The organism is Ulvibacter sp. 2305UL32-6 (assembly GCF_058148545.1).
Genome location: NZ_JBYVKA010000004.1, coordinates 288,358 through 346,028, shown reverse-complemented (window position 1 = coordinate 346,028; position 57,671 = coordinate 288,358). Strand labels below are relative to the sequence as shown.

The window sequence follows — 57,671 nt, the reverse complement described above, 5'->3', positions numbered from 1 at the left end:
CTGGAAAAAGAACCAAAAATTACGGTTACTTTAGCGGTCTAACATTAGCCGGTGTTGGTAACGAGACTGTGCTAGAAAATATTATGATTTCCTATTGCGAAGGAAGTTCCTTTTATCTTTTAGGTGGTAATACAGTGTTATCGCAAATAGTTTCCTTCAGATCAAGACAAAACGATCTAATACTTAACTATGGTGCTCAATCTTTAATATCAAACTCCTTAGTTATAAAGTCGCCGTATTTTACGGCTTCAAGTGGCGCAAGTAGCATATATTTAGCATCCTATAATAGTAAAGAGCAACTAGATCCTACTCAAAAAACTACACATCTAAACGCAGAAAACCTAACACTCCTCGTATTAAGTGAAGATCTTAAGAGAGACACAGAGGTTGGACTTGTTAATGAAGCCATGTTCGTTGAAAGGGGTGCCTCTTTTTCTATGCGGAAAACTATTTTTTCAGGTTATAATCCAGCAGTTATCTTAGATGATGATATCCCTATAAATTCTCAAAACCTAAGTAAAATGGAATTCAATTCAATGTATTTCAATAATTGCAAAGGAAATATTTTTACGAAAGGCATACAAAACAATGAAGATCTTGAAAATTGGTACGGCAATCGCATATTTCGAAATGTTTACTCCCGAGGCTCAGACTCAGAAACCTTTATAGACACAACTAATTTAGAAGACCCAGATTTTAGATTAAGAATTAATAGAATAATAGCAAGCAACCTTCCTGACGAAGAATAAAAGTGTATACAAAAAATCCCCAAACTACCACAATTACTATGTCTTAGTGTTAGTGCCTGATTTTTGTAAAACAGTTATGAATATGAAAAGATTATCTGTATGGCAAAAACTACTTTACGAAATTACTTTTTTTTCTTATTCAGCTTTTTCATTGTATTAAACAGTGAAAAGGTCGATGCACAGATAGTTATTGGTACTCCAGAGCTTAGTTTTAGCCAAGCTTGCGCAAATGAGACCTTCAATTCATTTGCCCTAGACTTTGTTTTTAGCCCAGAATCAGGTATTGCTCCATCCAATCAATTTTTAGTTGAATTATCAGATCCTACAGGCAGCTTTTCTGATCCCGAAATTATCTTCACCTCCACCCCAGGAGCCATAAATGAATCTCCCGCTTCTATTGAGTTTTCTATACCACCAGAAACAGCAGGAGAAGCATATAAAATTAGGATTAAAAGCACTCAACCAGCGACTGTAAGTGCTGCTTCTGAAAGCTTTTCGGCTTATTACAAACTTCAGGATAGTCCATTTACAATTAATAATCTCATTGGTACAGCAAGTTTTTGCCCAGGCGGAAGCTATCTCCTTACGATAGACAATCCGGGTACAGGAGATAATGATTCTCCATTGAATTATCCCTCATTAACCTTTAATTGGTATAAAGAAATTACACCTACAACTTCTGTGTTTATTGCTGAAGGTCCTACGCTTACAGTAACTCAAGAAGGAACTTATTTCGCTGAAACAAACTATGGTAGCTGTACTTCCGACTCATTTTCTAACCGAGTAGCAGTTTCTGAAGCCATTTCGGGAGATGAAGTAGTAGCAACTATAATTTCAAGTCTTGGAAATCCATTTTGTGCTTCCGAAGGACCAACTACCTTAAGTACAGTGGCAGGTAATAGCTACCGATGGTATAAAAATGGAGATTTAATCCCTGGAGCCACAGGTAGAAGTTATCAAACAGATACTTCGGGAGTTTATTCCGTTCGTGTTGATTTCGGAATTTGTGAAGCCACTGGTAGTATAGATTTGTCTACCGGAGATTTCTTAAGTAGTTTAAATATCCCAAATAGCAATCTGTTGGAAGCTGGCGAGTCTTTGACCGTGACAGTGACCACCAATGCGGCAAACCCCGAATTTGTATGGCTTTTAAATAATGAAGTAATTCCAAATGCAACACAAAACACATTTGAGGTAACAGAGTTTGGTACATACAATATAATTATTACACAAACTACAGGTTGTGAAACAACAAATGAGCTAGTTTTTCAAGTAGATGAATATATTAATCTCTTTCCTGATGTAAACAATATCCCTAATCTTATTAGCCCTAATGGAGATGGTATTAATGACACATGGGTAATTCCGCTTCCATATGTGAGCGGTACTAATACCGAAGTCATTATCCTGAGCAGTCAAGGAAAAACTGTGCTACGCACTAATGATTATACAAATAATTGGCCCGAAGATCAACTCAGTACAGATAATAAAAACCCAGTATACTATTACCAAATAACACCCCAAGGATCAGAACCTAAAATGGGTTCTATAACCATCGTAAAATGACGCCGTGAAAACAATAGTTGTACCCATACTATTTATTTTCTGTCTTATACAGACTACCTATTCTCAAACCGAGGATGGGATTGTTGCGTTAGATATTCCTGTTAGAAATTCTTTGATGTTCAATAGATTTGAACAGAACCCAACCTTTAGCTTTGTTAGAGAACAAAACAAATATATCACCGTAACAAATAAACGTGAACTCGTTCAAGTTGAAGATGCACCAGAGACGTATCTTTTCAATTACGCTGGACGGTTTAGAGAAAACATTGGAGCTGGAATTGGACTTTTTCAGCAAAATTACGGAGTGTTTACCAATTTTGGGGGACTTTTAAATTTCGCTTATAATGTACGATTAGAGCAAGATAGTAATCTAACTTTTGGAATGAATGTTGGCGCCTACAAAAGCACTTTAAATACAGGAAAAGTTGTTACAAACTATAAAGATCCTGCTTTAGAGAATATTCCTACTAATTTATTGCTCACAATAAATCCCGGACTTAATTATGGTACAGGATTTATGGATTTTGGTATATCACTTAATAATGCCGTTACCTATAATTTTGAATCTTCAGGCCTTCTAGAGGAAAATCCAAAACAAGGATTTCAAGGACATGTAATGTATACGGGATATTTTGGTGGCTACGGTTTTTTTGATGAAAGTAGATTTTCTGCTCTGGCAAGATCTGAATTTCAAAAAGACAACTCCATTTATTCAGGTGTTTTAATGCTAACTGTGCCAAAAGGAATTTGGGCACAAGTTGGTTACAATAACGTTTATGGTGCTTCTGGAGGTATTGGCATTAATATAACTCCCCAAATTGCCGTAGAATACAACTATGAGAAACCTTTTTATGGACTTTCGAATTTAGGTTCAGCTCACGAGATTACCCTTGCCTATAGATTTAAAAATGACAATTATTATGACTATAGTCGAGATGATGAAATAGCTGGAATATTTACGACAGAACCGAAAGCTAAGAAAAAGACCAAAAAGGCCATCGCGAAAGTAAATAAAGCACCCGAAACCGAGCCAGTTGTAAAAACGGAACCGCTTGCTGATGATGTCAAAGTAACTGAAGAAGAAGTAGTTGCTGAACAACCAACCAAGCAAGAAGTTGAAGAACAAGCCAGAATCGCTGCGGAAAACTTAGCCAAGCAAGAAGCCGAAGAACAAGCAAGAATTGCTGCGGAAAACTTAGCCAAACAAGAAGCAGAAGAACAAGCAAGAATCGCTGCGGAAAACTTAGCCAAACAAGCAGCAGAAGAACAAGCAAGAATCGCTGCGGAAAACTTAGCTAAGCAAGCAGCAGAAGAACAAGCAAGAATAGCGGCGGAAAACTTAGCCAAACAAGCAGCAGAAGAACAAGCCAGAATTGCTGCTGAAGAATTAGCTAAGCAAGCAGCAGATGAACAAGCCAGAATAGCCGCGGAAAACTTAGCCAAGCAAGCAGCAGAAGAACAAGCCAGAATAGCTGCGGAAGAATTAGCCAAGCAAGCAGCAGAAGAACAAGCCAGAATTGCGGCGGAAGAATTAGCCAAACAAGCAGAAGAAGAACAAGCAAGAATTGCTGCTGAAGAATTAGCCAAGCGAGAAGCGGAAGAAAATTCAGAAGAAAACCAAATTATTAATCCAACCGATGAGATAGGTTCATCTATAAGCGCATTGACCGCAGAAACAGAGGCTAACAAAAAACTGCAAACAGAATTATTGGCAAAGTTAGAAACAGCAGTAGCTATTAAAGCTAGTGATTTAAAAGACTTAAAGGAGGAAAATGATCTTAGCGAGCAAGATATTTATGTTGAACCGAAGCCGTTTAAAAGCATTAGTGAAGAAAATAAAGCAATTGAATTATTATTCATACAACTAGATACAACAGTCATTAGGTTAAATAAGAAAGTTTTAGAACTAGAATCTTTGATAGAAGAAAGAGTAAAAATTTCTAACAATCCAAATGATGCAACTAACCTCTATTACAACAATGCTTTAGTTGAATTAAAAAAAGAACAACAAGCAGCCAAGCGTGCTCGTGAATCTTTAGTGTCATCACTAGACCAGATCGCAATAGCAACCGAATTTGAACGCAAACGAAGAATTAAGCGCGCTGTATATAATAATGATGAAGACAGGTATGTACAAGATAGAGCAAGATTAAACAGCTTAAAACAATCAGTACCTTCTAACGGTGCCCCTCTATCGACTAAAGACCTCGATTTTGGTAAAGAAAATAATAATAATAATATTCAAATTCTAAAAAATGTTAAGAACACAGAAAGTGGTTACTATTTGGTTCATGCAGTACATAACAATATTGCGAAGCGAGATGAATTCTTAACCCAGGTAATTTCATCTGGAAATAGAGAAGTTGATTTCTTTTTTGATGTAAACACAAGTGAATACTATATCTACACTAAGAAGTTTAATTCTATACAAGAAGCTAATGAAGGCATAAGGACCAAGGAAAATAAAGCGTATAATGAAAAAATGTTCATTATTAAAATAGAAAACTAAGTATGACATAATAATTACAGAGAGCCCCCGCCTCCTACTGAAACGATTCTGGGAGTAGATAGAATCAAAACAAACCAACTATGAGCACACCTACTTACTCAAGAATATTCGTTATTCTTACCGCCATCCTTTTAGGCGTACAATCTTACGCCCAAAATTATACTCCCTTTACTCCTCGATTTGATCAAGATCTTAAAGGTGATATTGTTCTTATTGGGAATAATATTCTGGGACCCGACAACAACCCTTTCAATGATAACAATGTGTACAACCACAATGTGGATATGCAATATATCGATATTGACGGTGATCCCACTACCTTTAGCTCTTCTAGCGCAGATCTAGTGATTCCAAACCCAAATTGTTATGAAATACGCTATGCGGGTTTATATTGGGGAGCTGTAACTGGTGGTGCCGAACCCATTACCGATGTTAAATTCAAAGGCCCCTCCGGTGGCTATATCGATATCACCGGAACATTGATTTTCGATGCTAACGGCACATCAGTTGATGGAGGAGATAGTTTTCCTTATGCTTGTTATGCCGATGTTACATCAATAGTCACAAACTATGCGAATGATTTAGGAACTTATACTGTTGCTAATGTCTCTAGCGCCCTGGGTGAAACTAGTACTTTTGACCCCTACAACGGTACTGGATATTCTTCTGGTTGGTCCCTTTTAGTTGTTTACGAAGACCCCACGCTGCCCGGTAAGTCTATCACCAGTTTTGATGGTTTTAGTGCTATTAGTGTTCCCGGTGGAAATCCAAATGTAGATATCCCCATTTCTGGGTTTAGAACTGTTCCCGCCCCAGCACCTGTACGAGCTAATTTTGCCTTTGCTACCTTAGAAGGTGACAAACCGATCCTTGGTGATCGATTGAGAATTAACGGATCGAGTCTTTCTGCTCTAGACCGTCCGGTTGCCAATTTCTTTAATAGTTCAGTAACCCAACTCGACGCATTACCAGTAAATAACAGAAACCCAAACAGCACAAATACACTTGGATTTGACACAGGTGTAATGGTTGTACCCAACCCAGGTAACGGGGTAATCGCTAATGATGCCACCTCGGCAACTGTTCGGTTAGAAACTAGTGGTGATACCTATTTTCCATACTTTTTTGCCTTTGCTGTCGAAATTATAGAACCTGATATCGTCCTCACAAAAATTGTTGAAGATGAATTTGGAAATAATATAGGAAATCAAACCGTAAACCTCGGGCAAGATCTGAATTATGTTATTGGCTTTCAAAACGTAGGAAATGATAATGCAACAAACTTTACAATTAGAGATATTCTACCTATAAATATTATTTTCGACTACCCTACCGATTTGGTACTACCCACAGGTGTTACGGTAGCGAGTTACGATCCAGTAACTCGTGAATTAGTGTTTGCTATTGAAAATTATTTAGTTGAAGAAAACGACCCTGCTTACGAGATCCGAATTGAGGTTCAAGTAGTAGATTCGTGTCAACAATTAGCAGATGCTTGCTCAAATATTATTAACAACCAAGCCTTTGCAACTTATCAAGGTACACTTAACCCTAACTTCCTTATTACAGATGACCCAAGTTATAGTTCAAATACCGGTTGTTTAATTTCTCCGCAGGCGACTAACTTTTTAGCAGATCTTGATGACTGTGTATTTGCACAAGAAGAGATTTTATGCGGAAATAGTCTAGTGCTCACTGCAGCGAACGGATACGATTCTTACTCTTGGTCTACGAGTCCAACGGGAACTCCAGTCATAGGCACAACGCAATCAATTACTGTAACAGCCACTGGCACGTATTATTCTTTTAATACAGCTAGCGCCCCTTGTCAATCGATAGTTCAAGAATTTAATGTAACACTTTTCGGTGGGTCCATTCCCAATCCAGTAATCCCCTACGCCGATGAAGTTGTAACCTGTCCGAATGACGGCAAATTATTACCTAATATATTCTTATGTGGAATCGAAGATTTCAGAGAGATCTTAACTGATATTGCCGGTGCTACAACCATTATTTGGGAAAAACTTGATGAAACTAGCTGTCCTCCCGTAGCAAATTCAGACTGTGCTAATGAAAACAATTCGTGTAGTTGGGATCAGGTTGGCACGGGCGCAAATTATACCGCAAATACTGCTGGACAATATAGATTGACCATCAATTACGACGGAGGTTGTTTCAATCAATTCTATTTCAATGTTTATCAAAACCTTTTGGATCCTACGGTTACAGTGACAGATATTATTTGTACAACCCCAGGAAGTATAACGGTTGGTAATGTTCCTAATGGCTATGAGTACAGTATAGACGGTGTAAATTATCAGGCAAGTAATGTGTTTTCAATTAACACTCCTGGCTTATATACTGTTTACGTAAGACAAATTGGTGTTCCTTCAAGCGCTTGCGTATTCACCGTTCCAGACGTATTAGTTAGAGCACGTGATTTTACAGTTTCAACCATCATCAATCAACCCTTTTGTAATGGAGATCTAGGTAGTATTTACTTAGCCGCTAACGATGTAGAACCACAATATTTCTTTTCTCTCTATTTAGGTGGAACCTTAGTCAATAGTGTTGGTCCTATAATCGAAAATAACTATGCTTTTGAAAACTTAAACCCAGGAACTTATACCGCTATTGTTGAAACAGAAGATGGGTGTACTAATACGCAGGAAATTATTCTCATCGATCCCCCAGTTTTAACGGTGACCGCAGCAATAACCATCCCATTAACCTGTACAGACGGAGAAATAACAGTATACCCCTTAGGAGGTACAGCCCCCTATTTTTATTTTGTGAATGGAAGTTCTGTTTTTCAAACCGTACCTGAAATTGTAGTTCCAACTGCTGGAGTTTATGACATTCTTGTAATTGATTCCAACAACTGTAGTGCAATGACAAGTATTACTATTGAAGCTACCCTCCCACCAGAATTCTCAGTGATCACTACTGATATTTTATGCGCTAGTTCCGGTAACACGGGTACAATAACCATCGACGTAACCAACCCCAACGGAAATAGTCTGGAATACAGTATTAACGGCGGACTGTCGTATTCTAATTCACCCTTTTTTACAGGGCTAGCCGCAGGGTCTTATAATGTTGTTGTGCAATATACGAATGGTCCCTCGGTCTGCTCAACAGACATTCAAGTAGCTACCATTAATTCCGCAACGGCTATCTCAGGCGATTTAGAATTAATTGCTCCCTATACATGTACTTCAAATGGTACAATAATGGTTACGAACGTCATTGGAGGTACACCTCCGTATATGTATAGTATTGATGGAGTTAACTATCAGGCAAGTCCGACTTTCTCAAACTTAACTCCAGGTACATATACTGCAACTATTAAAGATGCAAACGATTGTACCTTCGTCACAAATGAAATTACCATACCACCATTAGACCCACCAACAGATTTAATGTTTGATAACACACCTTTAACCTGCCCTACTAACTTGGTTACTGTCACTATCACAGGTACAACAGGAGGAGTTGCTCCTTTGGAATATCAAATTATCGCTCCTGCAGCCGCAGCGACTCCATATCAAGCTTCAAACATTTTTGCTGGATTAGCACCCGATATCTATACCTTTCAGGTAAAGGATGCAAATGATTGTATTTATAGCGAATCTTATGCAATTGTTCCATTGCCTCCTATCGATATCTTTGGTGAGGTTTTAAACAATGTTACTTGTGTTGGCACAGCAGATGGATCTGCTCAATTTACAGTGTCAGGCACCAGCTCTTTTGAATATAGTATTAACGGAAATCCTCCAGTACCCGGGACATCCCCAGTCATTTTAACCGGACTAGCAGCTGGCAACTACACCATTGTTGTAACAGATTTAGTAACCAATTGTGAAGCTACAGATACGGTAACAATTGATGAACCTATTAACCCTTTGGTTATTACCGTCGAAACCTCACCTATTACCTGTATCACAGATGGTAGTGTTATCATAAATGCTTCTGGAGGTTGGGGTGGATATCTGTATACACTAACACTTCCGGATACAACAACCCTACCAACGCAATCATCAAATATATTTAATAATTTAACTCAAGGAGGCAGCTATACAATTGCTGTAGAGGATGCTAACGGATGTATTGAAACCGAAACCTTTACCTTAACAATCCCTAACCCTCCGGTTGCTAATATTAGTACAACTTCAGACATCTGTTTTGACGCTAATGGTGCCACAATAGAAGTTGACGTTACCTCAGGGGAAGCCCCATTTGAATTCAGTATAAATGGAGGACCTTTTCAAATGAGTAATATCTTTTCAAATTTAACTCCAGGAAGTTATACAATAACTGTTAGAGATGCTTTTGGTTGTGAAACAACACTGCCTGCCGAAATTATAGCTCCTCAATTATTAGTAAATGCATTATTAACTAAGGGCTTAGATTGCACGGCTTCACCAGATGCGATCATTTCAGGAGATATTACCGGGGGAACTACCCCATATACGTATGCCGTTTCCATTGATGGAGGTGCTTTCAGTCCCTTGGGAGCTACTGGCCCATCATTCATATATACAACATCAACAGCGGGAACCTATCAGTTTCAAATTACTGACGCAAGCGGATGTGACGCCACCTCACCCATTATTACTGTGAATCCTATTTCTCCTCCAGGAATAGCCTTTGTCACACAAACTCAACCAATTTTGTGTAATGGTGATTCAAACGCAGCCATTGACATATCTATTGATCCCACCATGGGAACCCCTCCTTTTCTCATCAACGTCTATAATGAAACTACGGCTACTGACTATGGTACTCAGACCTCGGGCTTACCTGCGGGAGTTTATACAATAACTGTTACCGATGCGAATTCCTGTACAGCAACAGAGACCATAATAATTGATCAGCCAGATCCTATAATTGTTGACTATGACACAATTGACATTTCTTGTAGTCCTGGTGGAATTTCAACTGGCTCTATCATTATCAATAGCGTTATTGGTGGTACACCGCCTTACAATTATTTTGTAACGGGTTCTAATGGATATGCCAACTCCGAATATAATGCTACTGGATCAACTTCGGTAAGTTTTGATGTGGTAGATTTTGGTTTATACGAAATCAATATTATTGACTCGAATGGTTGTTCTGTTCTTTTCCAAGATATATTGATAGCATCCCCTCCAGATGATCTGGATATCCTTGTGGATAGCTCGGTAGATTGCTTAACTGGTGGTCAAGTTATTGTTGAAGTAGTCTCACCATTAGGGAGTACGGGACCATTTTGGTTTGCCATTTATCAAGGCCCAATGACCGTTTATCCAAACCCACCTGGCGCTTGGATTCCGGAAGATTCTCCTGGAAGTCAGACAGCTACATTTACCGGCTTAACTCCAGGTATCATCTACACATTTGTTGTCTATGACGAATCAAATAACTGTAGTTATTATGAGCCCGCTACAACACCTATTCCTACCAACTCGACATTAACAGCAACTGCCGTTAGTTCAGATAATATAACATGTACTGGTAGTGCAGATGGAGATGTTTCCTTTACAGTCAATAGCACATATGCTGCAGCGGTAGATGTAAACTTTGAAATTTTTGATTCTTTAACACTCATCACCACTGGCGTCTCTGGTACCGGATCAGTTCCTGCTGGAGGCTCACTTACAGTTTCAGACCTCGGTCCTTTAGCTTTTGGCACCTACTTCGTGTTAATCGAAGAAACTTCAGGTTCTAACACAGGATGTGGAATCACAACAGCGCCTTTTGCAATTACTGAATCGGCAATTTTATTGAGCTTGACCGCTTCCGTAGATCAAAATGCAAACTGTAATCCAAATTCAGGAGTGGTTAGCGCCATTGCTCAAAATGGAACGGCGCCTTACTTATATCAAATAACCACAATACCAGGACCGCCTCTTGCTACAGATCCTTTTTGGGCTTCAGCAAGTACATTTAATGTTGCCGCAGGAAATTACTACGTTCACGCATTAGATGCATATGGTTGTATTGTTTCTAGCCCTGTTCAGGTTGTTCCTATGGACGCATCACCCGAAATAGCTGCCACAGTAACAAATCAATGTAATATTGCTCAAGGTGATTTTGAAATAGATGTCACACTAGTAACTCCGGGAACACCGCCTTATAGCATTAGTATAGATGGCGGCTCATTTCAGACACAAACCATTCCGTTTACAATTTCAAACCTATCTTCAGGAACACATACAATTGAAGTAAACGATGCTCATGGATGTGGTAATCTTGTCACTGTTGAAATTGAACCACCATTGGGTTTAACCCCCGCTGTAACTGCTTTACCAAGTTGTGACGATGACGATGGAGAAATCACCGTAACGGCCACAGGTGGATCTTCCAACTACGCTTATTCGATTAGTCCAAATCCACCGTCAATAATATTGACTGGAAATGTCTTTTCTGGTGTCCCTTCAGGAACCTATATAGTTACTGTCACAGACACTATAACCATGTGTTCAGAAGATGTTTCAGTTACCTTAGATAGTGCAATTCCGGTAACATTTACTACGGAAGTAACCGAGCCAAGTTGTAACGGTGATAGCAATGGTAGTATAACGGTAAATTTATCACCAGGAAATAACAATCCTGTGTACACATATGAAATCACAGCACCTATTGTAATACCCGCTCAAAATAGTAACATTTTTACGGGCCTAGCCGCTGGAACATATAGTGTCCTTGTTACATCAGGAAGAGGTTGTATTGCCACTGAAGACGTAGTTATTGATGAACCTACCCCTCTAACAGTAACAGCAGATGCAGTTCCTTTTTCTTGTAATCCAGATGGTAGCGTAACTACGTCCGTTATTACAATTAATGCAGCTGGAGGTACTTTAGCTTACTCTTACAGTATTGACGGAACTAACTATTTTACAACTAATGTTTTTGAAGTTGCTGATACTGGCGCATCTCAAAACATAACAGTTTACGTGAAGGACGCTAATAATTGTATTGCCACAGATACTATTATTATAGATCCATTACCTACAATTACAGCGACTGCCTTTACCATCGCAACACCTATTGATTGTAATGAAACAGGCTCTGTAGCTATTAATGTAACTGGTGGTTCAGGTAACTTTACATACCAAATGCTGCCCAATGGGCTCCCACAAGCCTCAAATGTATTTGATATACCAGGTCCTGGCACTTATTACTTTCAAGTCAATGATACCGATACCGACTGTTACTTTCTAACTCTACCGTTGGTTGTTGAGCCATTTGATGAAATTGATGCGCTTTTAACCGTGACTCAGGTTAATGATTGTTACGGTGATTCAAATGGCGAATTAGAGCTTACTATAAATGGATATACTGGAGCGTATACCTATCAATTATTAGATGGAACAGGTACACCTATAGGAGGGCCCGTAAACGCAAACACTTCAACAAATCCGCAATCTATAATTGGACTTCCATCTGGAAACTATTCTGTTGTAATTGTGGAAACCGAAACTCCGTTTTGTACGACTGATTCTAATGTAGTAACTATTGGAACCCCTCCCACGCCTCTGGCACTAGAAACCTATGAAACCACTAGCGTAACATGTACGAATAATCAGGGTACTATAACAGCGATAGCCAATGGCGGAACGAGCCCATATGAATATGAGTTAACGGGAGATGCTTCCGTTCCTTATTCATCGAACGACACTTTTACAGATCTAAGTGCGGGAACCTATATCGTGAATACGAGAGATGCAAATGGTTGTATTGCAAGTGACACCATTGTTCTTATGGAACCAGACCCAATTAGTGCCACCTTTGTTCCGAATACAACTCTATTGTCATGCTTTGGAGATCAGGATGCAACAATTACGGTTTTAAATGTGACTGGTGGTCAAACCAATAACTATAGTTACACCCTAAATATTATTTCACCAATATCGGCTAGTTCAGGCCCGCAAGCATCAAATGTGTTTGAAGGATTGGGCGCAGGTGTATATTCTGTAACGATTTCAGATGCTTATGAATGTACATTGACATCATTGCCAATTCCCATCTCTCAACCGGATCCAATAGTATCTAATTTATTCACAGAAACCACGCAAACCTGTGAGATTGATGCGGCACTGACGTTAAGCGCTACGGGCGGAACAGGGATTTACGAGTATAGTGATAATGAAAACTTTGTTCCAGTTTTAGGAACATTTGTTTCAGAAATCACATTTACAGTTACACCCGGCGTTTATGACTACTATGTTAGAGATGTCAACGGGTGTATTTCAAATGTATCTAATGAGATCACTATAGACCCGCTACCAGAATTAGAGATTGTTTTAGAATCGATAAACCCACATATTAATTGTGCAGGTGATAATACTGGAGTTATTATGGCAACGGCTCAGGGAGGCCTCGGAGATTATGTATATACTCTATTAGATACGATGGGGACTACAATTCCAGCCGACCAAAACAGTCCTGGAGTATTTACAGGATTAACAGTAGGTACTTATGTTGTTCACGTTGAAAGTGGTGATTGTTTAGCCACTTCAGAAGAAATAAGTATTACAGAACCAGATACAGCTTTAGAAGTTACATATGACGTAACTGATCTTATTTGCCATGGAGAAGATAACGGTAGATTAGAAATTTTTGCTACTGGAGGAACTGGTATAATTCTCTATGCTATTTCACCCAACTTAGATCAATTTTTTGACACAAACGTCTTTGAGAATCTCCCTCCTGGGATGTACGATGTAATTGTACAAGATGAACTAGGTTGTTATGAAACTTTCGACTTTGAAATCGTTGAATCACCCCCAGTGCTAATCGAAATAATACCCGATTCTATCGTACCCGTGATTTGTGATGGTGACGGCGATGGTTCCTTCAAGATAGAAATTGACGGCGGAGTGCTTCCATATAGTGTCAGTTTAGATGACTATAATGGCGATTACATCGTTGGTGATATTGATCAAACCGAATTTGAATTCACTAATCTAGATGGAGGAAGCCACACAGTTTATGTACGTGATAGTTTAGGATGTGAGTCTGAATGGAAAATTGCATTTCCCGAATCCGTATTATTAAATCCAATGGCTGAGGTTGAGTATGTATGCGTTGAAAATGTTACAACCAACCGTATTGTAGTAACAGTAGATGACAGTGTAGATCCTTCGCAACTAACCTATTCTCTTAATGGCGGTCCTTTCCAAACAAGTAATGTGTTTGAGAACTTACCCCCTAGTACAGATAACTATATAGTTGTAAGACATACAAATGGTTGTGAGCAAATGACCAACTTCTTTGATATAGATACATTCATTCCTTTAGCTCTCGAATTAATAAATGGCGACCTAAATGAAATTGTGGCTAAAGCAACTGGAGGAACCGGAGACTATCAATTTACCTTAAACGGTGTAGATTTTGGAACTACCAATACGTTTCTTATTTCTGAATCTGGTGCTTATACGGTTATCGTAACGGATAGTAGTGGCTGTACAGCGGTAGCGTCTTTATTATTTGATTATATCGAAATATGTATTCCAAATTATTTTACACCAAATGATGATGGTGTAACAGACGAATGGGCTCCTGGATGTGCCGATAACTATCCTAACCTAATGTTCTCCATTTACGATCGTTATGGCCGCCGAGTAGCAATGTTACGGGCAGGTGAGAAATGGGATGGAAAGTATAACAATACCGAGCTTCCTACAGGAGACTACTGGTATGTTGTTAAACTCGATTCATCGAATAACCGTGATTTCGTAGGTCATTTTACTCTTTACAGGTAATATAATCTACGTCATATTTAATCACAATTAAATGCATTCTTATGAAAAATATACTAAAATACCTGCTAATATTATTTATAGCCCAGAGTTATGCTCAAGAACTCAATTTACCAGTATTTACTCAGTATTTGGCAGATAATGATTTTGTGGTATCTCCTACTTTTGCAGGAATTGGCGACAATTTTAGAATTAGAGCTAATGGATTAACTCAATGGGTTGGTATAAAAAATGCACCCCAAAATCAAGCCGTATATTTAGATATTAGAATGGCAAATCGTTCTGGTGTTGGTGTTTCTGCATATAACGATAGAAATGGAAACACACGTCAACAAGGTTTTAAGGTTTCATATGCTCATCATTTAGTTTTAGATTATAAGAACAGCCAATATTTGTCTTTTGGTTTATCGTACAATCTCAACAGTTTTAGACTTGATATTGAAAATTTTAATTCAACCTATGACATTCCTGTAGTAGATCCAAATATTGTAGATGACAGAAAAACTATAAATAACAACTTTGATGTTGGCGCACTCTATAGAATAAATAAATTTTGGCTAAGTTTTAATGCAAACAATATCCTGCCGAAAAAACTAGATTCTTTTGACGTCATTGAACCAACTTCGCTATTAAATTTACAGTTTTACTCGGGTTATGTATTTAAAAATAAAAGTCATTCTGTTGTAGAGCCCTCGGCTTTCGTTCAGGTGTTCGCTAGTGATGGCAGATCAAGTACAGATCTAAATATTAAATATAGAAAATACAACGGAAGTAATGATTTTTACTGGATAGGCGGTTCCTATCGTTTTTTAAACGACCAAGTCATGGTACCTTTAAATATTGGTCCGATGGTAGGTTTTAAAAAATCAGTCTTCTACTTCTCTTATGCCTATCAAATCACGGTTAATGATCTTTCAGGATACAACTCTGGTACACATGCCATTACCATAGGATTTGATCTTCTGCAGGAGCTAAGCGATTGCCCGTGTACCGAAGGGAAATACGATCCTGGCAACAGACTTTGGCAATAGTTATCCCATCTATATGAGTTTTTTAATGTAAAGTTACCCTTCACCACATTTGCTAGTAAATAGCGATAATATTTTTTAAAAAGCGAAATCTGAGTAAATAGTCTGCTATATTTACTTCCAGAAATTAACGTATGGAAAGTATTAGTGTTTTTGATATGCTCAAAATTGGTGTTGGCCCTTCAAGCTCACACACCTTAGGTCCGTGGAGAGCGGCCAGTAGATGGATAAACGAACTTAAAAAGAAAGGAGTCTTTCAAGATATTTCAGAAGTTTCAGTCGACTTATACGGATCCCTATCTCTTACGGGGAAAGGACATGCCACCGATATTGCGACTATGTTAGGGCTTTTAGGCACTGACCCCGTTACCTTTCCCATTGAAAATATTCAAGACGAAGTAGACAAGATTATCTCCGAAGGAAGAATTGTTCTCAACGGCGAACTTGCTGTCCCCTTTATTCCGAAGGAAAACATAAAATTTAATAGAAAATTCTTAGAGTTTCATCCAAACGGCATCACTTTTCGAGCGTTATTAAAAAACGAAAAAAAGATCTCTGGTACTTACTACTCTATTGGTGGTGGGTTTGTTGTTCAAAAAGAACGAAAACGAGCAAAGAAAAAACTTGAAAAATTTTCCCACTTTCCTTTTCCTACTGAAAAAGGCGTTGATCTTCTCTTACATTGCGCTTCTGAAAAAAAAGCCATAAGTGAAATTGTTTTAGAGAACGAAAAATCATTACGCTCTGAAACCGAAATCAACGAACAAATACAAGCTATTTGGAATGTGATGTTAGAATCAATGTATGTGGGTTGCCACACCGAAGGTATACTCCCAGGAGGTCTTAATGTTCGAAGAAGAGCCTTCAGCACCCATAAAACTCTCATAGGTGAAACAAAATATACAAATCCAGTAGAATGGATCGCTGCAATCCGAAATACCGAAGTAAAATTTAGACAGATCCTTAAATGGGTTTCTTGTTTTGCGCTTGCGGTTAATGAGGTAAATGCTTCTTTAGGGCGTGTTGTCACCGCGCCAACAAATGGAAGCGCCGGCGTAATTCCTGCCGTTCTTATGTATTATTTAGTCATTGAAAATCACGATGGAAATTTTGAAGATATAAAGAAGTTCTTACTGGTTAGTGGCGAAATTGGCAGTTTGTTTAAAAAAGGAGCAACAATTTCAGCAGCTATGGGAGGGTGTCAAGCCGAAATTGGTGTATCATCAGCCATGGCAGCCGGTGCATTAACCGAGCTTATGGGCGGAACTCCAGAACAGGCCTTAATGGCGAGCGAAATTGCCATGGAACATCACCTAGGACTAACCTGCGATCCTATTGCTGGTTTGGTGCAAATTCCTTGTATCGAGCGTAATGCAATGGGCGCTTTAAAGGCTATAAATGCCTGTGAAATGGCTCTTGACGGCGACCCTAGTTTGGCAAAGGTGCCATTTGATAAAGTGATTGCCACAATGTGGGAAACCGCCAAAGATATGACTAGTAAGTACAAAGAAACGAGCGAAGGAGGACTGGCTGTGCAAGTCAACATAAGTGATTGTTAATGACTGTAATCTTTAATCATGTCTAATTCTTAACTACCTCTCCTAGACAATCAATAGGAACTCATTCTAACATATCGCATATTAATAGGCTTCTAAGCTTATGAAAAGTAATTACACATACAAAAGATCTTATTCTTAGTATATTCTCACAAAAAAATTGAATTCATTAATAAAAACTCTGTGTTTTGAACTCAACCATAGAATAATATTAAAAACCGAACGTTATTTAGATGACCTCACCTACTATCTCACTATTTAACCTACGTTATGAAGAAATCAATTCTTTTATTCATACTGTTTTGTACCTCTTTAACCGTATCTGCGCAAGAAGACGTGTCAATCGATGGAAGATTAAAACCTTTGTTGGATGACTTTTTTAATCTGTGTAAAGCCTATGATATCGATTATCACGATAATCTTTTCAAACTAAAGAAGATCGCCATCGTAGATACGCTCCAAACTGATCCACATGGCTCCACACTAGGAATGTTGCAGCGCAACAATGCTGGTGAAGTAGAAAATATTGTCGTGAATTGGATGGCTACGATCGATCAGGAAATTTTAAGGGTTGTTGCCTTTCACGAATTCGGACATTACTTTTTGGGCTATAGCAAGCATGTTTGTGATGACTGCGGTGTAATCATGTCGAAACTAAATTCAAGTTATTTCGAAATTGCTAATGACTGGGAAAACCAACTAAAAATTCTTTTTGAAAATGCACCCGCATACCAAAAGAAAAAGAACGAAATTTTAAATCCTATCGCTTATCCTCAAAACTAACTAGTCTTCACACGAATTTCGTCTTCTAGAATCAATGATATAATTAATTTTCCAACCCTCTACCGTACGCACTAAAGTAAAGGAATTAGCTCCACAATGAGATAATTCACCATTCAAGGAAAAAGAATACGGGGTCCAAACACTTGCTAAATTTCCATCTTCTTGAACCACATATTCATGAATAGTTTCTTCCCATACCACATTTTCAGGGCGCTTTGCAATTGCCACTAAAAAGTCGTTTGCTATCATAGTATTGACCTTATACTCGCCTTTTCCAGTAGTAATAGCACTTTGCATTTTCATGTCGGGCATCATAACGGTACGCATCACAGTGGTATCTCCTTTATGAAATCCATCAAAAAATATTTCAATTGTGCGTTGTGGACTTATTTCTGAAATGTCCTGAGAAAAACAGGCTAAGGTGATTCCGAAGAATAGTAAAGTGAATAGTGTTCTCATAGCTTTAATTTTAATACAATTCATCTTCAAATTTAGTACTTTTGCAACTTATACTCATAATTATATGTCGGTAGCTAAAAAAGAATACAAACGCATCACCACGAAGACCTTGGTGGATATGAAGAAAAAAGGCGAAAAAATATCCATGCTTACAGCCTATGACTATACCATGGCTAAAATTGTGGACAACGCCGGAATTGATGTGATTTTGGTTGGCGATTCTGCTTCCAATGTCATGGCTGGTCACGAAACAACGCTGCCTATCACTCTAGATCAAATGATCTACCACGCAGCATCCGTTATTCGCGCTATCGAAAGAAGTTTGGTCGTGGTTGATTTACCCTTCGGAAGTTATCAAAGTGATCCGAAAGAGGCTTTGAGATCAGCTATACGGATCATGAAAGAGAGCGGCGGACATGCAGTCAAACTTGAAGGCGGAAAAGAAATTAAAGAATCAATCAAACGTATTCTTAATGCCGGAATTCCTGTAATGGGGCACTTAGGTTTGACGCCTCAATCTATCTATAAATTTGGTACCTACACGGTCCGCGCAAAAGAGGAAGAAGAAGCGCAAAAGCTTATTGAAGATGCGCATTTACTCGAAAGAACAGGTTGTTTTGCTATTGTATTGGAGAAAGTTCCCGCATCTTTAGCGAAACGTGTTGCCGAAGCACTAACGATCCCCATTATAGGCATTGGTGCCGGGAATGGCGTTGATGGTCAGGTATTGGTTACACATGATATGCTTGGTATGACGCACGAATTTAATCCGCGTTTCTTGCGACGTTATTTAGACATGTTTTCTGAAATGACAACTGCTTTTAAACAGTATAGCACAGACGTTAAGAGTGGCGATTTTCCTAACGATAAAGAACAATACTAAAACAACTTGCATTCTACTTCAAAAAACCTTCATGTTTTATACGAAGACAATCATCTTGTGATCGTCAATAAGCGTCCTGGCGATATCGTACAAGGTGATAAAACAGGCGACATGCCCTTGTCTGAAGTTGTTAAGGAATATATTGCAGAAAAGTACAACAAGCCAGGGGCTGTTTATTTAGGCGTTGTACATCGTTTAGACAGACCTACAAGTGGCGTTGTTTTATTCGCAAAAACATCAAAAGCACTGGCTCGCCTTAATAAAATGTTTGTTGATAGAGAAACAAAAAAAACGTATTGGGCCATCGTAAAAGAGCAACCGCCAAAAGCATCAGATCAATTGATTCACTTCTTAAAACGAAATCCAAAACAAAACAAATCGTATGCCCATATAAAAGAAGTTCCTGATTCAAAAAAAGGTATTCTAAATTACAAAATAGTTAAGAGCTTAGATAGATATTTTCAGTTGGAGATTGTTTTAGAAACAGGCCGTCATCATCAAATTAGAGCACAGCTTGCAGCATTGGGCTGTCCTATAAAAGGAGATTTAAAATATGGTTCTGATCGAAGTAATAAAGATGGTAGTATCCATCTGCACGCGCGCTCCTTATCATTTATTCATCCCGTTAAAAAGGAAGAGATCACAGTAATGGCTCCTCCTCCAAATGATCCAATTTGGAACGCTTGTAGCTAAATATTGGTAAAGTCGTTTTTTAAGGCGTAAATCACCAAACCAACTCTGTTTTTTATGTGTAGCCTATTAAAAAGCTCTTGTCGATAACCGTCGATTGTCTTCGGACTTAAATTCATTAGCTCAGCTATCTCTTTATACGTTAGCTCACTACACGCTAATTGCATAAATTTTATTTCGTTTTCTTTAAAATCAGGGATGCGCTTTTGCGACTTCGGATGTAAAGAGTCTAAAAGTGCAGCTGCCACTTTATCTGAATGATAATAACCTTTTGTAATAAGTTCATCTAGTGCCTCCTTGAGTACATCTGGATGAATATCTTTCAACAAATAGCCTTTTGCTCCATTCCGAAGCATTTTAATTATGGCCGTTTCATCATCTTCCATCGTTAATGCTAGCACTTTGACATCTGGATGGTTTTCATGAAGCCATGCTGCGGTTTCATAACCATCCATTACAGGCATGTTTATATCTAAAAGGATTATATCTGGATGAGGTTCACCCGATTCAAATTTTGTTTGAAGATCTCTGCCATTTTTGGCATGATAACTAACTGAAAACCCGCTATAGGTATTAATTAATTTTTCTAATGATCCTGCGAAAAGTGAGTGATCATCAACAATAGCAATGTTATGATTGCCTGTTTTTGTCATAATTGAGGTTATATTCGATTTGCAATTTAGTTCCCTTACCTACTTCAGAAGAAATTTCATATTTCGCTCCAATTAAGCTTGCCCTACTTTTCATAGTTTCCATTCCAGAATTTCCATGACACGTGTTCGTGTCAAAACCTATTCCATCATCAGCCACATTAATTATCAATTTATCTGATTGGTAATCTAAAAGTACGAATAAATTATTGGCTTTCGCATGTTTAATGACATTCGAGAAAAATTCCTGAAGAATTCTAAAAATTATGATCTCATGATCACTAGGGAGGTCAATTTCATTGCCCAAAACTTCAAGATCTGACTTCAAAAACTGAAGTCTATTAAAACGCTCACTTTCAACCTGAAGCGATGTTATGAGCCCGTTCTTTTGGATAACATCGTGATTCAACGTCTTAGATAACATACGTACTTCGGCTACAGTTTGTGACACCGTACTCTTAGTATCAATTAACTGATCTCCAAATTCTTTAGGAGCCTGCTGCATCATAATATTAAGTTGCATGTTTACAACAGAAAGTAACTGACCAATATTATCATGAAGCTCCCAGGCAATATTTCGCAGGGTTTGCTCTTGGATCTCAAGTTTAGAAGTCTCGATCTCTCGCTCAAATCGTTGCTGTGCTTCAATACGTTCTAGTAAGAACTTATTTTTCCGTCTCTGAAAAGCCACGACAAAAACTACCGTAAATATCACGAAACCTAAAAAAACAGCCGCTACGTAAACTAATAAAGCGATTTCTTCCTTCGACATACTATAAAGCCTAAAATATAAATGGAATAAACAAAGAGATTAATAATACGTATGGCAAATGTATACGTATTAGCAAAATCAAGGTTCTCATCAGCACTAAAATAATTACTATAAATAAAAAATGGAGTTAAACAAATATGCAAAATTATCGTACCAACGGTAACATAGAAAGGTAGTAGTTTACCGATCCTTAAAACTTCATCACTTCGAAGCAATTGATAATAATACAAACCTATTGTAGGCAGCAGCACTAATACACCCGATACAAATGTAAATGATGAAATAGCCGTGAAAAACACGTCTGAAGTTAACAAATTAACTACCGAGGTCGTAATAAATAATATTAAAAACCAATTGATTATTTTGCGTTGCAAATTATCTGTCAATTGCATTTTTACGTAGGTTACGTATACCATGAAATTGATTAAGGTATAAATATTAGATTCCCATAAGTTTTTTTTCAAAAACCGTTCCTTTTGTAAAGCTAAGAATCTCTGGCTTCAGAAAATATGACACGGCTGCGTAACAACCGAATAATTCATGCGCTAACGTGAACCACAAAAATATGACAAGCAATTTTGCACTTTTATCTCTTGGGTTTGATCTTACATAAATAGTCCCAAAAATTGCAGCAAATAATTCAATGAGTAATATTGGGACTACACCCCATAAAAAATCGGAGAACAGCACAATTAATAATTACGAGGAGGCCAACCACTAGATCCCCAATTAAAAGGATCAATATCATAGTTATTATCAGAGTTGATTTCGCTTGATTTTGTAGGCGCTAAAAAGGCAGTTGCTAATTTAGATTTATCATCATTGTAGGCAGCAAAATAAATTCGAATCCCTGGCTCCTTAATTCCTTGTTTTGTTGAGAGGTCCTTTACATAAGCTAAATATTCTTCCAATTCAGCAACACTGTATAAAACTTCACGTTGATCTGGTCCCTGAGCACGCTCAATTTCTACGGCCCTTGTGGTTACCCAATTGTTTTGAAGCTCTCTCGCTTTTTCTTCTGAAATACACTTTTTAGGTTTAGACATATTTTTCAATTTAATTTGGATTAGACTTCTAAAATAGAAAAATCTCTTGGGCTTTAAACTGTCTTTCTTTAAAAACAGGAAAAACCCTATTTATTAAATATGGTTTTTCCTTTATTCTAACTAATAAATAACCGTTAAAACACACAGCAAAAAACATATCCAATTCAGGCAAAATACTCTTGTACAGCACTTTATATTAATTTAGATTTGACTTCCTCCTACCTAATTCCTCAGTTGCATAAATCTACATACTAACTATGATTTACGAGACGCTGGAAATAATAATTGATCAAATTACCAAGTATTTGGACACTAAAGTGTCTGATGACAGTACGCTCGTATTAGAAAACATAGCTAGATTAGAAGATCCTCTTACTGATAAGCTTAAAGATAAAGTTGTGGTTTCCGTTCTTAATTTAGAAGAAGAAGTAACACTTAAGAATATTCCAAATACCCATTTCAAAAATGGAAAGACGGTTTACAAAAATCGTCCCGTAAATCTAAATCTTTTTGTGCTATTCGCTGCTAACAGAACCTCTTATGATAAGGCCTTGATCTCCATTTCTAATATAATCGAGTTCTTTCAATCAAAGAAGGTCTTTAACCAAAGTAATTCTCCTTTTGTCCCTACTAGCTCGCTATTTGACGATCTAAAAGAATTCAAATTTATGGTCGAATTATATACACCAACCTTCGAACAACTCAATTATATCTGGGGAACCCTTGGTGGAAAATCAGTTCCGAGTGTTCTTTATAAGATTAGTATCGTACAAATTGAAGCAGATCTCATACGAGATGCCGGAAAGCCTATTACTCAAATCGCAGCTACTCTTAAAGATACCAACTCATGAGTTTTTCTATAACATATCATCCTCTTTGTAGCTTTCAATGCTATCATAACTATTTCTTAGATGATGGCGAAACCGTATTTGATGACCCGCTGTTCCCAGATCTTAAGGAAGAACAAATAGCTAAGTACAATATTGACTCATTTATTAAAATTGTACCTACCCAAGAAACAGCCAAAATACTACATGGACAAAAAATTGTCTTTAGAAAGACCAATACGGGCTTCGCGATCTTTATTTATGCTGTAGACACTGCTACACCGGGTAAATTCAGTCCGTTTATCAAACTAGATCAAGATCAACAGTTACAATTCTTGATCTATATCACCGATCCCCTCTTTGAAAATTATTCAACTATTGGTGCCAACCCTAGCCTGCCTTATTACTTTTCTAATAACCGCCTTTTTTCTGAAGCAAATGATTTTCCGTTGATTGCTTCGGAAGGAGAAACACAGCAACCAATTGCTTCGTATCAAATAACTGAGGATTCTTACGAGCATATTTCCGAAGAATTTTCCTTTAAAGAAAAAGAGCAATTATTTGGTGTCATTTCATTAAATATAAAATCTCTTGACCCAACTAAAAGTCTTTTAGACACCAATGGAGATACACTAGTACCTCCGCCACAATTTAAAATTCAATTTAAAAACAGAGAAACCTTTTGGCAGTATTTAGACGCCAAAGATGGTAGCTTTTTACATAAAACACCAACCGCTAAACCTCTGGTAAAAAATGGAGTGATCCCGTATACATTCGACGGTAAACGTCGGCCTTCGGCAGCACCAAACCGTCTGCTTTTTGTAAAAGACGGCAACGGAACAATTATAGAAACGATTTCAGAAATATTCATTTAAAATTAAACCTTAAAAATTATGGCAACTACGTACAAAACGCCTGGTGTTTACGTCGAGGAGATATCAAAATTTCCTCCTTCGGTCGCACAGGTAGCAACAGCAATCCCAGCATTTGTGGGATACACGCAAATGGCAAAAAAGAACACCGACGGTGATTTGAAAAACAAAGCGTTTGAAATTACATCGCTTTTGGAATATGAAATGCATTACGGTGCAGGGGCTCCTATCAATATCAACAGTGTAAAACTCGACGAGAACAATGCAGTCAAAGAATCTGACCTAAATGCTCAGTTTTATATGTATGATAGTCTGCGTATGTTCTTTAATAATGGTGGCGGAAAATGTTATATCGTTTCCATTGGTTCCTATAACGAAGCAGTTGCCGATACAAATTTTACAACAGGTATCGATGTTCTTAAAAAAGTAGATGAACCCACATTACTTCTTTTTCCGGATGCGCCACTTCTTGATGACGATATCTACGGTGTGCAAACACATGCACTTCAGCAATGTGCCGACCTGCAAGATCGCTTTTGTATTTTAGACTTGCTAGAGTCGAAATCATCCGATTCAAATTTCGATTGGGATGCAGGTATTGATGAATTCAGACAAAACATTGGCATCAACAACCTAAAATATGGAGCTGCCTATACGCCTTGGTTAGAAACTAATCTCCCAATTAACATTCGTTTTCGAGATGTACAATCTAAATTAGTGCGTGGGGGAAATCCTGTTGGATTAGCAGCACTTACCGACTCCGCAGAAATAATTGGAATTCTTAATAATTTGGGTGATGTGGTTGGTGACGTAGATACCGTTCAAAGTGATATCGATACGTTACGAGGCGCCAGCACGAATCTAAAAGCCCGCTACGCAACACTGGCAGATACATTTAGAGACACAAACAATGTAACAAATTATAAGGCGCTCTACACCTTTATTTATGATATTATTGATGATGTCGATTCTTGGGCTGGTGCAACACCGCTAAACCAAGCAGACGCACTTGCTGCTGTGCAAACGATCATAACAGATTCGCTGCTTCCAACCATGACAACCATGGTTCAATACGATATGGGAGCCGACACCTCCATGGCATCTAGTTTTAAACTCTATAATGCAGCATTAGATCCTGCAGAAGCTGTCGAATGGGGAACCATCTTTACAGATCCAAATGGTCTTGTTGCTGACACAAGTATTTTTACAGGAACCGATGATGCTGCCCGCCGACTTAATTCATTAAATGCTATCAGCACCGTATTTGAGCAAGTAAATGCCGCAATTACTGAGATTCAAAAGACCTTGGCTACAGCCGAAAATACTTTTGAAACTAGTTTGTACAACACACATACTGTATACAAAAGTATTATAGACACTTTAGAAGATTCTATGACTGAACTACCTCCATCTGGAGCAATGGCAGGCATTTATGCCCGTACCGATAGAACTCGTGGTGTATGGAAAGCTCCTGCAAATACTTCTGTTAATAATGCTCTAGGAGTTACAAACCTGATCGATAAAGATGAGCAGGAAGATCTAAACGTAGATGTGGTGGCAGGAAAATCAATCAATGCAATTCGCCCCTTTACCGGAAAAGGAATATTAGTATGGGGTGCAAGAACCTTAGCTGGAAACGATAATGAATGGCGCTATGTGCCAGTTCGACGGTTCTTTATTATGGCTGAAGAGTCCATTGAAAAAGCAATCGAACCTTTCGTTTTTGAACCGAATGACGCCAACACTTGGGTACGTGTTAGAAGTATGATCGAAAACTTCCTGATCCTTCAATGGCGTGCAGGTGCTTTAGCAGGTGCTAAACCAGATCAGGCTTTTTATGTACGTGTTGGACTTGGAGAAACCATGACAGCAGATGATATACTTAATGGGATCATGAATGTTGAGATAGGAATGGCGGTAGTACGCCCTGCAGAATTCATTGTTCTTAAATTCTCTCACAAAATGCAGGAATCATAGAATTTTATAAAATTATTTAAACTGAAATATTCACTTAAAATATAATAAAATGGCAGAAACATATCCATTAGTAAAGTTTCACTTCTCAGTCGATTGGGGAGGAACAAATATAGGTTTTACCGAAGTCTCAGGTCTCGATGTAGAAACCGAATTGATAGAATACCGTCACGGTGCAAGTCCAGAATACAGCAAAATAAAGATGCCTGGCATGCAAAAGTTTAGCAATATTACACTAAAACGTGGTTCATTTAAAAATGATAACGAGTATTACCAATGGTGGAATACCGTAAAACTCAACACGATTGAACGCCGTGATATCACTATAAAACTTTTAAATGAGGAACACGAACCTGTCATAACCTGGAAGGTTAAAAATGCGTTCCCAGTAAAAGTTCAATCAACAGATCTAAAAGGAGATGGTAATGAAACCGCCATTGAATCTATTGAACTTGCACACGAAGGTCTTATCATACAAAATGGTGATTAATGGAAACTTATTACCCACCAGTTAGTTTTCATTTTAAGGTTGAATTCAATGGAATTTCTACACAAGAAATCGATATACAATTTCAATCGGTTGCCGGCTTGTCGGTCGATATAGAAACCGAAGAGTTTGCTGAAGGTGGAGAAAACAGGTTTAAGCATAAATTTCCAGTGCGAACCAAGTATCCTAATCTGGTGCTTAAACGTGGTTTAGTTACCGATTCAGGCCTTATTGACTGGTGTAAAGATGCTATTGAGAGTTTTCAATTTTCACCCATCGATCTTACAGTTAAACTGCTGAATGAAAAGCATGAACCACTAATGACATGGAATGTGGTTCATGCCTATCCTGTAAAGTGGAATGTAGCAGATCTTAACGCTGAAGAAAACAAACTGGCCATTGAAACCATAGAATTAGCCTATAACTATTTTACACTTGTATAATGCCGATCGAAATAAACGAATTACACATTAAAATAAATGTGAATGATGCTGCACAGAGCAATGCTTCAGCCGATAAAAAATCAGGTGGAAAGGATCAAGACCTGCTACAATCTTGTATTGATCAAGTGATGAATATTCAGGAACGCAAAAATGAACGATAAATGAACACTGGCGAACTTAAAAAATTAAAGATCACCGGCTACAAAGACGATAAGTTTAGTAAGCCCGCAGGTTCGGGAGAGTTTAGTTCGCTGCTGAATCCTGAAAAGTATCAGTTTAAATACAAAGTTGAATATACCGAAGCACAAGGCCAAGGAACAAGCGCTTCTCAACCCAAATTTGTACGTACACCACCCGAAGATCTAGAATTAGAATTCCTATTTGATAGAACGGGTGTGATCAACGGCCAAAACAATGCTACAGGCGACGGAATTATTGAGGATATTGAGACGTTTAAAAAAATTGTCTTCGATTATAGTGGCGATGAACATAAACCCAACTACGTTAAAATTGGATGGGGAACACTCTTGTTTAAAGGAACCTTGGCAGAAATGTCAATTGAATTTAAGCTTTTCGGATCAGATGGAACTCCCTTACGAGCGGTTGCTAAAACTAAGTTTAAAGGATCTGTTGAAGATGACCTTCGTGTAGCCAAAGAGAACAACAACTCGCCAGATCTAACACACATTAGAACCGTTAAGGAAGGAGACACCCTTCCCCTAATGACATTCAATATTTACGGTGATTCAAAATATTACTTGCAAGTAGCGGAAGCGAATGAGCTTACCAATTTCAGAAAGTTAAGCACCGGACAAAAAATTAAATTTCCACCCATAGAAAAACGAACCTAATGGATAATAGCCGAACCATAAATACCTCGCAAAGTGCAGACCTTGTTAGCTATACCATTTTGATCGAAGGTAGCGAGATCTCTGAAACATACCAGCTTAAAAGCATTTCCGTAGAAAAAGAAATCAATCGTATTGCTTTCGCCCAGCTCGTTTTCTTTGATGGTGAAGCAGCAAAGCAGGATTTCAGTCTGAGTAATGAAGATTTACTTATTCCAGGAAAGAACATAGAAATTAAAGCAGGATATCACAATGACGAAGAAACCATTTTTAAAGGAATAATAATTAAACACTCGTTAAAAATAAAAGACACCAGCTCTGTTCTTATCGTCGAATGTAGAGATAAAGCCGTTAAAATGACGGTTGGAAGAAAAAGTGCTTACTTCTATGACAGCACTGATAGCGACATAATAGAAGAACTTATAGGTGCCTCTGGTCTTGAAAATGACATCGAAGCAACTTCGCTTCAGCATAAAGAAATGGTACAATATCAAGCATCAGATTGGGACTTTATTATGACCCGTGCACAGGCGAATGGTCTTATTACCATAGTCAACAACGGAAAAGTAACGGTTAAGAAACCAGACTTTAGTCAGGAGCCCATCGAGACAGTTGCATTTGGAGCCACCTTACTGAATTTTGATGCCGAAATAGACGCTCGAAATCAGTTTTCAACCATTACGAGCTATGGATGGAATCCGGCAGATCAGGAAGTGGTTGAAGCCGAAGCAGTAGATCCTTCGGTTAGTTTAAACGGAAACATGACTGTAAGTGAACTGGCTGAGGTCATTGACCTAGATAATCTGAAATTAAAGCATGGCGGCAATACCATAAGTACTTCGTTGCAAGCATGGAGTGATGCAAAAGCACTATTTCAGCAAATGTCAAAAACACGCGGAACAGTTAAATTTCAGGGTATTCCGGAGGTACTTCCAGGAACTATGCTTCTGCTGGAAGGGGTTGGAGATCGTTTTAGTGGAAAGATTTATATCAGTGCTGTGCGTCACAGTCTGTCAGATGGAAACTGGACCGTAGATGCGCAATTTGGCATCAATCCAACATGGTTTAGTGAAACTTATGAGATATCTCAAATGCCCGCAGCTGGTCTTCTACCAGCAATTAACGGACTCCATATCGGGATCGTAACACAGCTTGAAGAAGATCCAGATGGAGAAGATCGTATTCATGTAAAAATTCCCATCATCAACAACGAAGAACAAGGTATTTGGGCACGCGTAGCCAGTTTAGATGCAGGTGAAAATCGCGGCGCATTTTTTAGACCAGAAATTGAAGATGAAGTGATCGTTGGGTTTATTGATGACGACCCTAACCAAGCGGTGGTTCTAGGAATGCTTCACAGTAGTGCCAAACCTGCACCTATTGTAGCTACAGATGATAATCATGAAAAAGGATTTATAACGAGAAGTGAGATAAAACTACTTTTCGACGATGATAAGATCTCAGTAAAAATTGAAACACCGGGCGGAAAGATATTTACCCTAGATGACGATGCTGGTGTCATAACCATTGAAGATGAAAACAACAACCTCGTCACTTTAAATAGTGATGGTATCTCGCTAGAAAGCGGAAAGGATATCGTTCTCAAAGCTTCAGGTGATATAAATATGGAAGGAACCAATATCAATATCGCAGCAAATGCTCAGTTCAAAGCCGAAGGTAGCGCAGGTGCAGAAGTATCAACTAGCGCCGTCGCAGTTCTTAAAGGATCATTGGTTCAAATTAATTAAAAAAAATACAATGCCACCAGCAGCCAGAATAACAGATATGCACGTTTGCCCAATGATCAATCCTAATGGGAGTCCGCATGTTGGCGGCCCCATTCTTCCCGCTGGCGAACCAACGGTTCTAATTGGAGGTATGCCAGCAGCACGTGTAGGTGACATGGCAACTTGCGCCGGACCGCCAGACACTATTGCTATGGGCTCAACTACTGTACTGATAGGTGGAATGCCAGCAGCGCGTATGGGAGATAGTACAGCCCATGGTGGAAGTATTGTACTTGGAGAATTTACAGTTTTAATAGGTTAATATGGAAGAGTCACAAACATTTCTAGGAACAGGTTGGAGTTTCCCTCCACATTTTGATAACAATACTCAAACGGTAAATACCACAACAGGAGAAGTGGATATAAACAAAAGCCTCGAGATCTTATTATCTACACGTTTAGGTGAACGCATAATGGTTCCAGACTATGGTTGTAATCTAGAGGAGTTGCTCTTTCAGCCTCTAGACCTCACACTGAGAACCTTTATTAAAGATCTTATAGAAACCGCTATTCTTTATCACGAACCGCGTATCGATGTAGAAAAGATCATTTTAGACAATACAAACGAACTCGGTGGTGAGATCTTAATAACCATAGAATATCGTATACGGATTACGAATTCTAGAGGGAATATGGTTTTCCCATTTTATAAGGAAGAAGGCAGTAATATAAACAACTCATGAGCGAAAACTGTAACCATATCAAGCAATTATTAGCACGTAACGGGACGGCTCAAAATCAGCGTTATATTGATGCCTTAGATCCTGCGCGCATTAAACTGATAGACCTTTCTACGGCCGATTGGATGCGTTTTGCTTTACAATTTTCAAAAAAGATCAATTATTTCAGTACGCTCACGAATACTTCGGAGGGCAACTGGGAAGGGTTTTTTCCGAAGGAAAACGAAATTGATGCTTTTGTTGCCAAACTTGACGCTTTAGATGCACAACTAACAGATGATGACCAACTACCAAGCGACGTCAAAGTTCATCTTACTTTATTTGCAGCGTTCTTAAAACTCACATCCTACTCGCAAGAACGTTTAAACAAAATTTCAAAAAAACATTTAGATTTCTATTACGGTGAGATTTTAAAGCTTTCAAAAAAAGCACCGGTTGCAGATACCGCTCATGTCCTTTTTGAACTCGCAAAAAACGCGTCACCAGCTAGGATTCCCAAAGAAACAGCTTTAGACGGAGGGAAAGATAGTCTTGGTAAAAAACGAATCTATACAACAACTAGTGAGATCATTGTTAATAATACAGCGGTTTCGTCACTTCGGAATATTTATCCGCATGATGGTGTCGGACTTAAAAATTCATTTGTTGCTAATTCATTCGACGGATTAGGAACAGACTTTGTAGATGACACAAAAAGTTGGTGGCCCTTTGGTCATCCATTAAACGAACAGCACATTACCAACCCGCTCCCTGAACTTCCCCTGGCAAAGACTGGCTTTGGAATTGCAGCTTCTATTCTTCAGCTAAAAGAAGGAAACCGCACTATTACTTTTGAATTTACCCTAAATAAGAATATAGCAGCAAATATTTCGGGACAGGATATTCTTAATTCCTTAAACGTTTACCTAAGCGGTGAAAAAGAATGGATACTTGCAAATATAGAAGAAACACTTTCCGAAGTAAACAGAACTAAACTAAAACTTGTGGTAAGCTTAGATGCTGGAGCCGACGCCGTTGTGGGCTATAACCAAGAAATACTTCTAGAACCCTATCAAACCACCGATCCAGTTGCACGCTTTGTTTTAGACTATTCAAAAGATGATAGCCGTGCTTTTTTAGGACAAGAATTCTTTTCTAAAACACAGCTTGAAAATGTGCAAATCACGGTTGAAGTATTAGATCTACAGGATTTTGTAGTTGAAAATGACTTGGGAGTTTTAGATGCTTCAAAACCTTTTTATCCCTTCGGAACAATTCCTGTTGAAGGTTCAAATATGTTTGTAGGCTTACCCGAAGCACTAGATAAAACGTGGGAATGGGTTCAGATGGATATCACCTGGAAAGATCGTCCAGCCGATTTCAGCAAGCAATACACCGCGTATCGCAAGAAATTTCTTCAAAATATTAGCAAAGAATCCTATACCCTCACTCTAGAAAATGGTGTTGTGGTTGATCAAGGCTTGATCCCCATTGTTGCAAACAATGACTACTTTAAAGCAAATGTACATATACTTCAAGACGGGGTTTGGAAAGAAATCAAAGAATATAAACTTTTTGTTGAAGAACTTGATGTTAGTGATCCAATTCTAGAGGCTGATAACGCGATAACCTGGAAGATCGATGTCACCAAACAGACCAGCAAAGACAACAAAAAAGATAACATTCAAAAAGCAAAGCAAGGCGCCAACCATTCAAAATATAACTATAGACCGATTCAGCAGTTCCAATCGAATCAAACAAAAAACCCATCAAAACCCTTTGGTAATAGCACATCAGCCGATAAGAAATTCTCTGCGGCAATCAAAGAAGGTTTTATTCGTGTGACGCTCAATCAATCTTTTTTGCATCGCTTATATACAAAATTGTACACCATTGCACTGTCAAAGACCAATTCAACAAATGTATTGATCCCAAACGAGCCGTATACACCTCAAATTGAAACCATAAAAGTTGGATACAAAGCAACAGCCACTTATAAGGATATACGCTTTTTTCATGAACATCCATTTGGTGTTTCTGAAGAATCACTTGCACTAAAAAGTACTTCAGTACTTCCTATTGCACAGCGAAAAATCACTCTCCTTCCCTCCTATCCCAAAAGCTCATTGCTTATTGGACTAGATAATGCTCAAAACCTGCAGCAGGTAAATCTACTTGTTCAAACTTTGGAAGGCTCAGAAAACCCGGAGACAGCCAATGATTTTGCAGAAAATGAAAAGTTACAGTGGTATATCCTTTGTAATAATGAATGGCTCTCCTTAAATCAAGATTATATTATTGAAAATAATACCGATAATTTTTTAAAACGAGGAATTGTTAAACTATCCATTCCGAAGGAAGCCACAACAAACAATACAAAAATGCCCGAAGGCTCTTTTTGGCTGAAGGTGGAAAATCCGAGAGATTTCGACACTACAAGTCAGTTGCTCAACATTCATGCACAGGCTGTATCGGCTGAATTTGAAAACAATGAGAATTCGCTGGACCATTTAAAATACGGAATAGAAGCTGGTACCATCTCCAAATTTGTGGAACGCATCTCAACGATAAAGAAAGTAACACAGCCTTACAGTTCTTTTGGAGGTAAACCTGAGGAAACCGATTCTGAATATTATCGTAGAATTAGCGAACGGCTTCGTCATAAACAACGCGCTATAACCATATGGGACTATGAGCACCTTATTTTACAGGAGTTTACAGATATTTATAAGGCAAATTGTCTTAACCACACTTCCTTGAATAATTCGCTTTCACCAGGAGACGTAACGATTGTGGTTATTCCGAATATCATTCAAAAAAACGTATACAACAGTTATAAACCGCGCATAAGCAAAGCACAACGCAACGACATTAAAACGTTTATCAATCAACTTAACACCTTACATGTTACTGCAGAAGTGATCAACCCCATCTATGAGGAGGTACTCGTCATCTTAAAAGCGAAATTTTATGATGGGTATGACGCTAATTTTTACACCACGCAACTTCAAAAAGACATTGCTAAACTGCTTTCACCATGGGCTTTTGAAGAAACCGCCGCCTTAGATTTCGGTCTTACCCTACATGAAAGTCGAGTGATCCATTACATTGAGCAATTAGACTATGTAGATTATATAACCGACTTCGAAATACAACAAGAAAATGGCAAAAATAATCTCGGAGAAACACTTTACAGCAAGGTAAGAAAGGTAATCCCTTCCAGTGCAAAGGTGATATTAACTTCAGTAGCATATACCAAACACAAAGTGACGGCTATTACTCCAGCCGACACTTGTGTTCAGAAAAAAAATGAAACAGCTAACGTATGAAGACACCTATAACCATACAAAAAAATACAAATTCACAAGATGATCTTGACTTTCATTTTCTTCGGAAAACAGGAATTGAGTATATCGAAAAAATAGGAAGTAGCCTTTGGACCGATTATAATTCTCACGACCCTGGCATCACCATGTTGGAAATGCTTTGTTATGCCATTACCGATTTGGGGCAGCGCATCGAAATGCCTATTACAAATTTGTTAGCTTCCGAAGAAAACAATAAAGAAAACATGCACAAACAGTTTCTGTCGGCTATCAATATTCTGCCAACAAAACCGGTCACCGCTCTGGATTATAGAAACTTATTTGTACACCTGAAGGGCGTAAAAAACGCATGGATCAAGCCACACCAACAAAGTGTTTATATTAATTGTGATGCGCATCCCGCCGAACTCTCCTATACCGAATTTAAAGAAACCGAAAAAAAACATGATCCCTTTATCTTAAAAGGACTCAACGATATCATCATCGATCTGGAAGAAGATGTTGAGGATCCAGAACACATTATAAGTCGGGTGAAGTCAATATACCATCAAAATAGAAATTTTTGTGAAGATCTGGTTGAGGTAAATATCATAGAGGAACACCCTATTGCAATCTGTGCCTATATAGACCTTAAGCCAAATGCTGATGAAGAATACATTCTTGCCTTGATACATCAGGCTATCGACTTTTATTTTTCTCCGTCGGTTTATTTCTATACGCTTCAACAATTATTTGATAGAGGCTATACAACAGATCAGATCTTTGAAGGCCCCGTTCCTTTTGAAAATGCTTGTGTTTCATTTGCTGATATGAAAGGTGGGTTTGTAGATATCGATGAACTAAAAGCAGCCGATCTTCGGAAAGAAGTGCGACTTTCAGACATTATTCAACTGATCATGAATATTGAAGGAGTCAACGAAATAAAGGATATTTCTATTGGTCATTGCGGCGAAGATCTCGGCTTGGAAGGCGATTGGAACCTTTGTGTTGACGCTTGGCACAAACCCGTGCGTTGCGATAAAAGCACATTCAATTTTACAAAAGGACTTTTACCCATAGGTGTAAATCAAACAAAACTACAAGAGTATAAGGATCAGCTTGCCGCCGAAGAACGCGCCAGACAAGAAGTGGTGATCACTGAAGATATTGAAATGCCTTTGGGGAAGTATCGCTCCCCTGAAAGCTACACGACAATTCAAAATGACTTTCCAGAAACATATGGAATTACCAACATTGGCATTCCAGGTAAGGTCACAACGGCCAAAAGAGCTAAAGTGAATCAGTTAAAGGGCTATTTATTATTCTTTGACCAAATTCTAGCAAACTACTTCAAGCATGTATCAAAAGTAAAGGATCTGCTTTCGGTTGACGACAGCTTAAAACAATTTTATGTTGACGATGTCATTCTTTCTGAAGTAGAAGAAATGAAAGTTAAACAAACATTTTTTTCGCAACCTGTTGAGGATCTTTCTGGTATTAAAGACATTCTTACTTCGGCAGGAGATTATGAAAAAGATCTGCTTGATATGATGAATAATATCAAAGGTGAAGACACCACTGATAGCTCTTTCTACGAAAGAAGAAATCAGTTGTTAGACCATCTGATCGCTCGCTTTGCCGAACGTTTTTCAGATTATGCTTTTCTAATGAAAACACTTTTTGGCGAAAACGAACAAACCAACAAAGACGTGCTACGGGCAAAATTAGATTTTCTAATTGATTACAAAAAAATTAGCTGTGAACGTGGGATGGGTTTCAATTATTGCGAACCTAAAATATCTGAAGAAGATAACGGAATATGGGACACCCTTAATGTAGCTGGCGTTCAAAAGCGAATAGCTCGCCTGTTAGGAATACAAGATTACAGCAGGCGTGACCTAGTAAGTGAGTTTCTTGAAGTTTACGATGAAACAGATGCCGTTGACGACGATATGAAAGAATATCGCTGGAGAATTAAAACCAGTGATAAAGTATTGCTCTCGTCTAGCAAGCACTATCATCATATGGGTGACGCTTATGAAGAACTTTTTCTGGCATATCACCTTGCTAAAAATTCAGAAAATTATGATTTCGACACCACAAAAACTGGTAAAAAGGTATACTTCAATCTCGTAGATAGACGCTATAAAAAAGGTGATGAGCGCTATGTGATCTCACGACGAATTGCTTATAAACTAAAGAAAGATATCGCTCTAGCAGAAGCAGAACGCGATGAACTAATTACACTTATTCGCGAATTAAGTATTGATGAGGGCATGTATATGATAGAACATATTCTACTTCGCCCCGATACCATGAATAAGGCACAGTTTGGAAGCGAACAAGAATTTCAGCCCGATGCGGCTCCTAAAGATTTTATGCCTAGCTGTTTAGATCGTGATTGTAAAACCTGTGTTCCAGTAGATCCTTATTCTTTTCGGGTGACGATCATTTTACCTGGTTGGACTGAGCGCTTCGGAAATAAAGACTTTAGAAATTTTGCAGAACAGCTTATCAGAGAAGAACTTCCAGCACATGTATTAGCAAAAATCTGTTGGGTAGGGCAACCGAAATCTTTGGTGCCCGATAGTGAGAACGATCTCTTAAATATTCAGAAAAAATACAAGCTATTTCTACAACAAATCACATGTAAAAATCAAATCACTTCCGAAGCAAAACTATTAAAACGAAGAAAATCTATTAATGACCTCGTGCGCTGTCTAGGCGATGCAAATACGATCTATCACTCAGGGAGATTGCATGATTGCGACAATGATGCAACCGAAGAAAGCGGCACTAAGATCATTTTAGGAAGAACAAATATTGGCAACCTTAATTAACAACGTCATGGCAACATTAAAATTAGATGAAATAACTACCCAGTACCGTTCATTCGTGAATGATCAGGTGCTTACGGCAGACCAACTCAATACCATTATTGATTACTTCGAAGATCAACATAGACTTACGCGTGTCTGTTTAAGCGGAGTTGGGATCGTTTGTGGGCTCGACGTTAGCTTAAAAAGCAACAAAATCACTGTTTCTAGTGGCTGCGGAATAACCACCGATGGCGATTTGATCAAATACCAAGGCGCTACATATACCCATTTTCGACCCTTTAAAGACGAAGATGCCGGTTATTCTAAATTTAAAAATATAGCCGCTATTGAAGAACTTATCCTTGCCAATGATGACGATGCTAATGCCAATAATACGCTATCAAAACTAAATGCCCTAACAGATAAAGTTGTAGTCCTTTACCTTGAAAATTTCGCCAAAGAACAAACGCCTTGTACTGGCGTAAACTGTGATACACAAGGACAAGAACAAGTTGCCAATATTCGTATGCTGTTACTTGACAAAACCGAAGTGGAACAACTTAATACCACCGATGAGATTTTTACAAAACACGACGTGATCGAGCAGTTTTTGGATCTTCCGAAAGTACCAGTAAAACGTCTGATCTTAACACCAAAGAACACCACAGATTACGTAAATTTAATGAGTGGATACACAACTGCAATAAATGGGAACCCTTCGCCATTAGCTCAATTAGAAACAGGATTAATATCCCTTTTCCTTGAATTTAATCAGTTATTACAACTTCCCGACGCGCAAAATAAACTGAATGAAATTTTAAGCAGGCTTGATACCGTTTTTGATTTTGCTGGTAAAAACATTCCTCTTGACATACAATATCGTTACGACTTTGTAAAAGATATGATCGCAACTTATGAAACAATCAAACAACGGCTTTATCAATTGCGTTTGTACTGTTGTACTTCGGAAAGCGCATTTCCGAAGCATCTTTTATTAGGTGAATTAAGTACTGCAAATGAGTATTTAAGTTTTCGTCATGCTTTTTACCCCTCACCTATTATACCCGAAGGCGTTAAAACGCATTTGGAAGTAGTTTCCTTGCTTGACAAAATGCACCAAATGGCAACTCAATTTCAGTCATTATCATTAGCTGAAATCAAAATCACGCCTTCCAAAAAGGCAATTCACGATCTAAGCGCACGAGCCATTCCATTTTACTATAAACCCACCGAAAAACTTCTGAAATCATGGAATTTTAATAAAGCCCAACGTTATGATCACCTCACTCATCTAAGTTATAATGCACCAACGTATGCTGCGGGTAATGACCCAATCGTAAATCCGTTGAGTTATACTATTGATAATCATGATTTCTATAGAATTGAAGGACACTTAGGACGTGATTATTTTGATGCTCTTGAAGCTGTAAATCTTTTAAAGGAAGAAAATGGTCTTGCCTTTGACGTAAAAGTGCTGAGCATCAATGAAACCCTAGAAACTATAGATCCAGAAAAATACAGCTGCCATTTTGACGATCTAAATACCATTCTCTTAGCTTTCCTAAAAGAACAAGAATGCTTGTATCAAGATATGACCGATTTCTTTTCAGCATTTAGTACAAAAGTTCCTGGTACCAATGCGCGAGCTAAGAAAACAAAGCAAGCCCAAGAGGTTTCCGAAGAAATGGTAGATACGCGAGCCACAGAATTCTTAAAAGAGAACGTTGAGATAAAGTTTCGCGAGCAAGAGGTTCGAGGTATGGAAATGGTACGTAGCAACTATCCTTTAGAATATTATACATCGCAGAATTACGCCTACCAACCTTTGGAGGTTGTAAATGAAAGCATTAGAGACGAGGAAGGTCTTTTAGGAGTTATAATCAAAGAAGCTATAATAGCTAATAATGACCGTGAACCCGAAACAATTATTCGCGATGTGGAACAAATGACGAGCGCTATTCCAGAAGTTCAAGCTATGGAGCCGGCAATTCGGCAAATGACTATCAGCTTGCCTGCGGAACTTATTATCTATTCTAGAGCAACATCGAGATTGATCCCAACCCAGATAACAGAAATAACAGAAACACGTATTTCACAATTGATTCAATCACAAAGAGACTTATGTGAATTAGTTGACAAATATCAGGAAGCTGTAAATACACAACTTTATGGTGCAAATAGCACCTATCAGCGTCAAGGTTTTGAATCTCGCCTAGAATTATTATTAAATCAAATGACAGTAAATTGTTGTGCTGCGGAAAAGATCAAGATCCTAATGGACGATATCACTAAACGCAAGATTGAAATATTATCTCAAAAAACCTTATCGAAGTTTGTAGAAAACCATCCCGGCCTTGATCATCAAGCTGGAGTAGCTCCAGGCGGAACCTTTATCATGGTCTATATGGGTGCCGATGAAGTTTCGGAAGAAGCTGGTAATTCACAAGAAATCTTCGATAGGTTTAAAGATCTAAAAGAGGTTATTGCAAAAGGTGAACAATTGCTAAAAGTCGCTTCAAAACCTGAAAAGGAATTTCAGAAAAATACACCCATGTCTCGCAATATGAGAATGATCACCGCGAGAGAATCTGCAATACCAAATAAGGAAATAGTATCAAAAGAAGCCTCTGCTAAAGAGATTCTGAACGAAATAGACCTTCAAAGAGCCAATGAACTATTGGGTAGAGCCGGAAATACAAAGGCCAATATAGCCGTTAATACAGTGGTTGCCGATTTTTGTCTTCCGTATCTGTGTTGTTCAGATTGCGCGCCAATTAATTTTATTATACCGGCAAAACCTGTATCACTTCGTTTACCTTCAGCGTATGTATGTCTTGAGGAAGACACTCAGCCACTATTGTTTGAAGTGGTTCCTGCAGATGGAGAAGTAACTGCCGATGTGCCAAGTGGTCTTAGCAGTGGTGTCACCAAAAATAATGACGATAAGTTTGTCTTTGACCCTACAATATTGGATCCATCATTATATGGCACTGAAATCAAGTTTTTAGTGAATGGTCAAATTACCGATGCAACGATCACCGTTTTCTTAAAACCGGAATTCGATTATAGCACGGGAGAGCCTTCACCAAGTAAAGACGGTCTATCGGTTAAAGTGACTTTTACCACAGATAGTTCAAAACTGCCCGCAGGTGTTCGTTACGAATGGGACTTCGGAGATACAACCGTTCCTGCAAATCGATTTGATGAAAACCCAACACACATCTACGATCTACGGGGAATTAAAGACGAAACAATTACTTTTAATACGCAACTCACCGTTACAAACGGACGTTGCTCGCACTCTGTTCCTCATGATTTAACCATCGAAATCATGATTCCTGAACTCAACATTCCTGCTGAAGTTTGTTATGATATGTCTTCTGAAGAGTCCTTGGAAGTACCGTATCAAATCACTCCAAAAAGCGGAGAACTAAAAACCGTTTTTTCGGTTAAATATTTGACGATCAATAAAAATTCGATAGTTATTGAACCCGGTTTTAACGATTACGACAAGATAATTGCCTTTACAATCGATGGCCGTGAGGTTGCTCAAACATTGACAGTTCGAAAAAGACCATTTCTAATGATTCGAACACAACCAACCTCCCTTGTATTTGACAAACAAAATCAAGTAACCGTCCAATTTAATCCAGAAAATCAAAACAATTATAATGAAGCCCTCTATAGTTATCGATGGTTATTCGGTGATGGCTCAAAAGGCAAAACACGTAACCCGAAACATACTTATACTGCCCCTCAAGGCACAAAACCTGGTGAAGTAGTAACCTTTGATGTAGAACTTACGTTGCTTGGTGGATCTTGTGAGGACCTAAAATTCCCTCTAACTATCGAGGTGTTAAAAAGAGAAGGATAATAATGACAAACGATCGGCACAAAATAAATCGACTTTCGGTGGAAATACAAACCACCAGCTTGAAGACAGCACATGCCTTCAAATCGACTACACCTGCTCTGCTTGAAAATTATATAAATCCAATAATTACAAGATATTTTGATCAATTATCTCAAAATATCCCAAACGGCGTGGTACGTCTCGAAAAACTTGCGATAATTATTAATATTTCAGAGGGCAGCAGTAAAACCGATATTGCCAACGCCTTTGAAATAGCGCTTCGGAAAGAGCTTTCCATTGCGAACACGCCATCTCAAATAGACGATCCTTTCGACTTTGAACTTCAGTTAGAACATGCTCTAATGAGTACAGGCATTATTAGCACCACGAGCGAAAATAGCCTTGCACAAGCCTTATTTCATTTTATAGAAAAAGGCCAATTTCCATGGTGGAAGTCGGTAAAAACCTTTTTTAGCTACCACGAACTTAAAAAACTTAAACAACAACCTAATTTTACAATAAAGCTGAAAAAGACATTAGCTAAAGCCATGTCGCGAAATAGATTGATATACCAATTTGAAGATCGAGAGATTGCCGTTTTGATCTTAGCTGAAATTCCTTCGGAAGTTATAAGTTTATCCGAAACCACAGATCGAGTAGCTGTTTGGAACATAATCCTCAAGTATTTTATTTCGAACGATCCGATCAACTTAACCAATAAAATAACACTCGAATTAATAAAAATACTCAACACTAATAGTAAATCAAAAGAAAGAAGTTTACAGTTGGCCGAAACCTTTTTGACTGATATAAATCAGTTGCTACCCATTCAAATGACACTCGTCACTTTAGCGCAAAACAGTGACACATCATTACATACAAAATTGAATAAATACCAACTTAAACTAACGGCTGATTTAGGTAAAGCACTAAAAGAGGTTAAAATTGCCAATAAACTAATATTCAATGAATTAACTAAAATTTTAAATCATGATTTTGTTCTATTAAATGATATAGGAAAGGTTGTATTTAATAGCGGTATCCCAGCTGTGCCTTTAACCGTAAATGCTTCCAAAGAGAATTTTGAAACTCATCAAAATATAGAGATCCACACCGATTCAAACGAGGATGTTCTTTTTACTGCCGAAGAGGAAATAGGTATAGTTGTGGCTAATGCGGGATTATTGCTTTTACATCCTTTTTTAAAGACATTCTTCGGAAATTTAAATGTGCTCGAAGAAAATGATATACCGGAAGAAAATTACGATCTCGCAGTGCACCTACTTCATTATCTGGCGTGTAAGAAATTACAACCCTATGAACATGAATTGATCTTTGAAAAGTTCATTTGCAATATTCCTATTCATCATCCAATTCAGAAAAAATTTGTGCTAAACGAAGAACAGATTAACGCTTGTGAAACTTTACTAAAGGCTGTTTTGGGACATTGGACTGCCTTAAAAACGCGATCAACCGATGTTTTGCGTAACGAATTTTTATCCCGTGAAGGAAAATTGGCGCTGACAAGAGATCATGAAAAGGTGTATATCCAAAGAAAGACAGCAGATATTTTGTTAGAAAGCGTACCCTGGAATTTGGGTCTAATAAAATTTCCCTGGAAGAAAAATTTTGTATTTTTAGAATGGTAACTAACTAAAAAACAATTTGATATGTCGGCAGATCCATCAAAAACAAAATTTTCAACAACCATTATTGCCATCACTGGACTTATTGGTGCTGTTGCGGGACTTCTAACAGTAATGCATACCACTGGAGTCATTGATCTAACAAAAGATAAGAAACAAGAGATCCAAAACGAAGTGGTACTAGAGAATAAAATATCGAAAGAACAACATGAGCAACCAGAAGAAATGAATATCGTACCTGTGGTTAACAATAACGAAAGAACGGTGGTTGAACGCATTCCAGAAAAACCAATAAACTATAATATTTCTGGATATTGGTATGAAAACCAGAGTGGATCACGGTACTTCTTTAATCAAGATGTTAATGGCAATGTTTATTTTCAGGAATACAGCCTGAACGAATATGGTGTGGCATTTGTTTCTGCGGAAGGAACCGGCGTTATGACCAATAACAAATTTAGGATCCCTTTTATGCATTACTCTGGTTATGAAGGCATTGTCAATGGAACAATAGAAAATAACGGAAATACAATTGATGCTATGGCTACCTTTTTAGCTACAGGCCAATCAACTCGGGTGCTTATACACAGAGAATAATACAACTAGAAACTATGAAAAGGCTGAGAAGAAAACCAAAGACAAAACAACTCCAATCAGAAAATGGTCCGTTCTTCCCTTCTATCCAAAAAAAGGAAATGACGGTCGAAGACGAAGCGGTGCAAACTAAAAAGGAAGAGGAAGAGCCTATTCAAAAAAAAGGCGAAGAGGAAGAGACCATACAATCTAAAGAGGAAGAACAAGAAGAACCTATACAAAAGGCAGAAAAAGACGAAGAACAAGCTGTTGAAGGCAACAACGATCAATTTGTGCTTATTGCAGAAAACGCAACATCTAGCTTTTATAAAAAGTTGGAGCAGGTGTTAAAACATTTTAATGAAGAATATAAATGGATAAATCAAAAACTCTACGTCACAAGAAAAAAATGGAGCGATAAAGGCCTTATGTTGAAATATACCAACATGGCAAGAAATTTCAAATAGCTGTAAAAACCCACAGCAACTAATATTTCCTCAAATTCCCTGATTGATTTGTGTTAAACAGATCAACTTGAAAGTATTTGCCAAAAATAACAACACTACAAACAGCACCCATGCTTCCCAAAGCAGGAGTGCTGACCCTTTCTTTGGGGTACAGGCAAAACTAGCTGTTGGGAAACCCGATGATAAATACGAAAAAGAGGCCGATGCAATGGCCGATAAGGTGGTTCAAAAAAGTGAAGCTCCTACTCCATTCTTCGGAAATGGTAACTTTTTCCCTCCTGCCTCAAATACTTTGACCAAAACTTCGGAAGAAGATCTTCAGAAAAAAGAAGATGTTGAAGAAATTCAGGAAAAACCATTAGTAGAAACCATTACTCCAGTGGTTCAATTAGCTTCCGAAGAGGAAGAAATCCAACCAAAATGTTCGGCTTGTGAAGCTAAGGATGAGCAAATTCAAAAAATGCCTTTTGAAGAAGTACAACAAAAGACAGAGCCTCAAGAAGATCAATCTCTTCAGAAAAAGTGCTCGAGTTGCGGTGGTGACATAGAGGCTGTTCAGAAAAAAGAAGGCAATGTATTCCCCCCGCTTCCCGAAGGTGTCATAGAAGAAACAGAAGAGAAAAAAGCAGAAATTGAAGCCCTAGAAAAACCTAAAGAGGAAGCTGTCCCATCTGAGGAAAAAGCACCTGAAGGCAAAAAATCTGCGACTGGCGACCTAAAACCTCCGGTTAGAGAAGAAAAAGAGCCTATTGCCATGCCTGTTCAAGAAAAATCGAATGGACAAGCATCACAAGAAGACATTTCAGAAACATTATCTAACTCCAAAGGCAATGGATCTTCTTTAGATAACGGGACACTCCAGGAAATGAATAGTGGCTTTGGAACCGATTTCAGCGATGTAAATATTCATACAGGTGGTGATGCCGTAAAAATGAATCAGTCTTTAGGTGCTCAGGCTTTCACTAGCGGGAATGACATATATTTTAATGAAGGGAAGTACGATCCTAGCAGTAATCAAGGGAAACATCTATTAGCCCATGAATTAACACATACAGTTCAACAAGGTGAGAATGATGAAACTGTACAGCGCTTTGTAGCTCCTGAAAAAAAGGCATCTCCAGAAGGAAAACCTGAAAAGCCCAATGATGGAACGGTTGTAGAGGGCAAATCGAATGCTAAAATAGACGGGGACGAAAATGTTAAAAATCAGGACGACCTTAGTGCTGAGGAAAAGAAAGAGAAAAAGGATCCTCCACGTGGAGAGGTTCGTTCCGAAAAAAGTAGTGTCCAAGCTGAAGGCGTGTCCACACCTCCCGTAGATCGTGGTGGAGAAGCGCAAACAAAAATTACTGAGCAAAAGCAGCAAATGGACGAGCAATTGTCTGCAGAGCCAGCTGGCGGAGAAGGTGAAGCGACCAATGCCGAAGGCGAAGCTCAAGAAGGAAATGTGGGAGAGGCGCAAACAGCCGAACAGCGAGCTCAAGCTTTACTCGACAAGGCAAACAACACCCCCGTTCCAGAAAAACCTGCGCCTTTTAAACATCCTAATGTCATTGCTCCAATTGATAGTGCTGGTCAGCCCATTGCCCGAAAAGCAAATATTGACACTCAGGTTCGTGGTTTAGGATATATAGGTGAACTACTTCGTGAAAAGGGGTATGAGATCAAGCAGGCAGCTTCGGAAAAGGAAATACACGCCGATGGTCTTGAGGCGTCATTGGAAACTAGTAAAAAGGATCTAGCACTTTCCAAAGAAGGAACACAGAAATTTGAAGATCAGAACACCGAAAGAAAGACGATTTCAGAAACTTCTAAAAAGGCCTTGGATGAAAGCAAATCAAGACAATCTTTCGTAGCTGGAGCCGCACCTGGCCTTGCTCAAGAGGCAGATACCGGAAAGGCCGAATCTGGATCCTTAGCAGCAGATTCAAAAGCCAAGGCAGGTGAAAGTAAATCGAAAATCCCCGATGATGAAGATGCGAAGGCAGATGCCGAAAAACAGAGTGGTGAAATGGAGGAAACATCATCTGGAGCACAGTCTATGGATGAAGCTATTACTCAAACCGGAGAACGTGCACGGCAATACATAAAAGATGCAGAACAGGCTTCAAAAGATAATTCGCAAAGTGAAGCTGAAATTACTGAAAACGATAGTATAATCACGCAAATAGATGGTAAAGTAGCGAGTTTTAAAGCCATGAACGCCGCAAGTAATACAAGTATCGCGGCTTCTTCAAGTGGTCCCAATACCATTAGAAAACAAGCCAAAGGAAATCGTGCTAAGGGTGATCAATTGATTAGCGCAACCATGGCGATGGAAATGGAACTAAATGCGCTACAAGACGAGTATTTAGCAGGAATGGCAGCTATTGAAAGTAAAGAGGCCGCTCAAAAACGGGCAGATAAAGAAGCTGAAGAGAAAAAGAACAAAGAAGCTTCCCCTGAAGAGTTAAAATTATACACCATTGCCGCACTTCCTGAAGCCGAACAAGAAGAACATATTCAATCGCTTCAGCCGGAAGAAAAGCAAGGTATCATGGCTGCTTTAGACAAGATGATCACCGAAATGCCCGATGACGGTACAGCCGAGACCGAAGGCGCGCGCAAGGAAGTTAAATTATCATCAGGTGAAAGCGGCCCTAGCGATCCGAGACAGCCAGCGATCGATGCTGTTGACAACAAACGAATTGAGCGAGTGTCTGGTGTCATGCCAATTGCTGATAACAATATGAATTTGCTGACTGCCGAGCAGCAAAAAATGTTAGCCGAAAAGCTAATGACTGAGTCTATCACAGATGATATTAAGAACATTAGCGTGGCACAAATGGCCAAAGGAATGATCGAAGGTATGATCAATCCAATGGTTGGACTTCAAGGTGTTGTTGGTGGATTAGAAAAAACATTTAGTGGTGTTGCCAACATTTTTAATGCAGATGCATGGGCAAAAGATCCATTGGGTAACCTGCTTCAAATTGGGGCAGATATTTCAACCGGCCTCGCAATGGTATTTTCTTCCATATTAGGTATAGCAGGAATGATCACAGCCCTTATGGTAGCACTAACCATTATTTCATGGGGAACACTTACACCCGTTACCGCTCCTGTTATTGGATGGATGGGAACCATAATGACCTATGCAGGATGGGGGGCGATCATTGCTGGGTCTCTTTCGGTTTATTTCAATAGCTTGGCGTATATCAAAAACTTAAATGATGCAGGAACCGCTCAGACGGCCTCTGAGTTATTTGGGAATGTGGAACAAATGAAGAAGAACGCAAGCGATGGTATGACCGGTGCTATGGCCATTGTTGAGGGTGTTGGTGCTGTTAAGATGGGCCCCGTGATGAAGTCGGGTAAATTCATGCAGAATGTTCCTAAGTCGCCAGGAGCCTTTGCAAGACAGACTATGGATGGTGTTAAAGACGGCCTAGGAGCTGTGGCAAAAATGCCTTCGAAAATTGCGTCAGGGGCCAAAAAACTATTCTCAGGTGGAAAGAAAGGGCTCAAATCCTTTAAGAAAAAACTACAAGGCTTCTTTAGTAAGTCGAGTAAAACCGATATTGATCTGCCTGATGCTAAACAGAAAAAATTTCAAGCCGATGACGGAGTTGTAAATAAAGGTAAAACAGCAGACGGGCATGAGGTTAAAGTTGATAAAGACGGAAATATTGCAAAGTGTAGTGAGTGTAAAGTTTATGAACTAACACATAAGGATACGCTAGATGCCAACCCGGAGTTGAAGGCCGAATTAGCCGAGATCAGAAAGAAGATGACCAAGAACCCAGATTCGCCTGAAGCAATGAAAGAATTGCAAGCGCTTGAGGTAAAATTAGATCAGGCAAAAGCGAAAATGACAACGGCTCCAAAAACATCTAAAAAACATAGAGAATTTGAAGCAGAAGTTGATGCACGGCTTAAAAACGGTGATATCGACGCAGATACGGCCAAAAAGTTAAAAGAATATAGTCAGTCAACCAAAGGGGGACCTAGTCGTAACATTGATGACGTGATTAAGGACATTAAAGGAGGAAAAGTCTTGAATCCTGAAACTAGCCGTTTTGGTGATGATGGGAAAAAGGTGAAAATTGATGATGCTAAACGCAAAAAGGTGGAAGCCAATCGAAAGGCAGAAGGAAAAAATAAAACCCCTGCAGCCGATAGTCCAGAACATAAGCGATTGACTGAACAAAAAGCAGCTTCAGAAAAACGAATAAAAGATGCCGAAGCAGAAATTGACAGTCTCAGTAACCCCGAAAATAAGAGCAAAGAGGCAAAAGATTATCAGGATGCTAAAAAGGAATCATTTGAAAAAAAGAATCCAGAAGCAGAAAGTCGAAAAAAGTTTAATGAAGATTATGATGCTTTTGCGGATGGCGATGTTAACAGCCCTGAATATATTGAAAAACGTGAAGCAAAATTTAAAGAGCAACGAGAACGGAAGCGTACCGAACATTCAAAAAAATATGACCGAGGCCAAAAAAATAATAAAGCTGGGGATGCATTCGAAAAATCTAGAACCGAGCAACTCAATGCCGAATTAGAAGAAAGTTTAGGCAGACCTTTAAAAGATGGCGAAGGAGTACGCCAAAGAACGCCCGCTGAAAAAGAGACGTTCGACATTGATGGGGAAACCGTTAAAGTTTCTCCTGATCTTGAAGATGCAGGGCCGCCAATAACTTATATTGAATCGAAGTCTGGACCGCTATCATTAACTCCGGAGGTGGAAGATCAAATTATTCGGTATGCACAATTAACGCAAAAAACTGGTAGAAAAGTAACTTACGAATTACTAAACGGAGCTAGTGAAAATGTAATATCGGCCTTTAAGAAATACGGTGTCGATTATATTGACTTTACAAAATTATAGTACTTTTAAAAAAACACACAAAGAAATGGATCAAGAAACAATTTTTAATAGGCTTGGAATTTCACATTCAGAACAATACAAAGTGCTTATCACATTAAAAAGCAGAAAGTACAAACCTTTTGTCGCCCTGGTGTCCGATTTCAATTATGATGAAGACGATACAAAAGCAATCTTTAGTAGATCTGATGAAACGGTATTTCCAAGCGATACGGATGAAGTTAAGAATGACCAATATATGACGTATCTAAAAAACATCAAGCAAGTTGATAGGTACCGAGAAAAAAAAACGGAATGAAGAACCTAATTGTTTTCTTAGAAGAAATGGCCGGTCTCCACGACGAAAATGCCGTTAAAGGCAGCAATACAGTTTCTTGGAAGGCGTACCGAGCTGCCGAAAAGTTGAACGATTTAACACTAGCTGAACAACTAATTGAGCTCATCGATAATCACAAAGATGAAAAGGTAAAGCAATCGGGGTATCAAGTACTCGCCTATCTTTTACAAAACACGCGTGATCAATCACTTGCCAATATACTTTTAGAAAGACTTACTTTAGAAAAGGATAATAACGACCGCCTCTATATACTTTTAACGGGCCTTCGGGAAAGCAATATGCAATTTCAGGAAAACATTGAAAACGTTATTTACTTTATAGATGACGATCGTGAGATGATACGAAACGCGGCCATACGCGTATTGGGACATTATAAAGCAGACAAATCAAAAGCTATTAACGCTCTAAACGCTGTAATTGACAGTCCGTACGATACATACGACCTAAAGTATGCAAAACAGGCTTTAGAAAAATTAACTCAATAAGATGTTTTTTCTCCAACTAGGACATATCAAAATACTGAAAATTCCAAAACAAGAATTTGAAACTACAAAGGAGATTTTCTTGTCAATATATCATGCTGAAGAAGAACAATTTTTCCTTATTTGGAATAGTATTCCTATCACCTTTAACTACAAAACTCAGTTGTATCAGAATTTTGATGCCATTTTATCTATATGCTGGTTGCTTCGGAAGGAAGTATCAGGAAACGCAAAGGTATATCTAGAAAATGAAGCTCTGGTTATTTCAATGCAACTTCATTGGAAAAAAGACGATCTAGAGATTAAAACTCATTTTGAACCCAAGAGCGAGCATTTCCGAGAGTATTCAGAATGTCTTCAGCAAAATAGTACACTTATTTTAAGAAAAGACGCATTTTTAAGAGAATGGAACACTTTGCTCAGACAAATATTACTATCAATTCAAGCCAGTGAATGTACTGTTCAAGACGGAACCGAACGAAGAAAAATAGAATTACTACAAAAAACCGAACACGATATTGTGGGTTACGGAAAATTCTACAGCTATGACTAAATTAATCCCAAACAGTATCCCCTTTAGGCTACAGGCCGGTTATGTGGTTGGTGTTGAAGAAAATCAGCTCAGTCATAAAAATCTAGACAGTCTCTTTAAAGATATTTTTGGACATACACTGGAATACTGTATCCTTACCTATAATGGTATCCCGTTTTTACTTCATTATACCGAAGATATCTCATGTTATGTTGAATCTTTAGGTGATATGCTAAATGATATTTTACATCAAAATAACGACCGAAAAACATATTTATTTTCTTCAAAATCTTGTGAGTTTTCGGTATCTTTTTCAATAACAAATAACGAACTTACAATCTACGGAGATTTTATAAAGGTACGGGGAGGCCTTGAAAAGGCGCTAAATACTGTTCCAAGAATTCAAGTGGACCGCATGAATTTTCTAAATGAATGGAAACTCTTGCTTGAACAAGTTCTAGAAGGTTTTGATCAATCAAAACGAGTTCTAAAGGATCGTAAAGGAAAAGCGACATTAGAAACGATTCGCCAAATAAATGATCGTATTGAACGTCCCTATAGATACCAATACCAGCTTCGAACCTGTTAAATACCATCATAAAATGGTTGCTTTTCAGGAAAAAACCCCTTGCCACATGATCGTATTATCTGTAAATTAGTTGTTTACAATAAATTTATATGGCTAACCAAGCAATAAAACCATCGCTTTTCACCCAAGTTATCAATGGTATTCATCATTTGTTGAGGTCTGGTAAGAATTTTGTTAAGTCATCATTTATAAGTTTGGTGGTTATTGCCATTATCTTGCTGTTGCTAACACAAATGGATCAAGCATTTACCATGATGATCGACCTCATTGAAAGTCATTGGATTTCCCTATTTCTAGCATTTTTTTTTATTAATGGGCTTGCCATCGTGCTCTCACACTACCCTATTTACACCTACTATGCGGCAGATCTAAATAATTCTGGTGACTATACAGAGTGGCACACAGTAACGCCATTAAAATTTTGGCCATTTAAATACTTTCCTGTTTACATTTTTACCACCAATAAAAAATCGACATATAAAAAAGACAATTGGGCAAACTATCTGCGATATCTTATTGGCTTGCTCATTCACGGGGTGTGGATTCATTTTATCATTAGTAGCTTTAAACGCAACATCATATTTGAGACGCTCAATCTCGATCTTATGATTAGCATTATATACGTATTACTGATAGTACCTTTTGTTGTGTATGTCTTACTAAAAGAACGTGTTGCAAAGTTAGAGCGAAAAAAAAATAAAGCCGGACAACCGCTAACGGCAGTAACAATACACGAACAAAACTTTAAACTTAAAAGAATTTATAAACGCCTCAGTATAACCTACTTTTTTGTAGCATTTCTTTCTTTTCTATTTCTTATAATTACACTATTTGTTGGTAATTTTAGTCCGGGTGGCTTTGTATTATTACTTGTTACCAGCTATTTATTTATGTTTAATTATGTCTTTTTTAGGCTCTTAAGAACAAAACTAACCAAAGCATTAAAAACACTCACAAGCCCAGCATTACTTGCTGTCAACATTTTTATTAGTCGACTTCTATTTTTAGAAAAGTCTCAAAACTATATCCTATTGTTTAATTTGAACTTTCTGGTTGCGGCTTTACTAATTTTTTATTCAACGCTTGCTAGTATAAACGGTTGGGGGCTGCATAATGGAATACCAATTTTGTTGGCATTTTTTTATTTCTATTATTTCATCATAGCAAGCTTAGGAAAGTACTTTTTTGTAGCGCGAAAAATTAACTTGTACGAAACTAGACGCTATCGCGCTATCTTTATTAGCTGCACTGTCCTTGTCCTCCTTTTTATCATTTCTAATATCGCCAATATTGAAGTGACCACACACGAGTTAGATTTAGTTGAAAACACCAAAACAGAAATTAGCGAAAAACGTTTTATTGATAGTCTTAAGGGAAAAGATGATAATACACTGTTTTTTATAGCTTCACATGGTGGCGGACTCAAAGCAAATGTTTGGACCCTCAATGTTGTTAATACCTTACAAAAACAAACTCATGGGAAATTGCTTAATCAAACCATCGCAATGTCTGGAGCCTCAGGAGGTTCACTCGGACTCGCCTTATACACAGGGCTATATAGAGACCATGGCACGAACACCTCTGAAATTCAGCAAAAAATTGACCTGTTAGCACATCAAAACTACACTTCATTAGATCTGTCATTGACATTCGGACTTGACAGCTATCGAAAACTCTGGCCCCTCAGTGAGCGTATCGGATTGCGAGATCGACCTTACTATGCCATGCGTAAGTATCAAAATATTATTCAAACCGAAAAGAGCAGTGATTTATCCAATACTTCTTTTCGCGATTATTGGCGTGAAGCCTTTAATAAAACCAAATATTTTCCTTCTTTAATAATGAATACAGCAGGTACTAAAGGAAGTCGCGGAATCTTATGGTCTGTTAAGCAAAACCACTTTAGCGACGTTTTTCCATATGCCGAGAATCTAGCAGATCTTTCTAACAACAAAACCATTCCTTTTTATCAAGCCGTATCAACGACCAATAGATTTCCAGTATTTAGTCCTGCCGCTAAAATAAGAGGTCACGGCCATTTTATCGATGCGGGAGCCATTGATAACAGCGGTCTTCTAGGATGTTTAGATCTTCACAATTATCTAATGAAAGACCCAACGGTGCTGGGAAATAAACAGATAGCTTATATCGAGATCATTAATAGTAAATCACTTTATGTAAATTATTTGCTCGATCAATTTCAAAAAGAAAACAACATTAGGCACATCGAAAAAAATGAAAACGAAACAGATAATATAATCGCCGATCTTCAAGTTGGACTTAATCTTGACAAGATTCCAGGGTATTTAAGTGATTACATCACCATTTGGGAAAACGCTCAAAATGGAAAAATACGTTATTTTAAGATCTTTATGCCTCATAAAGTATCTATGGATGATGTTAATGCCTTTTTTAGTGGTAATATTTTAGATGCTTCGATAGAGAAAAAATTAAGAGATTTTCTCACTGAAGAAAACAACAAAATTTTATCGATCACCGAAAAACCTGAAAAGTCCTTTTTCGATCCATGGGAATTCTATGAACCTACCCTTTCTCGACACCTTAGTAGAAGTAGTAATAAATATATAAAAGCTATTCTAAAACACGACTTATTAACTAAACAATTTATGGAGATCGAGACGCTTATCAATACAAAAGTGATCAAAGAAAATGAAAGTGCCGAGACGGCATTTTGAAAAAAGTCGCATGCTATCAGTACTTTTCAATTAACCCTAGAAAAAATATACAAATGCCCAACACCACAATAAATAGTGAACTTACCGTTATTTTTTCTTTTCTAAAGGAAGTCATTATCTGGCGAGTTGAAAACCCTGATGGTATTTTCGAAAAAGATGCTCCAACATTGCCTTTAGCCGCATTGACTGAATGTGTGACCATTAAATTTATAAAAGAAAAAGAACTTACACAGGCAGAGATCGTAATCTTTATTTTAACATTAGTGCCTTATGTCGCACCCGATTTCCTATTAAACACAGTTTCTGAGGCTTTTCCATCAGGAACAGATCTACCACAGTTCGGAGGAATTAAAGGAAAACAACACCGAGGTATTCTACCTACAGGCGAGACAGCACAATTTATACTCGCCGGTAATATTATGTCTGAAAGGATGCGCTGCATTACTTATTTTTCTGAAAATGAGACATTTGAAAACAACAGAATATTATATCTAGATCGCGCGCCAGACGACGAACCCATACTCAGCGGAAGAATTCTCTTATATCCCGAAATTTTCTATTTAGTTACTACAGGGATTGTTCCAGCCCCAAAAAGATCGGCCGACTTCCCCGCCGAAAAACTTGAAACAGCTCTTACTTTTGACGATCTTATTTTGAATGATAAAACCATGGAGGAGATACAAGAGCTCCAAAATTGGTTAAACCACCATCACACTTTTTATCATTCTTGGGGAATGAAAGACCGTGTGAAAGCTGGCTATCGCGTATTATTTCACGGTCCTCCAGGAACCGGAAAAACACTTACCGCTAGCTTATTGGGTAAACATACTGGCCATCCCGTATATCGAATAGATCTTTCTACAATCGTGTCAAAATATATAGGGGAAACAGAAAAAAACCTAGCCAATCTCTTTGATAAAGCAGCCCATAAAGACTGGATCCTATTTTTTGATGAAGCAGATGCTATCTTCGGAAAACGAACAAATGTTCAAAACTCAAACGATAAATATGCCAATCAAGAAGTATCTTATTTACTTCAACGCGTAGAATCACATCCTGGTTTGGTTATTCTTGCTAGTAATTTCAAAGACAATATTGATGATGCTTTTATGAGAAGATTTCAATCTATCTGTGAATTTGAAAAACCATCTGCAGAAGAACGATATCAACTATGGACAACCAACCTTCCATCAAAATTGAAACTTCATCCAGAGATCGACCTCCAGCAAATTTCAGATAAATATGAGTTAACAGGCTCGCATATTGTTAATATTATTCAATATTGTAGCATTGATGTTCTTAGTAGAGATACCGATCAACTTACCACAAAGGTGCTTACCAAGGGGATTCGTAAGGAATTTACTAAGGAAGATCGCTTATTTTAAATTGCACCAGATCTCCGCCTCTTCGTTGCGAAAGTCGATGCATTGCCCTTTCTGAGAGTTGCAAAACACGCGCATAACCACCAGTGGTTTGAGCATCTCGCATTAATACGATACATTGTCCAGAAGGTGTTAGTTGAACAGTACCAGGTTGCACTGGTGCTGAAATGATTTCTTTTGGGCTTGCAACTTCCAGTCCTTTTAGGAGATAGGCCATTCGGTTACTTTTTGAACTCACCTCAAGCAATTGTGTTCCTAATAATTGCTGAATAGTCTTCGGAAGGAGATCAAATTCGGGTCCTTTATAACATATAAATTCTTTGGAAGTAAAATGTTCCATTCGTTCTTTGACCGAAGCCGTCGTGATTTTCCCAATCTTTTCAGAAGAAGCAATAGGTAATAAATTGCCTTTGCTGAGTGAGGTATTCGTGGTTAATCCTACATACTGACTTCGGCTTCCCAAGATAACTTCCGTAGAAAAACCACCCATTACACTCAAATATCCGCGTAGTCCATAGGATGCTAACCCAAACCGTAGCATATCCCCTGTTTCAATCCATACCCTAGTGTTTAAAGGTATTTCTATATTGTTAATAGTAGGTGTAAAACCTGCACCAGTGATCGCGATTGCAGTTGGTTTCATAAATTGTAATACGGGTCCTACCATGGTCATCTCTAGTACGGCAGCTTCCTTTTCATTGTCAAGTAATTTATTTGCTAATTGCGCCGCATAGGCATCCATAGCACCACTTATAGGTACACCAGAATCACGATATCCGAAACGTCCTAGATCCTGAATAGAGCTTAAGATACCAGCAGATATAACTTTAATCATGATTCACCTCCCTTTCAATCTTCTCCTGAATGGTCAAAAACTCCTCTTTTGAAACCACTCTAAATCGAACCTCATCGCCTGCTTGTAGGAGCGCCTTTTGAGCACGCTTAAGATCAAACAATTGTACTGGAGTACGACAAATAATATTCCAACCACCTGGTGAAGCTAATGGATAGATCCCCGTTTGATTTCCTCCAATAGCCACCGCCCCTTTTTCAACAAATTCTCGCGGTGTTTGATGCCTAGGCGTCGCTAGTTGGCTAGATAAACCGCCTAAGTAAGGAAAGCCTGGTAAAAAGCCTAAAAAATAAACCTTGTAATTAGGCTCGGTGTGTTTAGCTATGATCTCTCCTTTTGATAAGCCCGTATGTGCCATCACCCTCTCCATATCGGGGGCAAGATCACCGTCATAGCAAACAGGAATCGTCACAATATTTGATACTTTAGTATTAGGATGTAATTGGGTTTTATAATTTTCCTTTAGTTTCTGAAGAACCTTGGACACCGAAATATGTGGTTTAAAATATAAAGCCAGTTCGTTATACGCTGGCACTGTTTCAATGATCTCTTCGGAAAAATTTTCGAAAACAAAACGCTTTAATTGCAAGATTTGATAATGGATATTTATATCAATAATTGCGTCCCAACGCACCAAAGCCGCATGTTCGCCAAATTGCATAAATATTGGAAACTTGTTCATGATAGTTTTATGCCATGAGCAGTCATGGTTTGGTGAATAAACTTTAAAATTCCCAATGCCTGAGGGGTATCTCCATGGATACAAAAAGTATCGGCCTGTAAAGGTATCTCTTGCCCTTCTATTGTATTTACCGATCCTTTTACAACCAACTGCTTCAATTGGTTCCAAGCGCTTTTATTATCAAGTATTACAGCATCCTCTAGCATTCGGGACACTAAAGTTCCATCATTATGGTATCGTCGATCTATAAAAGCTTCGTACCACAATGGCAATAGGTTTTTAGCCTTTTCAGCAAGAATAGAATTTGGTGGGACATAGAGAATAGGTCTTATTTGTGTTTCAAGGATTGCTTCAACAATTGCATCTGCTGTTGGTGCATCCTTAGCAGCATAATTATATAGTGCTCCGTGTAATTTAACATGGTGCATTTCTATGTCTTCGGAATGACAGACCTCTAAAAACAAATTGAGCTGCGCTGAGATAGTTTCTTGTAACTCCCGTTTGGTGAGAGTTAGCAGTTTTCTTCCGAAGTTATCTCTATCTGGAAACGAAGGATGAGCCCCTATTTTTACCCGATATTTTTTTGCTAATTGTATGGTGTTCTTTATAGATTCCTTATTTCCGTAGTGCCCGCCGCAGGCAATGCTGCAGGAAGATATAAGTGGCATGATCTGCTCATCATTGCCAATCCCCTCACCCAGATCGGCATTAATATCGATATGGTATTCTGTGCTTTTCAAAACGAAGCAAAAACTTTAATAAGACTCTTGATACCTAGACCTACCGCCATGAGTACGATAAGAATTCCTAAAATATTCTGTAGTAACGAATTTCTATGAGTTCCTAATACCGAAGGTCTATTTACAACCCAAAGTAAAAATACAGCAATAATTGGTAATAAGAGTCCGTTGGCCACTTGTGCAAATCGAATGATCTCAATGGGTTTGATTCCTATGGAAGATAAAATTACACCCAGCAACAAAATACACCCCCAAACCATTCGAAATTTAACATCCTTTAATGATTGATCCCAGCCAAAAAGTTCTCGCGCGACATAAGCGGCGGCAAGCGGTGCTGTTATGGCCGATGTGATTCCGGCGGCAAATAAACCGGCACTTAAAAAATAGGTAGCATTAGCACCGTATAACGGTTCTAGTCCACGTGCTAGATCGGCTGCATTTTGGACCTCTCCCGATGTTATGGCGGCCCCGCAAATAATGATCATGATGGAGACCAGACCACCCAATATGACAGATAGATACAAATCGGTTCGCGCCATTTTCAGTTGCTCCACTCCTTTCCATTTTTCCTTAACCAAAGAAGCATGAAGAAATAAATTATACGGCACAACGGTAGTTCCTACAAGGCCAATAATGGTAAGCCAGCCTTCTTTCGGCACTGATGGAACAAAGAGTCCTTTCGCTACGCTTAGTACATCTGGTTTGGTCATAATGGCAGTGATAATAAATGACAAACTCATTAAAATGACCAATGTGACCAAAACCCGTTCTATAATTTTATAGTTGCCTATATATAAGAGTGTAAAAGCTATGATACCTATCAAGATACTGAGTAAATTGATGGTCAGTCCTCCTAAGCTAAAAGTAGTTTCTGTAAAGATGGTTTGTAAGCCTAAAACGCCTCCACTAATATTACCTGCTTCGTATGCCGCATTTCCAACAAGAATAGCTGCCAAAATAAGGAGTATAGCGATCCAACGAAGTACGGGTGATTTAATCTCGTGCTTTACAGTTTCGGCTAAGCCTTTTCCGTGTACTATTCCTAAACGCACAGCCATTTCTTGCAATACAATGGTAGCAATAATTGACAATACCATGGCCCAAAGTAGTGTAAAACCAAAGTCAACCCCAGCTAAGGTACATACTGTTACTGTTCCCGGACCAATAAATGCGGCGGCGATTAACGTACCCGGACCAATATTTTTAAGTGGATTTTTCAATTAGTTATCATTTAGACTTTTAAGCGCATAGATAGCAAAGCTTCCTAACCAATGTCCGCCTTCATAACTATCACCAACTAAATTAGGGTAAGAATAGGCAACATGCTCATTGGCGATATTAATTAGATGTTTATAAGATGGATATTGTTTTGCCAGTCCGTAGAACACCCACGCCCGACTAAAATTTAGTCCGTCGAGATGAACTAGCTTTCCATCAGTTCTATCATCAACACGTCCCACGGCAAGTTGATATCCTTCATCTTCTAATTGAGGCATAAAATCATCGAGCCAAGT

Annotated in this window: 41 protein-coding genes (2 of these 41 only partly in view); 32 read left to right on the top strand and 9 right to left on the bottom strand. The window is 38.3% G+C overall.

Features of this window, described 5'->3' with window-relative positions; genetic code table 11:
- The 7 genes from ACY2RU_RS14290 to ACY2RU_RS14260 form a co-directional block, all read left to right on the top strand.
- On the top strand, nucleotides 1-749 hold the 3' portion of the coding sequence (locus ACY2RU_RS14290; protein WP_490139156.1) for a hypothetical protein. The gene continues 562 nt to the left of window position 1, outside the view; 749 of the gene's 1,311 nt are visible here — the last part of the coding sequence; the start codon falls outside the window, past its left edge; it ends in the stop codon at nucleotides 747-749.
- Nucleotides 750-848: 99 nt separating this feature from the next.
- Nucleotides 849-2,315, top strand: coding sequence for a T9SS type B sorting domain-containing protein (locus tag ACY2RU_RS14285; protein ID WP_490139155.1), 1,467 nt, complete (start codon nucleotides 849-851; stop codon nucleotides 2,313-2,315).
- Nucleotides 2,316-2,319: 4 nt separating this feature from the next.
- Entirely contained in the window at nucleotides 2,320-4,824 is a 2,505-nt protein-coding gene (locus tag ACY2RU_RS14280) for a PorP/SprF family type IX secretion system membrane protein (protein WP_490139154.1), read from the top strand.
- Between the two features lie 80 nt (nucleotides 4,825-4,904).
- On the top strand, nucleotides 4,905-14,576 hold the full coding sequence (locus tag ACY2RU_RS14275) for a T9SS type B sorting domain-containing protein (RefSeq protein WP_490139153.1): 9,672 nt from the start codon (nucleotides 4,905-4,907) through the stop codon (nucleotides 14,574-14,576).
- 41 nt (nucleotides 14,577-14,617) lie between these two features.
- The gene (locus ACY2RU_RS14270) at nucleotides 14,618-15,604 is read left to right on the top strand and encodes a PorP/SprF family type IX secretion system membrane protein (protein ID WP_490139152.1); all 987 of its coding nucleotides are present in this window, start codon (nucleotides 14,618-14,620) and stop codon (nucleotides 15,602-15,604) included.
- 131 nt (nucleotides 15,605-15,735) lie between these two features.
- Nucleotides 15,736-17,160 carry an L-serine ammonia-lyase gene (locus tag ACY2RU_RS14265; protein ID WP_490139151.1) on the top strand — a complete coding sequence of 475 codons (1,425 nt, stop codon included), beginning with the start codon at nucleotides 15,736-15,738 and terminating at the stop codon, nucleotides 17,158-17,160.
- A 267-nt stretch (nucleotides 17,161-17,427) separates the two neighbouring features.
- A complete protein-coding gene (locus ACY2RU_RS14260; RefSeq protein WP_490139150.1) occupies nucleotides 17,428-17,940 on the top strand; it encodes a hypothetical protein in 513 nt (170 codons plus the stop codon).
- Here ACY2RU_RS14260 and ACY2RU_RS14255 read toward each other — a convergent pair whose 3' ends face one another.
- A complete protein-coding gene (locus ACY2RU_RS14255; protein WP_490139149.1) occupies nucleotides 17,941-18,399 on the bottom strand; it encodes a nuclear transport factor 2 family protein in 459 nt (152 codons plus the stop codon).
- A gap of 64 nt (nucleotides 18,400-18,463) precedes the next feature.
- Here ACY2RU_RS14255 and panB point away from each other — a divergent pair, with 64 nt between their 5' ends.
- Nucleotides 18,464-19,282 carry a 3-methyl-2-oxobutanoate hydroxymethyltransferase gene (panB, locus tag ACY2RU_RS14250; protein ID WP_490139148.1) on the top strand — a complete coding sequence of 273 codons (819 nt, stop codon included), beginning with the start codon at nucleotides 18,464-18,466 and terminating at the stop codon, nucleotides 19,280-19,282.
- Nucleotides 19,283-19,288: 6 nt separating this feature from the next.
- Complete coding sequence (locus tag ACY2RU_RS14245) at nucleotides 19,289-19,975, top strand: RluA family pseudouridine synthase (protein ID WP_490139147.1); 687 nt, start codon at nucleotides 19,289-19,291, stop codon at nucleotides 19,973-19,975.
- Here ACY2RU_RS14245 and ACY2RU_RS14240 read toward each other — a convergent pair.
- From ACY2RU_RS14240 to ACY2RU_RS14230, 3 genes are all read right to left on the bottom strand, one after another.
- Nucleotides 19,972-20,625 carry a response regulator gene (locus ACY2RU_RS14240; RefSeq protein ID WP_490139146.1) on the bottom strand — a complete coding sequence of 218 codons (654 nt, stop codon included), beginning with the start codon at nucleotides 20,623-20,625 and terminating at the stop codon, nucleotides 19,972-19,974. The genes ACY2RU_RS14245 and ACY2RU_RS14240 overlap by 4 nt on opposite strands.
- Nucleotides 20,603-21,394 carry a sensor histidine kinase gene (locus ACY2RU_RS14235; protein WP_490139145.1) on the bottom strand — a complete coding sequence of 264 codons (792 nt, stop codon included), beginning with the start codon at nucleotides 21,392-21,394 and terminating at the stop codon, nucleotides 20,603-20,605. The genes ACY2RU_RS14240 and ACY2RU_RS14235 overlap by 23 nt, the downstream gene beginning before the upstream one ends.
- A 692-nt stretch (nucleotides 21,395-22,086) precedes the next feature.
- The gene (locus ACY2RU_RS14230) at nucleotides 22,087-22,440 is read right to left on the bottom strand and encodes a hypothetical protein (RefSeq protein WP_490139144.1); all 354 of its coding nucleotides are present in this window, start codon (nucleotides 22,438-22,440) and stop codon (nucleotides 22,087-22,089) included.
- Nucleotides 22,441-22,697: 257 nt separating this feature from the next.
- On the opposite strand from ACY2RU_RS14230, the gene ACY2RU_RS14225 reads away from it, so the two are divergent.
- The 23 genes from ACY2RU_RS14225 to ACY2RU_RS14115 all read left to right on the top strand — a co-directional run bounded on the left by ACY2RU_RS14225 (nucleotide 22,698) and on the right by ACY2RU_RS14115 (nucleotide 53,885).
- Nucleotides 22,698-23,291, top strand: a complete 594-nt coding sequence (locus ACY2RU_RS14225) for a Pvc16 family protein (RefSeq protein WP_490139143.1) — start codon at nucleotides 22,698-22,700, stop codon at nucleotides 23,289-23,291.
- Nucleotides 23,288-24,142 (top strand): hypothetical protein, encoded by an 855-nt coding sequence (locus ACY2RU_RS14220; RefSeq protein WP_490139142.1) that lies wholly within the window; start codon nucleotides 23,288-23,290, stop codon nucleotides 24,140-24,142. Before ACY2RU_RS14225 ends, ACY2RU_RS14220 begins: the two co-directional genes overlap by 4 nt.
- Nucleotides 24,143-24,160: 18 nt before the next feature.
- Nucleotides 24,161-26,116 carry a phage tail sheath family protein gene (locus tag ACY2RU_RS14215; protein ID WP_490139141.1) on the top strand — a complete coding sequence of 652 codons (1,956 nt, stop codon included), beginning with the start codon at nucleotides 24,161-24,163 and terminating at the stop codon, nucleotides 26,114-26,116.
- A 49-nt stretch (nucleotides 26,117-26,165) separates the two neighbouring features.
- Nucleotides 26,166-26,603 (top strand): phage tail protein, encoded by a 438-nt coding sequence (locus tag ACY2RU_RS14210; RefSeq protein ID WP_490139140.1) that lies wholly within the window; start codon nucleotides 26,166-26,168, stop codon nucleotides 26,601-26,603.
- Nucleotides 26,603-27,043: a phage tail protein gene (locus ACY2RU_RS14205; protein WP_490139139.1), complete on the top strand. Its 441-nt coding sequence runs from the start codon at nucleotides 26,603-26,605 to the stop codon at nucleotides 27,041-27,043. Before ACY2RU_RS14210 ends, ACY2RU_RS14205 begins: the two co-directional genes overlap by 1 nt.
- Nucleotides 27,043-27,204 carry a DUF5908 family protein gene (locus ACY2RU_RS14200; RefSeq protein WP_490139138.1) on the top strand — a complete coding sequence of 54 codons (162 nt, stop codon included), beginning with the start codon at nucleotides 27,043-27,045 and terminating at the stop codon, nucleotides 27,202-27,204. Before ACY2RU_RS14205 ends, ACY2RU_RS14200 begins: the two co-directional genes overlap by 1 nt.
- Entirely contained in the window at nucleotides 27,205-27,894 is a 690-nt protein-coding gene (locus ACY2RU_RS14195) for a CIS tube protein (protein WP_490139137.1), read from the top strand.
- Nucleotides 27,894-29,639, top strand: coding sequence for a type VI secretion system tip protein VgrG (gene vgrG, locus ACY2RU_RS14190; RefSeq protein WP_490139136.1), 1,746 nt, complete (start codon nucleotides 27,894-27,896; stop codon nucleotides 29,637-29,639). Before ACY2RU_RS14195 ends, vgrG begins: the two co-directional genes overlap by 1 nt.
- 10 nt (nucleotides 29,640-29,649) lie before the next feature.
- Nucleotides 29,650-29,940 (top strand): PAAR domain-containing protein, encoded by a 291-nt coding sequence (locus tag ACY2RU_RS14185; RefSeq protein ID WP_490139135.1) that lies wholly within the window; start codon nucleotides 29,650-29,652, stop codon nucleotides 29,938-29,940.
- Nucleotide 29,941: 1 nt separating this feature from the next.
- Complete coding sequence (locus tag ACY2RU_RS14180) at nucleotides 29,942-30,361, top strand: GPW/gp25 family protein (RefSeq protein WP_490139134.1); 420 nt, start codon at nucleotides 29,942-29,944, stop codon at nucleotides 30,359-30,361.
- Nucleotides 30,358-33,666 (top strand): hypothetical protein, encoded by a 3,309-nt coding sequence (locus ACY2RU_RS14175; protein ID WP_490139133.1) that lies wholly within the window; start codon nucleotides 30,358-30,360, stop codon nucleotides 33,664-33,666. The genes ACY2RU_RS14180 and ACY2RU_RS14175 overlap by 4 nt, the downstream gene beginning before the upstream one ends.
- Entirely contained in the window at nucleotides 33,663-36,482 is a 2,820-nt protein-coding gene (locus ACY2RU_RS14170; protein ID WP_490139132.1) for a hypothetical protein, read from the top strand. Before ACY2RU_RS14175 ends, ACY2RU_RS14170 begins: the two co-directional genes overlap by 4 nt.
- 7 nt (nucleotides 36,483-36,489) lie before the next feature.
- Complete coding sequence (locus tag ACY2RU_RS14165) at nucleotides 36,490-40,335, top strand: PKD domain-containing protein (RefSeq protein ID WP_490139131.1); 3,846 nt, start codon at nucleotides 36,490-36,492, stop codon at nucleotides 40,333-40,335.
- Between the two features lie 2 nt (nucleotides 40,336-40,337).
- Complete coding sequence (locus ACY2RU_RS14160; RefSeq protein ID WP_490139130.1) at nucleotides 40,338-41,963, top strand: contractile injection system tape measure protein; 1,626 nt, start codon at nucleotides 40,338-40,340, stop codon at nucleotides 41,961-41,963.
- A gap of 21 nt (nucleotides 41,964-41,984) precedes the next feature.
- Nucleotides 41,985-42,557 (top strand): hypothetical protein, encoded by a 573-nt coding sequence (locus tag ACY2RU_RS14155; protein ID WP_490139129.1) that lies wholly within the window; start codon nucleotides 41,985-41,987, stop codon nucleotides 42,555-42,557.
- Nucleotides 42,558-42,571: 14 nt separating this feature from the next.
- Complete coding sequence (locus ACY2RU_RS14150; RefSeq protein WP_490139128.1) at nucleotides 42,572-43,000, top strand: hypothetical protein; 429 nt, start codon at nucleotides 42,572-42,574, stop codon at nucleotides 42,998-43,000.
- Between the two features lie 67 nt (nucleotides 43,001-43,067).
- Entirely contained in the window at nucleotides 43,068-47,867 is a 4,800-nt protein-coding gene (locus tag ACY2RU_RS14145) for an eCIS core domain-containing protein (RefSeq protein WP_490139127.1), read from the top strand.
- Between the two features lie 25 nt (nucleotides 47,868-47,892).
- Complete coding sequence (locus tag ACY2RU_RS14140) at nucleotides 47,893-48,162, top strand: hypothetical protein (protein WP_490139126.1); 270 nt, start codon at nucleotides 47,893-47,895, stop codon at nucleotides 48,160-48,162.
- On the top strand, nucleotides 48,159-48,686 hold the full coding sequence (locus ACY2RU_RS14135; protein WP_490139125.1) for a hypothetical protein: 528 nt from the start codon (nucleotides 48,159-48,161) through the stop codon (nucleotides 48,684-48,686). The genes ACY2RU_RS14140 and ACY2RU_RS14135 overlap by 4 nt, the downstream gene beginning before the upstream one ends.
- 1 nt (nucleotide 48,687) lies before the next feature.
- Nucleotides 48,688-49,236 carry a hypothetical protein gene (locus ACY2RU_RS14130; protein ID WP_490139124.1) on the top strand — a complete coding sequence of 183 codons (549 nt, stop codon included), beginning with the start codon at nucleotides 48,688-48,690 and terminating at the stop codon, nucleotides 49,234-49,236.
- Nucleotides 49,229-49,804 (top strand): hypothetical protein, encoded by a 576-nt coding sequence (locus ACY2RU_RS14125; RefSeq protein WP_490139123.1) that lies wholly within the window; start codon nucleotides 49,229-49,231, stop codon nucleotides 49,802-49,804. The genes ACY2RU_RS14130 and ACY2RU_RS14125 overlap by 8 nt, the downstream gene beginning before the upstream one ends.
- An 89-nt stretch (nucleotides 49,805-49,893) precedes the next feature.
- On the top strand, nucleotides 49,894-52,500 hold the full coding sequence (locus tag ACY2RU_RS14120) for a hypothetical protein (RefSeq protein WP_490139122.1): 2,607 nt from the start codon (nucleotides 49,894-49,896) through the stop codon (nucleotides 52,498-52,500).
- 53 nt (nucleotides 52,501-52,553) lie between these two features.
- Nucleotides 52,554-53,885 carry an ATP-binding protein gene (locus tag ACY2RU_RS14115; RefSeq protein ID WP_490139121.1) on the top strand — a complete coding sequence of 444 codons (1,332 nt, stop codon included), beginning with the start codon at nucleotides 52,554-52,556 and terminating at the stop codon, nucleotides 53,883-53,885.
- On the opposite strand, the gene ACY2RU_RS14110 is transcribed toward ACY2RU_RS14115, so the two are convergent.
- The 5 genes in view from ACY2RU_RS14110 to ACY2RU_RS14090 are tightly spaced (each overlapping or abutting the next) and all read right to left on the bottom strand, a layout consistent with a single transcriptional unit that may run on beyond the window.
- A complete protein-coding gene (locus tag ACY2RU_RS14110) occupies nucleotides 53,863-54,717 on the bottom strand; it encodes a 5-oxoprolinase subunit C family protein (protein ID WP_490139120.1) in 855 nt (284 codons plus the stop codon). The two genes, ACY2RU_RS14115 and ACY2RU_RS14110, sit on opposite strands and share 23 nt — an antisense overlap.
- Nucleotides 54,710-55,417 carry a 5-oxoprolinase subunit PxpB gene (gene pxpB, locus ACY2RU_RS14105; protein ID WP_490139119.1) on the bottom strand — a complete coding sequence of 236 codons (708 nt, stop codon included), beginning with the start codon at nucleotides 55,415-55,417 and terminating at the stop codon, nucleotides 54,710-54,712. The genes ACY2RU_RS14110 and pxpB overlap by 8 nt, the downstream gene beginning before the upstream one ends.
- Complete coding sequence (gene pxpA, locus ACY2RU_RS14100) at nucleotides 55,414-56,157, bottom strand: 5-oxoprolinase subunit PxpA (RefSeq protein WP_490139118.1); 744 nt, start codon at nucleotides 56,155-56,157, stop codon at nucleotides 55,414-55,416. The genes pxpB and pxpA overlap by 4 nt, the downstream gene beginning before the upstream one ends.
- On the bottom strand, nucleotides 56,154-57,377 hold the full coding sequence (locus ACY2RU_RS14095) for an Nramp family divalent metal transporter (RefSeq protein WP_490139117.1): 1,224 nt from the start codon (nucleotides 57,375-57,377) through the stop codon (nucleotides 56,154-56,156). Before ACY2RU_RS14095 ends, pxpA begins: the two co-directional genes overlap by 4 nt.
- Nucleotides 57,378-57,671 carry the 3' end of a DUF2891 domain-containing protein gene (locus tag ACY2RU_RS14090; RefSeq protein WP_490139116.1) on the bottom strand. 831 nt of this gene lie beyond the right edge of the window, so only the last 294 of its 1,125 coding nucleotides appear in the window; its start codon lies off the right edge, out of view; it ends in the stop codon at nucleotides 57,378-57,380.

Bases quoted from the DNA above. Each gene is read 5' to 3' on its own strand.
- ACY2RU_RS14115 (WP_490139121.1), top strand. From the start codon at position 52,554: ATGCCCAACACCACAATAAATAGTGAACTTACCGTTATTTTTTCTTTT.
- ACY2RU_RS14135 (WP_490139125.1), top strand. From the start codon at position 48,159: ATGAAGAACCTAATTGTTTTCTTAGAAGAAATGGCCGGTCTCCACGAC.
- panB (WP_490139148.1), top strand. From the start codon at position 18,464: ATGTCGGTAGCTAAAAAAGAATACAAACGCATCACCACGAAGACCTTG.
- ACY2RU_RS14285 (WP_490139155.1), top strand. From the start codon at position 849: ATGGCAAAAACTACTTTACGAAATTACTTTTTTTTCTTATTCAGCTTT.
- ACY2RU_RS14155 (WP_490139129.1), top strand. From the start codon at position 41,985: ATGTCGGCAGATCCATCAAAAACAAAATTTTCAACAACCATTATTGCC.
- ACY2RU_RS14110 (WP_490139120.1), bottom strand. From the start codon at position 54,717: ATGATTAAAGTTATATCTGCTGGTATCTTAAGCTCTATTCAGGATCTA.
- ACY2RU_RS14220 (WP_490139142.1), top strand. From the start codon at position 23,288: ATGAGTTTTTCTATAACATATCATCCTCTTTGTAGCTTTCAATGCTAT.
- ACY2RU_RS14200 (WP_490139138.1), top strand. From the start codon at position 27,043: ATGCCGATCGAAATAAACGAATTACACATTAAAATAAATGTGAATGAT.
- ACY2RU_RS14195 (WP_490139137.1), top strand. From the start codon at position 27,205: ATGAACACTGGCGAACTTAAAAAATTAAAGATCACCGGCTACAAAGAC.
- ACY2RU_RS14180 (WP_490139134.1), top strand. From the start codon at position 29,942: ATGGAAGAGTCACAAACATTTCTAGGAACAGGTTGGAGTTTCCCTCCA.
- ACY2RU_RS14150 (WP_490139128.1), top strand. From the start codon at position 42,572: ATGAAAAGGCTGAGAAGAAAACCAAAGACAAAACAACTCCAATCAGAA.
- ACY2RU_RS14120 (WP_490139122.1), top strand. From the start codon at position 49,894: ATGGCTAACCAAGCAATAAAACCATCGCTTTTCACCCAAGTTATCAAT.
- ACY2RU_RS14270 (WP_490139152.1), top strand. From the start codon at position 14,618: ATGAAAAATATACTAAAATACCTGCTAATATTATTTATAGCCCAGAGT.
- ACY2RU_RS14165 (WP_490139131.1), top strand. From the start codon at position 36,490: ATGGCAACATTAAAATTAGATGAAATAACTACCCAGTACCGTTCATTC.
- ACY2RU_RS14125 (WP_490139123.1), top strand. From the start codon at position 49,229: ATGACTAAATTAATCCCAAACAGTATCCCCTTTAGGCTACAGGCCGGT.
- ACY2RU_RS14230 (WP_490139144.1), bottom strand. From the start codon at position 22,440: ATGTCTAAACCTAAAAAGTGTATTTCAGAAGAAAAAGCGAGAGAGCTT.
- ACY2RU_RS14260 (WP_490139150.1), top strand. From the start codon at position 17,428: ATGAAGAAATCAATTCTTTTATTCATACTGTTTTGTACCTCTTTAACC.
- ACY2RU_RS14175 (WP_490139133.1), top strand. From the start codon at position 30,358: ATGAGCGAAAACTGTAACCATATCAAGCAATTATTAGCACGTAACGGG.
- ACY2RU_RS14235 (WP_490139145.1), bottom strand. From the start codon at position 21,394: ATGTCGAAGGAAGAAATCGCTTTATTAGTTTACGTAGCGGCTGTTTTT.
- pxpB (WP_490139119.1), bottom strand. From the start codon at position 55,417: ATGAACAAGTTTCCAATATTTATGCAATTTGGCGAACATGCGGCTTTG.
- ACY2RU_RS14255 (WP_490139149.1), bottom strand. From the start codon at position 18,399: ATGAGAACACTATTCACTTTACTATTCTTCGGAATCACCTTAGCCTGT.
- ACY2RU_RS14265 (WP_490139151.1), top strand. From the start codon at position 15,736: ATGGAAAGTATTAGTGTTTTTGATATGCTCAAAATTGGTGTTGGCCCT.
- ACY2RU_RS14275 (WP_490139153.1), top strand. From the start codon at position 4,905: ATGAGCACACCTACTTACTCAAGAATATTCGTTATTCTTACCGCCATC.
- vgrG (WP_490139136.1), top strand. From the start codon at position 27,894: ATGGATAATAGCCGAACCATAAATACCTCGCAAAGTGCAGACCTTGTT.
- ACY2RU_RS14210 (WP_490139140.1), top strand. From the start codon at position 26,166: ATGGCAGAAACATATCCATTAGTAAAGTTTCACTTCTCAGTCGATTGG.
- ACY2RU_RS14215 (WP_490139141.1), top strand. From the start codon at position 24,161: ATGGCAACTACGTACAAAACGCCTGGTGTTTACGTCGAGGAGATATCA.
- ACY2RU_RS14185 (WP_490139135.1), top strand. From the start codon at position 29,650: ATGCCACCAGCAGCCAGAATAACAGATATGCACGTTTGCCCAATGATC.
- ACY2RU_RS14240 (WP_490139146.1), bottom strand. From the start codon at position 20,625: ATGACAAAAACAGGCAATCATAACATTGCTATTGTTGATGATCACTCA.
- ACY2RU_RS14140 (WP_490139126.1), top strand. From the start codon at position 47,893: ATGGATCAAGAAACAATTTTTAATAGGCTTGGAATTTCACATTCAGAA.
- ACY2RU_RS14160 (WP_490139130.1), top strand. From the start codon at position 40,338: ATGACAAACGATCGGCACAAAATAAATCGACTTTCGGTGGAAATACAA.
- ACY2RU_RS14225 (WP_490139143.1), top strand. From the start codon at position 22,698: ATGATTTACGAGACGCTGGAAATAATAATTGATCAAATTACCAAGTAT.
- ACY2RU_RS14170 (WP_490139132.1), top strand. From the start codon at position 33,663: ATGAAGACACCTATAACCATACAAAAAAATACAAATTCACAAGATGAT.
- ACY2RU_RS14205 (WP_490139139.1), top strand. From the start codon at position 26,603: ATGGAAACTTATTACCCACCAGTTAGTTTTCATTTTAAGGTTGAATTC.
- ACY2RU_RS14130 (WP_490139124.1), top strand. From the start codon at position 48,688: ATGTTTTTTCTCCAACTAGGACATATCAAAATACTGAAAATTCCAAAA.